The organism is Pseudomonas sp. NY15437 (assembly GCF_048068435.1).
GTDB classification, from domain to species: Bacteria; Pseudomonadota; Gammaproteobacteria; order Pseudomonadales; family Pseudomonadaceae; genus Pseudomonas; species Pseudomonas nitroreducens_B.
Genome location: NZ_JBLUQC010000003.1, coordinates 450857 through 507675, shown reverse-complemented (window position 1 = coordinate 507675; position 56819 = coordinate 450857). Strand labels below are relative to the sequence as shown.

General features: G+C 66.3%; 50 protein-coding genes (2 of these 50 running past the window's edge). 21 read left to right on the top strand and 29 right to left on the bottom strand.

Annotated features, from left to right (window positions below; all coding sequences use genetic code 11):
- Positions 1 to 1004, bottom strand: the 5' portion of a protein-coding gene (locus ACNFIA_RS09780; protein ID WP_416784433.1) for a YbfB/YjiJ family MFS transporter. Its footprint begins 205 nt before the window's first position; only the first 1004 of its 1209 coding nucleotides appear in the window; it begins with the start codon at positions 1002 to 1004; its stop codon lies off the left edge, out of view.
- A gap of 134 nt (positions 1005 to 1138) precedes the next feature.
- Here ACNFIA_RS09780 and ACNFIA_RS09775 point away from each other — a divergent pair, with 134 nt between their 5' ends.
- Complete coding sequence (locus tag ACNFIA_RS09775) at positions 1139 to 2017, top strand: LysR family transcriptional regulator (protein WP_416784622.1); 879 nt, start codon at positions 1139 to 1141, stop codon at positions 2015 to 2017.
- A gap of 131 nt (positions 2018 to 2148) precedes the next feature.
- On the opposite strand, the gene ACNFIA_RS09770 is transcribed toward ACNFIA_RS09775, so the two are convergent.
- Together ACNFIA_RS09770 and ACNFIA_RS09765 are read right to left on the bottom strand one after the other, a co-directional pair.
- Positions 2149 to 3141: an MBL fold metallo-hydrolase gene (locus tag ACNFIA_RS09770; protein ID WP_416784431.1), complete on the bottom strand. Its 993-nt coding sequence runs from the start codon at positions 3139 to 3141 to the stop codon at positions 2149 to 2151.
- Positions 3142 to 3683: 542 nt separating this feature from the next.
- Complete coding sequence (locus ACNFIA_RS09765) at positions 3684 to 4595, bottom strand: LysR substrate-binding domain-containing protein (protein ID WP_416784429.1); 912 nt, start codon at positions 4593 to 4595, stop codon at positions 3684 to 3686.
- A gap of 213 nt (positions 4596 to 4808) precedes the next feature.
- On the opposite strand from ACNFIA_RS09765, the gene ACNFIA_RS09760 reads away from it, so the two are divergent.
- On the top strand, positions 4809 to 5354 hold the full coding sequence (locus ACNFIA_RS09760) for a helix-turn-helix transcriptional regulator (protein WP_416784427.1): 546 nt from the start codon (positions 4809 to 4811) through the stop codon (positions 5352 to 5354).
- Between the two features lie 321 nt (positions 5355 to 5675).
- Entirely contained in the window at positions 5676 to 8402 is a 2727-nt protein-coding gene (locus ACNFIA_RS09755) for a cation-transporting P-type ATPase (protein ID WP_416784425.1), read from the top strand.
- Between the two features lie 592 nt (positions 8403 to 8994).
- Here the strand turns inward: ACNFIA_RS09755 and mqo are convergent.
- Complete coding sequence (gene mqo, locus ACNFIA_RS09750) at positions 8995 to 10629, bottom strand: malate dehydrogenase (quinone) (RefSeq protein ID WP_416784423.1); 1635 nt, start codon at positions 10627 to 10629, stop codon at positions 8995 to 8997.
- A 731-nt stretch (positions 10630 to 11360) separates the two neighbouring features.
- On the opposite strand from mqo, the gene ACNFIA_RS09745 reads away from it, so the two are divergent.
- The 6 genes from ACNFIA_RS09745 to ACNFIA_RS09720 all read left to right on the top strand — a co-directional run bounded on the left by ACNFIA_RS09745 (position 11361) and on the right by ACNFIA_RS09720 (position 17232).
- The gene (locus ACNFIA_RS09745) at positions 11361 to 12026 is read left to right on the top strand and encodes a GntR family transcriptional regulator (RefSeq protein WP_416784421.1); all 666 of its coding nucleotides are present in this window, start codon (positions 11361 to 11363) and stop codon (positions 12024 to 12026) included.
- 95 nt (positions 12027 to 12121) lie between these two features.
- The gene (locus ACNFIA_RS09740; RefSeq protein WP_416784419.1) at positions 12122 to 12928 is read left to right on the top strand and encodes an ABC transporter substrate-binding protein; all 807 of its coding nucleotides are present in this window, start codon (positions 12122 to 12124) and stop codon (positions 12926 to 12928) included.
- A gap of 11 nt (positions 12929 to 12939) precedes the next feature.
- Positions 12940 to 13707, top strand: coding sequence for an amino acid ABC transporter permease (locus ACNFIA_RS09735; RefSeq protein ID WP_017518352.1), 768 nt, complete (start codon positions 12940 to 12942; stop codon positions 13705 to 13707).
- A gap of 1 nt (position 13708) precedes the next feature.
- The gene (locus ACNFIA_RS09730) at positions 13709 to 14488 is read left to right on the top strand and encodes an amino acid ABC transporter ATP-binding protein (protein WP_416784417.1); all 780 of its coding nucleotides are present in this window, start codon (positions 13709 to 13711) and stop codon (positions 14486 to 14488) included.
- Between the two features lie 15 nt (positions 14489 to 14503).
- A complete protein-coding gene (locus tag ACNFIA_RS09725) occupies positions 14504 to 15598 on the top strand; it encodes a polyamine ABC transporter substrate-binding protein (RefSeq protein ID WP_416784415.1) in 1095 nt (364 codons plus the stop codon).
- A 17-nt stretch (positions 15599 to 15615) separates the two neighbouring features.
- Positions 15616 to 17232 carry a gamma-glutamyltransferase family protein gene (locus tag ACNFIA_RS09720; RefSeq protein WP_416784414.1) on the top strand — a complete coding sequence of 539 codons (1617 nt, stop codon included), beginning with the start codon at positions 15616 to 15618 and terminating at the stop codon, positions 17230 to 17232.
- Between the two features lie 69 nt (positions 17233 to 17301).
- Here the strand turns inward: ACNFIA_RS09720 and ACNFIA_RS09715 are convergent, their stop codons facing one another.
- From ACNFIA_RS09715 to tssB, 4 genes are read right to left on the bottom strand one after another with little or no spacing between them, the layout of a single operon-like run.
- Positions 17302 to 18144 (bottom strand): OmpA family protein, encoded by an 843-nt coding sequence (locus tag ACNFIA_RS09715; protein ID WP_416784412.1) that lies wholly within the window; start codon positions 18142 to 18144, stop codon positions 17302 to 17304.
- Positions 18145 to 18193: 49 nt separating this feature from the next.
- A complete protein-coding gene (locus tag ACNFIA_RS09710; protein WP_416784410.1) occupies positions 18194 to 20032 on the bottom strand; it encodes an ImcF-related family protein in 1839 nt (612 codons plus the stop codon).
- A complete protein-coding gene (tssC, locus tag ACNFIA_RS09705; RefSeq protein ID WP_416784408.1) occupies positions 20022 to 22037 on the bottom strand; it encodes a type VI secretion system contractile sheath large subunit in 2016 nt (671 codons plus the stop codon). The genes ACNFIA_RS09710 and tssC overlap by 11 nt, the downstream gene beginning before the upstream one ends.
- Positions 22038 to 22048: 11 nt before the next feature.
- On the bottom strand, positions 22049 to 22558 hold the full coding sequence (tssB, locus tag ACNFIA_RS09700; RefSeq protein ID WP_259755330.1) for a type VI secretion system contractile sheath small subunit: 510 nt from the start codon (positions 22556 to 22558) through the stop codon (positions 22049 to 22051).
- Positions 22559 to 23161: 603 nt separating this feature from the next.
- Between tssB and ACNFIA_RS09695 the strand changes: the two genes are divergently transcribed.
- A complete protein-coding gene (locus ACNFIA_RS09695; protein WP_416784406.1) occupies positions 23162 to 24358 on the top strand; it encodes an MFS transporter in 1197 nt (398 codons plus the stop codon).
- A gap of 26 nt (positions 24359 to 24384) precedes the next feature.
- On the opposite strand, the gene ACNFIA_RS09690 is transcribed toward ACNFIA_RS09695, so the two are convergent.
- Positions 24385 to 25158: an ABC transporter ATP-binding protein gene (locus ACNFIA_RS09690; protein WP_416784404.1), complete on the bottom strand. Its 774-nt coding sequence runs from the start codon at positions 25156 to 25158 to the stop codon at positions 24385 to 24387.
- A 142-nt stretch (positions 25159 to 25300) separates the two neighbouring features.
- Between ACNFIA_RS09690 and ACNFIA_RS09685 the strand changes: the two genes are divergently transcribed.
- The 4 genes from ACNFIA_RS09685 (at position 25301) to ACNFIA_RS09670 (ending at position 28325) form a co-directional block, all read left to right on the top strand.
- A complete protein-coding gene (locus ACNFIA_RS09685; protein WP_416784402.1) occupies positions 25301 to 25642 on the top strand; it encodes a hypothetical protein in 342 nt (113 codons plus the stop codon).
- A 212-nt stretch (positions 25643 to 25854) separates the two neighbouring features.
- A complete protein-coding gene (locus ACNFIA_RS09680) occupies positions 25855 to 27216 on the top strand; it encodes an OmpA family protein (protein WP_416784400.1) in 1362 nt (453 codons plus the stop codon).
- 342 nt (positions 27217 to 27558) lie between these two features.
- A complete protein-coding gene (locus ACNFIA_RS09675; protein WP_416784399.1) occupies positions 27559 to 27984 on the top strand; it encodes a hypothetical protein in 426 nt (141 codons plus the stop codon).
- A 161-nt stretch (positions 27985 to 28145) separates the two neighbouring features.
- The gene (locus ACNFIA_RS09670) at positions 28146 to 28325 is read left to right on the top strand and encodes a hypothetical protein (protein WP_259755338.1); all 180 of its coding nucleotides are present in this window, start codon (positions 28146 to 28148) and stop codon (positions 28323 to 28325) included.
- Between the two features lie 34 nt (positions 28326 to 28359).
- On the opposite strand, the gene ACNFIA_RS09665 is transcribed toward ACNFIA_RS09670, so the two are convergent.
- The 6 genes from ACNFIA_RS09665 to ACNFIA_RS09640 form a co-directional block, all read right to left on the bottom strand.
- Entirely contained in the window at positions 28360 to 29469 is a 1110-nt protein-coding gene (locus tag ACNFIA_RS09665) for a M14 family metallopeptidase (RefSeq protein ID WP_416784397.1), read from the bottom strand.
- 61 nt (positions 29470 to 29530) lie between these two features.
- Positions 29531 to 30805, bottom strand: a complete 1275-nt coding sequence (locus ACNFIA_RS09660) for an MFS transporter (protein ID WP_416784395.1) — start codon at positions 30803 to 30805, stop codon at positions 29531 to 29533.
- Between the two features lie 2 nt (positions 30806 to 30807).
- Complete coding sequence (locus tag ACNFIA_RS09655) at positions 30808 to 31995, bottom strand: M20 aminoacylase family protein (RefSeq protein WP_416784393.1); 1188 nt, start codon at positions 31993 to 31995, stop codon at positions 30808 to 30810.
- A 109-nt stretch (positions 31996 to 32104) separates the two neighbouring features.
- Positions 32105 to 33010 carry a LysR family transcriptional regulator gene (locus tag ACNFIA_RS09650; protein ID WP_416784391.1) on the bottom strand — a complete coding sequence of 302 codons (906 nt, stop codon included), beginning with the start codon at positions 33008 to 33010 and terminating at the stop codon, positions 32105 to 32107.
- 948 nt (positions 33011 to 33958) lie between these two features.
- Positions 33959 to 35317, bottom strand: coding sequence for a DUF1329 domain-containing protein (locus tag ACNFIA_RS09645; RefSeq protein WP_259755344.1), 1359 nt, complete (start codon positions 35315 to 35317; stop codon positions 33959 to 33961).
- A 32-nt stretch (positions 35318 to 35349) separates the two neighbouring features.
- Positions 35350 to 37203, bottom strand: a complete 1854-nt coding sequence (locus ACNFIA_RS09640; RefSeq protein WP_416784389.1) for a DUF1302 domain-containing protein — start codon at positions 37201 to 37203, stop codon at positions 35350 to 35352.
- A gap of 281 nt (positions 37204 to 37484) precedes the next feature.
- On the opposite strand from ACNFIA_RS09640, the gene ACNFIA_RS09635 reads away from it, so the two are divergent.
- The 4 genes from ACNFIA_RS09635 (at position 37485) to ACNFIA_RS09620 (ending at position 41338) form a co-directional block, all read left to right on the top strand.
- The gene (locus tag ACNFIA_RS09635; protein ID WP_416784387.1) at positions 37485 to 38807 is read left to right on the top strand and encodes a CapA family protein; all 1323 of its coding nucleotides are present in this window, start codon (positions 37485 to 37487) and stop codon (positions 38805 to 38807) included.
- Positions 38808 to 39039: 232 nt separating this feature from the next.
- On the top strand, positions 39040 to 39714 hold the full coding sequence (locus ACNFIA_RS09630; protein ID WP_416784385.1) for a polysaccharide lyase family 7 protein: 675 nt from the start codon (positions 39040 to 39042) through the stop codon (positions 39712 to 39714).
- Between the two features lie 620 nt (positions 39715 to 40334).
- Positions 40335 to 40931 (top strand): GNAT family N-acetyltransferase, encoded by a 597-nt coding sequence (locus ACNFIA_RS09625; protein WP_416784384.1) that lies wholly within the window; start codon positions 40335 to 40337, stop codon positions 40929 to 40931.
- Positions 40932 to 40948: 17 nt separating this feature from the next.
- Positions 40949 to 41338 carry a VOC family protein gene (locus tag ACNFIA_RS09620; protein WP_416784382.1) on the top strand — a complete coding sequence of 130 codons (390 nt, stop codon included), beginning with the start codon at positions 40949 to 40951 and terminating at the stop codon, positions 41336 to 41338.
- Between the two features lie 13 nt (positions 41339 to 41351).
- Here the strand turns inward: ACNFIA_RS09620 and ACNFIA_RS09615 are convergent, their stop codons facing one another.
- From ACNFIA_RS09615 to ACNFIA_RS09575, 9 genes are all read right to left on the bottom strand, one after another.
- The gene (locus ACNFIA_RS09615; protein WP_416784380.1) at positions 41352 to 42854 is read right to left on the bottom strand and encodes an aldehyde dehydrogenase family protein; all 1503 of its coding nucleotides are present in this window, start codon (positions 42852 to 42854) and stop codon (positions 41352 to 41354) included.
- Positions 42851 to 43903: an aminoglycoside phosphotransferase family protein gene (locus ACNFIA_RS09610; RefSeq protein WP_416784378.1), complete on the bottom strand. Its 1053-nt coding sequence runs from the start codon at positions 43901 to 43903 to the stop codon at positions 42851 to 42853. The genes ACNFIA_RS09615 and ACNFIA_RS09610 overlap by 4 nt, the downstream gene beginning before the upstream one ends.
- Before the next feature lie 4 nt (positions 43904 to 43907).
- Complete coding sequence (locus ACNFIA_RS09605) at positions 43908 to 44252, bottom strand: cupin domain-containing protein (RefSeq protein ID WP_017519228.1); 345 nt, start codon at positions 44250 to 44252, stop codon at positions 43908 to 43910.
- Between the two features lie 70 nt (positions 44253 to 44322).
- Positions 44323 to 44703: a cupin domain-containing protein gene (locus ACNFIA_RS09600; RefSeq protein WP_416784376.1), complete on the bottom strand. Its 381-nt coding sequence runs from the start codon at positions 44701 to 44703 to the stop codon at positions 44323 to 44325.
- Entirely contained in the window at positions 44696 to 46000 is a 1305-nt protein-coding gene (locus tag ACNFIA_RS09595) for a nucleotide disphospho-sugar-binding domain-containing protein (RefSeq protein WP_416784374.1), read from the bottom strand. The genes ACNFIA_RS09600 and ACNFIA_RS09595 overlap by 8 nt, the downstream gene beginning before the upstream one ends.
- 33 nt (positions 46001 to 46033) lie before the next feature.
- Positions 46034 to 47113 carry an ABC transporter ATP-binding protein gene (locus tag ACNFIA_RS09590; protein WP_259755359.1) on the bottom strand — a complete coding sequence of 360 codons (1080 nt, stop codon included), beginning with the start codon at positions 47111 to 47113 and terminating at the stop codon, positions 46034 to 46036.
- Complete coding sequence (locus ACNFIA_RS09585; RefSeq protein ID WP_416784371.1) at positions 47106 to 47912, bottom strand: ABC transporter permease; 807 nt, start codon at positions 47910 to 47912, stop codon at positions 47106 to 47108. The genes ACNFIA_RS09590 and ACNFIA_RS09585 overlap by 8 nt, the downstream gene beginning before the upstream one ends.
- A complete protein-coding gene (locus ACNFIA_RS09580; RefSeq protein WP_416784369.1) occupies positions 47905 to 48777 on the bottom strand; it encodes an ABC transporter permease in 873 nt (290 codons plus the stop codon). The genes ACNFIA_RS09585 and ACNFIA_RS09580 overlap by 8 nt, the downstream gene beginning before the upstream one ends.
- Positions 48778 to 48949: 172 nt before the next feature.
- Positions 48950 to 49999: a polyamine ABC transporter substrate-binding protein gene (locus tag ACNFIA_RS09575; protein ID WP_259755362.1), complete on the bottom strand. Its 1050-nt coding sequence runs from the start codon at positions 49997 to 49999 to the stop codon at positions 48950 to 48952.
- Positions 50000 to 50201: 202 nt separating this feature from the next.
- Here ACNFIA_RS09575 and ACNFIA_RS09570 point away from each other — a divergent pair, with 202 nt between their 5' ends.
- Positions 50202 to 51134, top strand: a complete 933-nt coding sequence (locus ACNFIA_RS09570; RefSeq protein WP_416784367.1) for an FCD domain-containing protein — start codon at positions 50202 to 50204, stop codon at positions 51132 to 51134.
- A gap of 229 nt (positions 51135 to 51363) precedes the next feature.
- The gene (locus tag ACNFIA_RS09565) at positions 51364 to 52650 is read left to right on the top strand and encodes a nucleotide disphospho-sugar-binding domain-containing protein (protein WP_416784365.1); all 1287 of its coding nucleotides are present in this window, start codon (positions 51364 to 51366) and stop codon (positions 52648 to 52650) included.
- A 38-nt stretch (positions 52651 to 52688) separates the two neighbouring features.
- On the opposite strand, the gene ACNFIA_RS09560 is transcribed toward ACNFIA_RS09565, so the two are convergent.
- From ACNFIA_RS09560 to ACNFIA_RS09540, 5 genes are all read right to left on the bottom strand, one after another.
- Positions 52689 to 53297: a hypothetical protein gene (locus ACNFIA_RS09560; RefSeq protein WP_416784363.1), complete on the bottom strand. Its 609-nt coding sequence runs from the start codon at positions 53295 to 53297 to the stop codon at positions 52689 to 52691.
- A 72-nt stretch (positions 53298 to 53369) separates the two neighbouring features.
- Positions 53370 to 54407 (bottom strand): hypothetical protein, encoded by a 1038-nt coding sequence (locus ACNFIA_RS09555; protein WP_416784361.1) that lies wholly within the window; start codon positions 54405 to 54407, stop codon positions 53370 to 53372.
- 212 nt (positions 54408 to 54619) lie between these two features.
- Entirely contained in the window at positions 54620 to 55615 is a 996-nt protein-coding gene (locus ACNFIA_RS09550) for an NADPH:quinone reductase (protein WP_416784359.1), read from the bottom strand.
- 54 nt (positions 55616 to 55669) lie between these two features.
- On the bottom strand, positions 55670 to 56131 hold the full coding sequence (gene alaE, locus ACNFIA_RS09545) for an L-alanine exporter AlaE (protein WP_416784357.1): 462 nt from the start codon (positions 56129 to 56131) through the stop codon (positions 55670 to 55672).
- Between the two features lie 32 nt (positions 56132 to 56163).
- On the bottom strand, positions 56164 to 56727 hold the full coding sequence (locus ACNFIA_RS09540) for a putative quinol monooxygenase (RefSeq protein ID WP_416784355.1): 564 nt from the start codon (positions 56725 to 56727) through the stop codon (positions 56164 to 56166).
- A 26-nt stretch (positions 56728 to 56753) separates the two neighbouring features.
- Between ACNFIA_RS09540 and ACNFIA_RS09535 the strand changes: the two genes are divergently transcribed.
- Positions 56754 to 56819 carry the 5' end (the start) of a LysR substrate-binding domain-containing protein gene (locus ACNFIA_RS09535; protein WP_416784353.1) on the top strand. The gene runs 852 nt beyond the window's last position, so the window shows 66 of its 918 coding nt (coding positions 1–66); the start codon lies at positions 56754 to 56756; the stop codon falls past the right edge of the window.

The window sequence follows — 56819 nt, the reverse complement described above, 5'->3', positions numbered from 1 at the left end:
TTCTGCGCGGCATGGCCGGGCACCAGTTGGTGAACCCGCGCCAGGGCCAGCGGCACGATGCCCGGCGGGAACGAGCCGATCACCACGCTCGCCACGCCCAGCAGGCGCAGGTCGGTGGTTTCCAGCAGCAGGCCGAGGGCGATCAGTTGCGCCACCAGCACCAGCCGAATCGCCGCCCGCGCGCCCAGGTGATCGGCGAGGAAGCCATACACTACCGGGCCGACGATGGCGCCGACGCCGTACAGCGTCCACACCAGCGCGCCGCCGTGGGTGCCGGCGCCGAGGCCCCGGGCGACGTAGTCCACCAGGAACATCATCGGCGCCACCAGCGCGGCGGCCATCAGCGCGTACTGGGCGAACAGCACGTAGACGCCAGCCGAGGCGCGCGGCGCTTCGATGGGGTGCGTCTGGGCATGGGCGTGCTCCTGCGGCCAGCCGGACCAGCTGCTCAGGCTCAGCAGCAGCGCCAGTGCACCCAGGCCGAGCCAGGTCTGCAGCAGGCCGAAGGCCAGCAGCAACGGTACCAGCGTGCCGGAAGCGGCGATGCCCAGGCCGATGCCGAGGAAGATCGCGCCACTGGCCAGCCCGCGCCGATTGGCCGCCACGTGGGGCAGGATGGTGCTGGCGGCCAGCACCATGATCACCCCGCCGGACACGCCCGACACCAGGCGCCAGAAGAAGAACCACGCCTGGTTCAGCGGCCAGGCACAGGCGAAGAACGACAGCGTGACCAGCAGCATCATGCCGCGCAGCACCGTGGCGCTCGACCAGCGCGCCGCCAGCGGGCGCCCGGCCAGCGCACCGACCAGATAGCCGGCGAGGTTGGCCGCGCCGAGGTAGACCACCGCGGAGGCGGAGAACCAGTGCGCCTCGATCAGCGCCGGGATCAGTGGCGTGTAGGCGAAGCGCGCCAGGCCGATGCCGACCAGGCTGGCGCACAGGCCCGCCCAGATCGGCAACCAGAGGGAGCCTCGGCTGGCGAGGCGGGAAGCATCGGTGTTCATGACAACCCCTATCGCGCCGTCAGGGCGGCGCCGTTGCGTGGTGATGGGGAAATCATAAAGTGGCGCATCGATGCAGTAATGCAGCGAGTTTTCATGTCACCATTGCGTTTATGCATCACGAGGATTTCGCCATGATGAACTGGGACGATGCCCGCGTATTTCTCGCCCTGTGCCGCGAACAGACGCTGCGCGGCGCCGCCCGCGTGCTGGCGGTGGACCAGGCCACGGTGGGCCGGCGCCTGGCGTCGCTGGAGCGCTCGCTGGAGGCGACGCTGTTCCTGCGCACCTCGGCCGGCTACAGCCTGACCGCCGCCGGCGAGATCGCCATGGCCGCCGCGCAGGCCATGGAATCCTCCGCCGCCGAACTGCAGCGGCAGATCCTCGGCATGGACGACCGCATGAGCGGCGTGGTGCGGGTCACCACCACCGACTCCTTCGCCGCCGACTTCGTCATCTCCGCCGTCGCCACGCTGCACCGCGAGCAACCGGGCATCGAGGTGCAACTGCAGACGTCCACGCAGATGCTCAACCTGGCCAAGCGCGAGGCCGACATCGCCGTGCGCACCCACCAACCGGAAAACCCCGACCTGATCGTCCGGCGGCTGGCGCGCTGGGGTACCGGGCTGTTCGCCTCCGCGCGATACGTCGAGGCGCGCGGCATTCCCGAGGCCGGAAGCGCCTTTGCCGGGCACGACCTGGTGGTCTACCAGCCCTATCTCGACGCGGGCAAGGACGTGTTTCTCGCCGGCGAACCGATCATCCGCGGGCGCATCGCCATGACCTGTACCTCCGGTTTCATGGTCCGCCGCGCGCTCGCCGCAGGCCTGGGCGTGGGCGAACTGCCGCTGCCGCTGGGCGAGGCGGACGGGCTGCTGCGTTTATGGCCGGATCGCCCGCCGCTGCCCTACGACGTGTGGCTGGTAACGCACAAGGACGTACGCCACACGGCCCGGGTGCGCGCGGTGATCGACGCCATCGTGCAGGCGTTCGACGTAGCAACCGCGAGTGCATGAGGGCGTTGCAGGAGCGAGCCGCGGGTGCACTTCGTAGGAGCGAGCTTGCTCGCGAACCGCCCCGCACCAGAGCGGCGGGGAATTCGTTCGCGAGCAAGCTCGCTCCTACAGGGTCGTGCCCGCGCCTGGCGTCACTGGATGAACGGCACCTTGTCCGCACGCTGGTAGGGCCCGTACACCGTGGGCGCCCAGTTGAACGCCTTGCCGTCGCGAGTGACATGCCCGATGCCCGGGAACGGCAGGTGCGCGGCGGCGACCCAGGCGACGTTTTTCGCCAGCGCACTGAACTCGGCGTCGCGAGCCTTCACCGCCTCCTTCGGGTCGGTGTCGAAGCGGATCGCCACTTCCGGGTGGGCGAACTGCACGGCGACGTTGTGGATCAGGTCGCCGATGAACACGATGGCCGCACCGTCGGATTCGAAGCGATAGCTGGTGCTGCCCGGCGTGTGGCCGCTGGTGGCCTCGGTCTTCAGTTCCGGGAGCGGCGAAGCCGGCGGCAGGAAGGTCTGCAGGCGATGGGCGGCGCGGTACGGCGCCAGGGAATGCTGGGCCACGTCGAAGAACTCGCGGGCCTTTTCCGGCGCCTGGTCGCGGCGCTGCTGGTCCAGCCAGTAGTCCGCCTCGGCCTGCGCCGCATAGACGGTGGCGTTGGCGAACAGCGCCTTGCCCTGCCCGTCCACCAGGCCGCAGACGTGGTCCAGGTGCATATGGGTGAGCAGGATGCTGTCCACCTGTTCGGGCGCGTAGCCGGCCGCCTTCATGTTCTCCAGCAGGTGCCCCGCGGTGCCGCCGATGCACTGGCCGGCGCCGCTGTCCACCAGCACCAGGTGCCTGCCGGTATTGACCAGGAAGGCGTTGAAGTTGGTCTGCACGCGCTCGCCGTTCATGGCGTCGCGGGCCAGCAGCGCACGGATGCGTTCGCGGCTCAGGCCCTGCAGCAGCCCCGGCGACAGGTCGTTGTAGCCGTCGTAGAGCGCGGTGACTTCGTACTCGCCCACCGCCAGGCGGAAATAGCCCGGCGCCTGGGTTTTCAGCGGTGCCGGCGGCTCGGCGCAGGCGAAGGTGGAGACCAGCAGTGCGCTGGCCAGGAGCGCAAAGCAGTGGTTGCTACGGGATGCCGGCATGGTCGGCGCCTCCTGGGGAAAATGGTGGCGCCATGCCGCCCTGTGTTGGCCGGGCGATTATTGGACGTCTGTGCCGCACGTGCTCGGGGCGTACGGCGGCGTCCTGGCGTGAGCGGCTGTAGGAGCGAGCTTGCTCGCGAACTGCCGGCATCGATGCCTCCCGGTGAACGCGGACGTTGTCCGGCGGTCGCGGGCAAGCCGAGGGTGCTCTTCGTAGGAGCGAGCTTGCTCGCGAATCCACCAAAACGCCGGCCCTGCCGGCGGTTCGCGGGCATGGCCCGCTCCTACAGGTTGGCGTCAATGCCGGGGCTTGCGTAGGAGCGGACCTTGTCCGCGAAGTACGTCGCGGCGGATATCGGAGTTTCGGGATTTTCCGTCAACCATCGCCTGGCGGCGAATCGCGGAGAAGCTCCGCTCCTACAAGAGCGCGCGTGCCGCTTTGGCTCTTGACGGTTTCCAGGGAAACATCCGCTCGTGCCCAATGCCCCGTTCAGTTCGTAGGGCGCATAACGCGCCAGCGTTATCCGCCGCAACTGAACCGCTCAGGGCACCGGCGCACTCATGTATTCGACCATCCGCTCGCGCAGCCAGCGCTCGGCCGGGTCGTTGTCGTGGGCGGCGCTCCAGACCAGGGAAAGCTCCGCCGGCTTGATCTCCAGCGGCGGGTCCTCGGCGCGCAGGCAGCTGTCTTCCACCAGGGCACAGGCGGCGTAGTCAGGCACCGTGGCGATCATCTCGGTGTGGCGCAGCAGCGCGCGCAGGCTGCCGAACTGCGGCACGGCGAGAACCACGCGGCGGCGCCGTTCGATGCGCTCCAGGTCCAGGTCGATGGCGCCATTGAGATCGCCGGAGAACGACACCATCACATGCGGCCGCGAGCAGTATTCATCGAGCGTCAGCGGGCCGGGGCGATCATCGCCGCGCAGTACCTTCACACCGATATCGCGCAGCTTGCGGCGCTTGGCGTTGGCCGGAAGATCCGTGGTGTAGCTGACGCCCGCGGTGATTTCGCCGGAGGACAGCAGCGCCGGCATCAACAGGAAGTTGGCGCGGCGCACCACCACGGTGATGTTCGGCGCTTCCTGCTGCAGGCGCGCCAGCAGCGCGGGGAACAGGCCGAACTCGGCGTCGTCGGAAAGCCCCAGGCGGAAGATGTTGCAGCTGGACTCGGGCTCGAAGGTCTTGGCCCGGCTGACGGCGGCGGAGATCACGTCCATCGCCGGGCGCAGCTCCTCGAAGATGTGCAGCGCCCGGCTGGTGGGCTCCATGGCGCGGCCGGCGCGCACCAGCAGCGGATCGTCGAACAGGTCGCGCAGGCGCGCGAGGGCGGCGCTGACGGTGGACTGGGTGATGAACAGCTTCTCGCCGACGCGGGTGAGGTTCCGCTCCAGCATCAGGGATTCGAAGATCACCAGCAGGTTCATGTCCAGGCGGCGCAGGTCGTTTCGATTCATGGCTGGTCGCTCGGGGCTGTGGGGTGGGCATCTTTGCACAAGACGAGGGCCACGCCAGTCCATCATCACGCGCGGCGTTTTTCTTGGACGTGTGTGCTCATTTGCCTGCCGTTTGGCCTACTCCCATTGAGCAACGGATCACCTTGATTTACCTTGGATTTTTACAATTCCGCGGTGGTCTTTCGCCGCCGAGATGACGAGAAGAGAGACGCCATGCCCGCACCTGCCCACCAGGTAGCGACCATGCTCGCCCCCCAGACCCATCGCATGGTACTGCAGCTCATGGAGGAGCTGGAAAACCAGGGAGAAGACCTCCAGCAGGCCAGCCAGCGCCTGTGCCAGCACCTGCTGGAGCATTACCGGATGCCCGAGGCGGGCGACGACGAGCCGAATGCCGGCGGGCGCCTCGCCCTCGCGCCCTGGCAGGAGCGCAAGGCCAAGGCGATACTCGCCGGCTGCCTGCTCAGCCGCCTGTACATCGCCGACGTGGCTGCGCAGTGCGGCATGTCGCGCAGCCATTTTTCCCGCGCGTTCAAGCAGGCCACCGGGCTTGCGCCGCGGGAATGGGCACTGCGCCTGCGCATCGACCATGCCCGCGAACTGCTTGCCACTACCGCGAAGCCGATTGCCCAGGTGAGCCAGGCGTGCGGCTTCGCCGACCAGTCGCACTTCTGCCGGAGCTTTCGCAAACTGGTGGGCTGCACGCCGAATCGGTGGCGCCAGGCCAGCCGCGCGAACAGCGCGGCGGGTCTTTCGTAGGAGCGGACTCCATCCGCGATTGACCCCTCCCAGGCACCACCTGTAGGAGCTGGCCATGCCTGCGACAGCCCGTGTTCCGGAGCATCGCGGACGGAGTCCGCTCCTACGTTCAGGCTGGCGGCGTTCGGTGGCAAGCGCGGACGTTGTCCGCGGTCGCGGGCGTGGCCCGCTTCTACAGGTTTCGAGCAATTCCTACGCCGTTCAGGAAGTGTTCAGTCAAGAATCGAAGAACTTTGAGATATGACAGGTCCGATGTAATCCCTGCCGTCTAGTCTGGGCGCAGTCCTACTTTCCTAACAGGCAGGAGCCGGGAGTCCACGCATGACTGTGCTGCAACCCACCGACGGCAAACCGCAAGGCACCGAACCCACCAGCCCCGACTGGTACCGCAAGAGCGTCGACCAGACCCTGGCCGCTCTGCAGACCAGCGCCGAAGGCCTTTCCCCTGACGACGCCGAGGCACGACTGCTGCGCGTCGGCCCCAACGCGCTGCCGGCCAAGGCGGTCGACCCGCTGTGGCTGCGCTTCGCCAAGCACTTCAACGACGTGCTGATCTACATCCTCCTGGCAGCCGCCGTGGCCACGGCGCTGATGGGCCACTGGACCGACACCCTCGTCATCCTGCTGGTGGCCGTGATCAACGCGGGCATCGGGTTCTTCCAGGAGAACAAGGCGGAGAAATCCCTGGCCGCCCTGCGCGGCATGCTCAGCAGCACGGCCCACGTGGTGCGCAACGGCAAGAAGCTCGAGATCGACGCCGCCCAGCTGGTGCCCGGCGACGTCGTCATCCTGCGCCCCGGCGACAAGATTCCCGCCGACGTGCGCCTGTTCGACGTGCACCACCTGCAGGTCGAGGAATCCATGCTCACCGGTGAATCCCTCACCGTGGGCAAGCACGCCGACGCGCTGGACAAGGATGCGCTGCTGGCCGACCGCACCAACCTCGGCTTCTCCGGCACCCACGTCAGCGCCGGCAATGCACGCGGCGTGGTGATCGCGACCGGCCCGGCCACGGAGCTCGGGCGCATCAACAAGCTGATCGCCAACGTCGACGAAAGCGAGACCCCGTTGCTGCGGCAGATCGCCGAGCTGGGCAAGCGCATCTTCCAACTGATCATCGGCATGATGCTGGTGCTCTTCATTATCGGCTTCTTCTGGCACGACTATCCCTTCGGCGAGCTGCTGCTGTCGCTGATCAGCCTGGCCGTGGCCGCCGTGCCCGAGGGCCTGCCGGCCATCGTCTCGATCATCCTGTCGCTGGGCGTGCAGCGCATGGCGCAGAACAAGGCGATCATCCGCAAGCTGCCAACCGTGGAAACCCTGGGCGCCATGAGCGTGATCTGCTCGGACAAGACCGGCACCCTGACCATGAACGAGATGACCGTCAAAAACGTGCTGCTCGCCAACGGTCTCTACGCGGTCGAGGGCCAGAGCTACGAGCCCAAGGGCCGCATCACCTTCGGCAGCACCAGCGATGAGCTGGACTGGTCGCAGCATGGGGCGCTGGACGCCTTCATCCGCGCCGTGGACATCTGCAACGACAGCAGCCTGCAACTGAACGACGAAGGCCGCTGGAGCGTGGTCGGCGGGCCCACCGAGGGCGCGCTCAAGGTCCTGGCACGCAAGGCCAGCCTGCCGGAGGTCGAGTTCCAGAAGTTCGGCAAGATTCCCTTCGACTCCGCCTACAAGTACATGGCGCGGCGCTGCGATGTGGCCGGGCAGAGCCTGATCTATCTCAAGGGCGCGCCGGACGTGCTGCTGCGCATGTGCCAGCAGCAGCTTGGCGCCCATGGCGTGGAGCCGCTGGACCGGGAGTACTGGGAGCGCGAGATGAGCTTCATCGCCGGGCAGGGCCTGCGCATGCTGGCCGCCGCCTACAAGCCGGTGCAGCCCGATGACGGCGTGATCGACCACGAGGACGTGCAGGACGGCATGATCTTCCTCGGCGTCGCCGGCCTGCTCGACCCGCCGCGCCCGGAAGCCATCGAAGCCATCGCGTTGTGCAAGCGCGCCGGCATCCAGGTGAAGATGATCACCGGCGACCACCCGGACACCGCCGTGGCCATCGCCGACATGCTCGGCATGGGCAACGACCTGCGCGCCATGACCGGCCAGGAACTGGAGCAGGCCGATGACGCGCAGCTGAGATCCCTCGCCATGCAGTACTCGGTGTTCGCCCGCACCAGCCCCGAGCACAAGCTGCGCCTGGTGCGCGCGCTGCAGGCCAACGAGGAAGTGGTCGGCATGACCGGCGACGGGGTCAACGACGCCCCGGCGCTGAAGCAGGCCGACGTCGGCATCGCCATGGGCATCAAGGGTACCGAGGTGACCAAGGAAGCCGCCGACATGGTGCTCACCGACGACAACTTCTCCACCATCGCCGGCGCCGTGCGCGAGGGGCGCCGGGTCTACGACAACCTGAAGAAGACCGTGCTGTTCATCCTGCCGACCAACATGGCCCAGGGCCTGCTGATCGTCATGGCGATCCTCGCCGGCGCGGTGATCCCCCTGGCGCCGCTGCAGATCCTCTGGATGAACATGGCGACCTCCACCACCCTGTCCTTCGCCCTGGCCTTCGAGCCTGGGGAGCCGGGCATGATGCGCCGGCCGCCGCGCAACGCGAAGGAGTCGATCCTCAATGGCTTCGCGGTCTGGCGGGTGCTGTACGTGGGCGGCCTGCTCACCGCCGCGGCCTTCCTGCTGGAAGCCTGGATGGTCAGCAACGGCCAGGACACCGACCACATCCGCACCATGATCCTGCACACCCTGGTCACCGCGCAGTGGGCCTACCTGTTCAACTGCCGGCTGCAGGAGGAGTTCTCGCTCAACCTCGCGCTGCTGCGCAACGGCGCACTGCTCACCGTGACCCTGGCGCTGATCCTGTTGCAGTGCTTCGTGATCTACGTGCCGTTCATGCAGACCGCCTTCCACACCGTCGCCCTGCCCTTCAGCGGCTGGCTGATCTCGCTGGGCATTGGCATCGCGGTGTTCTTCGCGGTCGAACTGGAGAAACTGCTGATCCGCCGCTGGAAGGCCTCGCGGCGGTAGAGCACAGGGGCGCATGGCTGCTTGCGTCATGCGCCGCATCCCGTGCGACATAGGAGCGGACTGCGTCCGCGATGGTTTTGCCCCGCTCCCTGCTGGAACGGAGTGGCGTTGAATCGATCGCGGACGGAGTCCGCTCCTACGCGCATTTCGCCCTTGCGTATTCGCGGCCACGCCGGCCGCCGTAGGAGCGAGCCCGCCCGCAAGCCCCGCCCGGAACACCATGGCCGGCAGGCTCGCCCCTACAGGTGCCACGCCCTTGCCCTCCCCAGGTCCCCGGCCCTTCCCTGTCGGGAGAAGGAGGCGTATGCCGGGTGTTCCTCAGTCGGCAGATCCCAAGCGCGCCGGATGCCATCGCGGCCGGGGTCCGCTTCTGCAGCCATCTTACGGTCTGGCTCCGAACTCCTCCTGTAGGAGCGGGCCATGCCCGCGATCCGCGCCGGCAGGCGCGCCCTTCACGGAATCGCGCCCAGTCTCTGCTTGGATCGCCCGAACGCCGTTCCGTTCCGAACCGCCTCGGACAACCCCGTCGTACCGGGCACACAAAGCAGAAGGCCCGCCAATGGGCGGGCCTTCGCGTGGCACGGCGGACCGGTCAGAGCGCCAGGTCGCTGGCGGCTTTCGCCGGCGCCGGGGCGGCATCGGTCGGCTGCGCGGCCGGCGCCTGGTCGATGGCCGGCGGCGGGTCCAGTTGCAGCACCTTGGCGGTGTAGCTCCACTCGGCGAAGGTCTTCTCCGGGCTGTCGTTGAGCTTGGTGCCGTAGCTCGGGACGATCTGGTGGACCTTGGCCTGCCACTCGGGGGTGGCGAGCTTGTCCTTGAACACCTTTTCCAGCACGTTGAGCATGATCGGCGCGGCGGTGGAGGCACCCGGGGATGCGCCCAGCAGGCCGGCGATGCTGCCGTCGGCGGAAGCGACGATCTCGGTGCCAAGCTTCAGCACGCCCCCCTTCTCCGCATCCCGCTTGATGATCTGCACGCGCTGGCCAGCCTGCCACAGGCGCCAGTCCTCGGCCTTGGCGTCGGGGAAGTATTCGCGCAGGGCGGCGAGGCGGTCCTCGTCGGAGAGCATCAGCTGGCCGGCGAGGTACTCCACCAGCGGGTACTCGTCGATGCCCACGCGGGTCATCGGCCAGACGTTGTGGACGTTGGTACTGCCCAGCAGGTCCAGGTACGAGCCTTCCTTGAGGAACTTGGTGGAGAAGGTGGCGAACGGCCCGAAGAGGATCACGCGCTTGCCGTCGAGCACGCGGGTGTCCAGGTGCGGCACGGACATCGGCGGCGCGCCGACCGACGCCTTGCCATAGGCCTTGGCCAGGTGCTGCTGGGCGATGGTCGGGTTCTCGGTGACCAGGAACGAGCCGCCTACCGGGAAGCCGGCGTAATCCTTGGCTTCCTCGATGCCGGATTTCTGCAGCAGGCGCAGGGCGCCGCCGCCCGCACCGATGAAGACGAACTTGGCGTCGGTCTCGGTGACGCTGCCGTCCTTCAGGTTCTTGTACTCGACGCGCCAGGTGCCATCGGCGTTGCGGGTGATGTCCTCGACTTCACTGGAGAGCTTCAGGCTGAAGTTCGGCTTGCTCTGCAGGTAGCCGGCGAACTGGCGGGTGATCTCGCCGAAGTTCACGTCAGTGCCGATCGGCGTCCAGGTGGCGGCGATCTTCTGCGACGGGTCGCGGCCCTGCATCATCAGCGGCACCCACTTGGCGATCTGCGCCGGGTCCTCGGAGTACTGCATGCCGCGGAACAGCGGGCTGGCCTGCAACGCTTCGTAGCGCTTCTTGAGGAAGGCGATGTTGTCGTCGCCCCAGACGAAGCTCATGTGCGGGGTGGAGTTGATGAACGAGCGCGGGTTCTTCAGCACGCCGTTCTGCACCTGCCAGGCCCAGAACTGACGGGAGATCTGGAACGACTCGTTGATCTCCACCGCCTTGGCGATAGTGACGTTGCCGTCCTTGTCCTCGGGGGTGTAGTTCAGTTCGGCCAGGGCGGAGTGGCCGGTACCGGCGTTGTTCCAGCCGTTGGAGCTTTCCAGGGCGACGCCGTCCAGGCGCTCGACCATCTCCATGCTCCAGCCCGGCTCCAGCTCGTTGAGCCAGACGCCCAGGGTGGTGCTCATGATGCCGCCGCCGATCAGCAGCACGTCGACTTTCTTGGGTTCCGCGAACGCGGGCGCGCAATTCACTGCCAGAGCGAGGCCCAGCAGCGCCCCGCTAACTTTCTTGATCATCGAAAGGTTTCTCGTCGTTAGGGCTTGGCCTTCCCCACCGGCGTCATTCAGCGTGAAGGCCGCGCCCGGCGCGCAGGGCGCGAAAGGCAAGGCGACAGATGACGAGGATGAGTCGGGACTCAGTTCCCTCCTCCGCCGGCTCTGAGGCCTGCTTGATGGAATGAGGGACGTCCTGCGCAGAGAGACACGCAAAGCCTTCGGCTTTGGCTTTTGTTGTGGGAGGGATGCATGGTCTGCTGAAACGTTTGCGCATTCTATCGAAAGCGCCGCGCATCACCAACCTTTGCAGTCAACTATCAACGGTCCGCATTACGTGCAGGCCGTTTCTGCTTGTTTCAACCCGCGCTTCCCGACATGCGTAGGAGCGGACTCCGTCCGCGATAGATCCGCATCGCACCAAAGCGTTCGCGAGCAAGCTCGCTCCTACAGGATAAGCATCGGAGCGCTTTTCGTAGGAGCGAGCTTGCTCGCGGACCTGCCCCTGCGTCGATCCACCCGGCAAATCGACCGGAGCCCCCGCACCACAACGTTACCGAAGCGCACCGCCAACGCGCACGAATCGCCCCGTGCGTTACCGTTCCGCCCCGTTCCCACACGCTCAGTCCTACGCCGATTTCCCACACTCACCGCTCTACTTCGGCCAATCGCCGCCAGTTCGTCAGGCTTGGCACGGCATCTGCTTATTTGCATGCATGGATAATTGGATCCAAAAATCCACGAGGAAACACCCCATGCGCCTGGTACCTGTTGCCCGCCCGCCGATGAGCGCCGAAGACGAGGCCTACGACTATCTCCTCCAGGCTATCTGCACCGGGCGTTACCGGACCGGCGACCGCCTGGTGGCCGAGGACATCGCCAGCGAGATCGGCATGAGCCGGATGCCCGTGCGGGGCGCCTTCAAGCGCCTGGACGCCGAGGGCCTGGTGACCCTGCGGCCCAATCGCGGCGCCATCGTCAGCGGCCTGAACATCGAGGAGATGCGCGAAGTCTTCGAGATGCGCAGCGCCCTGGAGGGCCTCGCCATCCGCATCGCCGTGCCGCAACTGACCGACCGCGACCTGTCCCGCCTGGAGCGCATGCTCGACGAGATGGACGACTACCGCGACGACAGCGCCGAGTGGGTCAGCCGCCACCGCGCCTTCCACGAATACCTCTGCAGCCTCGCCGGCCGCCCGCGCCTGCTGCGCCAGATCACCGCGCTGTACTCGGTGATCGAACCGCACATGCGCCTGTGGCTGCAGCACGTCGACAAGCCCATGAGCGCCCGCGAGGAACACGCCGTGATCCTCGACGCCCTGCGCTCGAAGAATGCCCGCGAAGCCGAGCGGGTGCTCTGCGAGCACATCGAGGGGACCATCCCCTCCCTGGCGCGTTTCCTGGAAGCCCAGACCACCTGAGGCGCCATCCACCCACGAGAGTCGAAGCAACGGGCGCCCAGACCCGTACTTCTGTGTCCCTGAACTGCCCTGGCAACCCCACCCCGGAGCTCAACATGTTCGAACGCAGGATCCCGCAGTGCCTTCTCGCCCTTTGCCTGGCCGCCCCGCTGGCGCACGCCGAGGTGAAGATTCCCGACCGCTTGCAGAACGCCAGCAAGGTGACCTTCTGCGGCGGCATGGACTCCCCGCCCATGGGTTTCTATGACGCGAACCAGAAGCTCACCGGGGTCACCATCGACCTGGGCGAGGCCATTGCCAAGCGCCTGGGCGACAAGAAGATCGACTGGCGCATCACGCCCTTCTCCGGGCTGATCCCGGCGCTGCTCGCCGGCCAGTGCGACATGCTGGTGGACCAACTGTTCGACAAGCCCGAGCGGCGCGAAGTGATCGACATGGTCAACTACATGTACTCCAGCCAGGCCGTGGTGGTCGGCAAGGGTAACCCCGAGGGCATCCGCACCCTGGACGACCTGTCCGGCAAGAAGGTCGCGGTGCTCAACGGCTCGACCATCCGCACCCTGCTCGACGCCCACAACGAGAAGCTGGCCAAGGCCGGCAAGCCGCCAATGAAGGTGATCGTCTACAACACCGACACCGACGCCTTCCAGGCCCTGCGCATCCGCCAGGCCGACGCCTACGGCACCACCGTGGAAACGGCGGGCTACTACCAGAGCATGGCGCCGGACCTGTTCGAGATCGGCGTGCCCGCCTTCGCGCGCATCCTCACGGGCCTTGGCATCCGCAAGGAAGACAAGCAGCTGAGCGAGGCCGTGACGCAGATCATCAAGGACATGCAGGCCGACGGCAGCTACCACGCGCTGCTTGCCAAGTGGCACATCGAAGGCGACAAACTGGACTGAGGTAACGAGCCATGAACTTCAGTTGGGACGTGTTCTGGCAGTACCTGCTGCGGCCGAGCGACATCTACCTCTACGGCCTCTGGCTGACCTGCGTGATCGCCGTCAGCGCCATGCTGCTGGGCTGCGTGCTCGGGTTGCTGGCGGCGCTGATGCGCCTGTCGAGCAACCCGCTGCTGCAATACCCGGTGCGCTTCTACGTGTGGCTGATGCGCGGCACGCCGCTGCTGGTGCAGATCGTCTTCCTCTACACCGCACTGGCCGCCGGCGGCATCTTCCGCTTCGAGGACCTGGACCTGGGGCTGTTCATCCTGCCCGGCAACATCCAGGCGGCGATCATCGCCCTGGGCCTCAACGAAGGCGCGTACATGGCCGAGATCATCCGCGCCGGCATCGGCGCGGTGGACAAGGGCCAGTACGAGGCCGGCAAATCCCTGGGCATGACCTTCCCCAGGCTGATGCGCCGCATCGTGCTGCCGCAGGCCTTCCGCGTCATCGTTCCGCCACTGGGCAACGAGTTCAACGTGATGCTCAAGAACACCACGCTGGTCAGCGTGATCGGCGTGCAGGAGCTGCTGCTGAGCACGCAGATGGTCACCTCGGCGACCTTCCGCGTGTTCGAGCTGTACCTGGTCGTGGCGATCTACTTCCTCGCCCTGACCACCCTGTGGGGCTTCTTCCAGCGCTGGCTGGAAGCACGCTTCGGCAAATCCGACGGGCAGGCCGCGGCACCGAACCGGATGTTCGGCCGGCAGGCGATGAAACTGCTGAGGGGGCGTTGAGATGATCCCGGACATGAAAGACGTGGTGATCCAGGCGCGCGACGTGCACAAGGCCTTCGGCGAGCTGGAAATCCTCAAGGGCGTGTCCCTGGACGTGCACCGTGGCGAAGTGGTGGTGCTGATCGGCGCCTCGGGCTCGGGCAAGACCACCTTCATCCGCTGCATGAACCACCTGGAAGACATCCAGGGCGGCAGCATCCGCGTCAACGGCGAGCTGATGGGTTATCGCGAACGCCCGGACGGCAAGCTGGTGCGCGACTCGGAAAGCAACATCGCCCGGCGCCGCCGCGACATCGGCATGGTGTTCCAGCGCTTCAACCTGTTCCCGCACATGACGGTGCTGGAGAACATCATCGAAGCACCGACCCAGGTGCTCGGCGTGCCCCGGGGCGAGGCGCTGGACCAGGCCCGCCGCCTGCTGGCGCGGGTGCGCCTGTCCGACAAGGCCGAGCACTACCCCGGCCAGCTTTCCGGCGGCCAGCAACAGCGCGTGGCCATCGCCCGCGCCCTGGCGATGAAGCCCCAGGCCATGCTCTTCGACGAACCCACCAGCGCGCTGGACCCGGAAACCGTCGGCGAGGTGCTGCAGGTCATGAAGGAGCTGGCCGACGAAGGCATGACCATGGTCGTGGTCACCCACGAAATGGGCTTCGCCCGCGAAGTGGCCGACCGCGTGGTGGTGCTGCACCAGGGGGAGCTCATCGAAGAAGGTCCGCCGGCGCAGGTCTTCGGCAATCCGCACCACCCGCGTACGCGGGAATTCCTAAGCCGCGTTCTCTAACGATAAGGACAAGTCATGCGTAAACGCGCTCTGCTCGCCAGCACTCTCACCCTCCTCGCCTGCGCCACCGCAGCCCAGGCCGACGACAAGCTGGTGCGCTTCTACAACTGGTCCGACTACATGGGCCCGGACACCCTGAAGAATTTCGAAAAGGACAGCGGCATCAAGGTCCAGTACGACGTGTTCGACACCAACGAGATGCTCGAGGCCAAGCTGCTCTCCGGCCACTCGGGCTACGACCTGGTGGTGCCCTCCAGCCAGTTCCTCACCAAGCAGATCAACGCCGGCGTCTACCAGAAGCTCGACCGCGCCCAACTGAGCAACTGGAAGCACCTCGACCCGCGCCTGATGAAGCGCCTGGAAGCCGCCGACCCGGGCAACCAGTACGCCGTGCCCTACATGTGGGGCACCGTGGGCATCGGCTACAACCTCGACAAGGTCAAGGCTGCCCTGGGCGACAACGCACCGCTGGATTCCTGGGACCTGATCTTCAAACCGGAAAACCTCGCCAAGCTGCACGGCTGCGGCGTCGCCTTCCTCGACGCACCGGTGAAGATCATTCCGCAGGCCCTGCATTACCTGGGCCTGGACCCGAACAGCACGAACCCCGAGGACTACACCAAGGCCTCCGCCCTGCTGCAGACGCTGCGTCCATCGATCACCTACTTCAACTCCTCCAAGTACACCACCGACCTCGCCAACGGCGACATCTGCGTGGCGGTCGGCTACTCGGGCGACGTGATGCAGGCACAGACCCGCGCCCAGGAAGCCGGCAAGAAGATCGACGTGCGCTACGTGATCCCCAAGGAAGGCGCCAACCTGTGGTTCGACATGCTCGCCATCCCGCGCGACGCGAAGAACCCCAGGGGCGCCCACGCGCTGGTGAACTACCTGCTGCGCCCGGAGGTGATCGCCCCGGTCAGCGACTACGTCGGCTACGCCAACCCCAACCCCGACGCCACGCCGCTGCTCGACCCGAAGGTGCGCGACAACCCCGGCATCTACCCCAGCGACGCGGTGATCGAGAAGCTCTACGTCTCCGCCGACCTGCCGCCGAAAATCCAGCGCGTGATCACCCGCGAATGGACCCGAATCAAGACTGACCGCTGAACCGAAGAGAGTTTTCCATGCTGAGCTTCTCTGCCCACGAATATCCCTACGCCTCCCAGCGCCAGAGCGTGTTCGCTCGCAACGGCATGGTCGCCGCCTCGCAGCCCCTGGCTGCCGAGGCCGGCATCGCCATGCTGCGTGCCGGCGGTAACGCCATCGACGCCGCCATTGCCACCGCCGCCGCATTGACCGTGGTCGAACCCACCGGCTGCGCCATCGGCGGCGACGCCTTCGCCCTGGTCTGGGTCAAGGACCAGCTGCACGGCCTGGACGCCAGCGGCCACGCGCCCGCCTCCCTTTCCATCGACAAGGTCAAGGCCGCCGGCTTCGACAAGATGCCCGTGCATGGCTGGCTGCCGGTCACCGTGCCGGGCATCCCCTCGGCCTGGGCCGCGCTGTCCGCGCGCTTCGGCAAGCTGCCCTTCGCCGACCTGCTGCAACCGGCCATCGCCCTGGCCCGCGACGGCTTCCCGGTCTCGCCGGTGGTCGCCCACCAGTGGGAAATCGCCCGCCACGAATACCAGCAAAGCCGCGCCGCCGTGCCGGCGCTGGAAGCCTGGTTCGACACCTTCACCATCGACGGCGAAGCGCCGCGGGCAGGCCAACTGTTCCGCAACCCGGCCCAGGCGAAAACCCTCGCCGAGCTGGCCGAGACGCGGTGCGAAAGCTTCTACCGTGGCGCCATCGCCGAGCGCCTCGCCGCCCACTCCGCGGCCACCGGTGGCGAGCTGAGCGCCGCCGACCTGGCCGGCTACCAGCCCAAGTGGGTCGAGCCGATCAAGGCCAACTACCGCGGCTATGACGTCTGGGAAATCCCACCGGCCGGCCAGGGCCTGATCGCCCTGATGACCCTGAACATCCTCCAGGGCTACGACTTCGACCAGCGCGACAGCCAGCTCACCTGGCACCGCCAGCTCGAAGCGATGAAGAAGGCCTACGCCGACGGCCTGCACTACATCACCGATTCGGAGCACATGCGCGTCAGCACCGCCGCGCTGCTCTCCGACGACTACGCCGCACGGCGCCGCGCCGAAATCGGCGAACGTGCCGCCGAGCCCAAGCATGGCGACCCGCACGCCAGCGGCACCGTGTACATCGCCACCGCCGATGGCGAAGGCAACATGGTCTCGTTCATCCAGAGCGCCTACCACGGCTTCGGCTCCGGCGTGGTGCTGCCTGACAGCGGCATCGGCCTGCAGAACCGTGGCTCGGAATTCAGCCTCGACCCGGCGCACTCCAACGCCCTGGCGCCGGGCAAGAAGACCTTCCACACCATCATCCCCGGCTTCCTCAGCAAGGACGGCGTGGCCGTCGGCCCGTTCGGCGTGATGGGCGGGTACATGCAGCCCCAGGGCCACGTGCAGATGGTGATGAACCTGGTGGACTTCGGCCTCAACCCCCAGGCCGCGCTGGATGCTCCGCGCTGGCAGTGGCTGGGCGGCATGAAGGTCGGCATCGAACAGCACGCCAACCGCGACCTGGCCTTCGGCCTCGCGCGGCGCGGCCACGAGGTGGAGATCGCCTGCGACCTGACCGACTACGGCCGCGGCCAGATCATCGTCCGCGACCCGCAGACCGGCGTACTCTGCGGCGGCACCGAACCGCGCGCGGACTCGCATATTGCGGTGTGCTGAGGACGTTGTGGCGCCTCGCCGACAGCCACGCGGCGGTCGGTGAGGCGGAAACGTCAGCGCGGGCCTCGCTCAGTGCGCCGTGCAGGCGCCGCCTTCCGGGGTGAGGGTTATTTCGACTCGCCGATTGGCATTGCGCCCCTCTTCCGTCGCATCACTGGCCACCGGCTCGCTGTCCCCCGCGCCGCGCACCTCGAAGCAATCGTCCGGGATGTCGCCCATGCGCTGCATCCAGTCGCGCACGGCAACCGCACGATCATGGGAAAGCGCCAGGTTACGCCGGGTATCCCCGGTCGAATCGCTGTGCCCGGTGATGACAATCAGCCAGCCCGGCTGCGCCTTGATGTCGATCAGGCTGTTGATCAGCACTTTGTCCGACTCGGGCCGCAGAACGGCCTTGCCCGGCGGGAACAGCAGTTGGCCATCCAGGCGAATCGGCTTTGAAGGCTCCCCAGCCGGCGCGGCCGGTTCGTTTACTGAGAGCGGTCCAGCCGCCGGTATCACCCGCCACCCTTGGCTGTGGGCCCAGGCGAACAGCCCTGTCAGCAATGCCAGGCCCATCAACAGCAGCAGCCAAGGCCAGAGCATCCGGCGTTTGCGTTGAGGAGACTGGACTGCCGTGGTTGCATCGCCAGCCGACCTGGATACCGCCACCGCCGTGGTCGCACGGCGCGGCACACGCACCGCACGTGCTTTTTCCGCAGGCACGGGGATTGCCCGCGCGGCGTTGCGCTCGTCCAAAGGCACAGGCGGCGTGTTCTCGACGGCCGCGTCCGGCTGGTCGGCAGTCGCCTTCGCGGCGTCCGGCAGCCGTTCTACAGCAGGCGTGGTTTCGGCCGCAGGGATTCCTGCCTCCGGCGCAAGCCGTCTGCTCAGTCCCTTGAACTGGCTGGTCAGCGCTTCCAGCGCCGGCATTGCCGCCTGGTCACGGCGATGCAGAACGTCCGCCACCGCTCTGAGCTGGCTATCCAGCGCATGCAGAGTCGGTCTCGCCGACCATGTCCATCAGCGTCATTGCCGCGTAGTTGTTGCTCGCCCGGTCGAGTACCTGCTGATACAGGTTGGCCACGCCGTTGCGCCGCCCCAACTGCCCCAGCAAGACCTGGCGGGCCTGGCCTACCAATTCGGGCTTGGCCTCGATGCGCCACTCCGGATGCGCTGACAGATGTTGCGCGTAGAAGGCCCACAGATTAGGCGAGATGCCCTGCCAGAGCCCCGGTGCCACGCCAGGGCGCTCCGGCTCCTCGGCGATCAGCTGCTTGGTCAGGAAGGTTGCGTCGACCTTGTCCGGCCGCGCCATCATCAGATAGGCCTTGAGCTGCGCGTGAGCCTCTTCGGCACGCGTTGCCCGCTCGGGGCTGTCCGCCGGCAAGGCGGCCAGTTCGCTCAACTGTTGCTCCAGATGCTGCGTCGCCGCATCGCGCATCAGTTGATTGTTGGCCTGGGCATAGCGCGGCCACAGCGACTCCAGCAAGGCATCGTTCTGGCTCAGGCCAAAGCGCTGATACCAGGGCACACCGTGCTCGCGCCGGTAGTCCAGCCGCGCGATCTCGCGGGTCAACTCGTTGAGCGCCATCAGTTGCGCGTCCCGGTCCTTCGGCTGGCCTATGGTTTCCAGAGCGGTTTCCACCGTGGCGATCTGTGCGCGGTTGCTGGTGAAAGAGAGCAGCAGAGCGAGTAGGCACAGGCCCGCTGCACCGAGAGCAACCATGTACAAGCCACGCAGCCAGCCCCAACCCAGCATTCGCCCGCGGGCTTGCTTGTCCCCACGGATGGCATCCCAGGCTGGCGGCGGCCACCAACTGTGCTTTCGCTGCGCGTCGCCTGCTTTTTGCGGCAAGCTGAACAGCAAGCCACGCAACGGCACCCCATGGGCAAAGCTGCCGGCAAATAGAGTCAGGGTGTTTTGCCACAGGCTGATGCCAGTTCCGTTCAGGTCTCTGGACAAGCGCAGGAGGAAGTCACGGGACGCCCCCCCTTCCAGATGCTCCACCCCACGCTCACGCAGGGGGACCACCAGTTGCCTGAGGGCATTCTCCACTTGCCCAGGGGCTGCGCCTGCACACAGCAGACAGCCCACCGCAGCATTGGCGTGGCCATCCTGCTGCCAATCGCTGCGCGTGACTTGCCACAGATACAGCGGGGCCTGCCAGCGCAGGGTACGCGCCAAGGAATGCAAACGGCGCACTCCCTCGCCGAAGTTCTCCTCCCGCGCGGCCTGTTCCGCGGTCAGTGCCCATATCACACCGTCCAGCGGCTTGCGCCAAGACAGTTTCCGCAGGTTTTCGGGCCACTGGCTTTCCCAGGCTTCCTTCAGCGCACCGCCCCACAGCAGCACACTACCGTGCCCCTCTTGCCAATGTTGCGCAGCGAGGCCGGGGGCAATTGCCTCGATCTCTTCCGGCTCGCCCACCACCAGTAGCACACGGACGTGACGACGCCAGAAGTAACCATAGGTATTGCGCAGGCGCTCACGCACCTCGATAGCCGCGCTGTCGTTCCGTTTGTCCTTTTCTGCCGCCGCATCCTTCGTTTGGGCCAGCTCGCCCACCAACGCCTGCGCCCGACCAACCGCCAGGGACTTCCAGGCCTTCAGATACAGCGGGCAGAACAAGCAAAGCCCCAGCCAGATGAGTACCCCGCACACCGCCAATTGCTTCGCGGGGAGACTGGGCAGCTCCAGCCAACCACCCCACAAACCGTATGCCAGGCAACCCAAAGCCACCAGCACCGCGACCGCCAGGCAATAGACCAGCCCCGCAATGCTCATCGAGCTTTTGCTTGTTGCCTTCTCAATCGCCATGAGACACCACCACACCCATTGCCAACCGCCCCGCTTCATCCTTGCCCAGCCAGCCACAGGCATTACCGCTTTCCGCCGTTTGGAAGGCCGCCAGCGACATGCCCACGAACGGCGCCAGCTCACCCAGTGCGCCCCAGTAGTCCGCCAGCGGGTGCTGAGCGGCCGCCCATCCCCCGTCGACGAAAGCGCCCACACTAGCGGCATCCAGCGCCAAGCAATCCGCTGGTGCCTCTGTCAACCCGGCGTAACGTTGCATCTGTGAACAGAGTTCACTCGCCGACTCCCCTTTTTCGGCCAGCAGATACTCGCCGCGATGCAACCGCAACGTCCCCTTGCGCCCAACCACCCAGACGAAGCCAGCCTCACCAGGCACCTCGCCCTCATCGGCCTCATTGCGCGAGACCACGCCCGCGCACAAAAGGCAATCCCCCTCCTCGGGGCAGGCCTGGGGGAAGGCATCGATCAACGCATCCAGGTCATCCAGCGAGTTGAGCTGCCAGCGTGTGTCGAGCACCGTCACACCCGCAGTGGCCAGCGTATCGAGGAACACAGACTCACTACTCGCATCGCCCATCCAGGCCAGGCCGCACAATCGCGGCCAGCGCTCCTCACGTCCCGGCAACGCCAATGCCAGGCGCGCCAAGTGCCGGCCTAGCCCCAACACCCGTTGCTCCCCGGTCGAACGTGCCGCCTGGCAGCGCAACCGCGTTCCGCTTGCGTCGGTCTCCGGTTGCGGCATCGCTGTGGCAGCCATCAAGCCCTGGTAATACACCTGCGCGTCGCCAGCCGGCCCCAACAGCAGCACCTGGTCCACCGGCAGCGCCGCGCTGCGCCGCTGCCACCAGCGCTGCAATGCCTGGTCCAGCGTCTGCCGATAATCGCGATTCTTGTAGTACGAGAGCGGAATGAAGCCGAGGTTGGCGAATTCGAATTCGCGGGTTTCGGGGATCATCACTTCCGAGGGGATCTTCACCTGATTACCCGTCCCCAGGTCGTACAGGTGGATCGGCAGGTCGGTGACCGCCCCGCCCGCCTGCGGGCCACGGATCTGCACGCACCAGCCGTTGTTGATGAAGCTCTTCACCATGTTGGCGGCGAAGGAGAAGGTCGCGTTGGTCCACAGGTACTTGTCGTGGTCCGGGCCTTTTACGTTTTCGATGTAGTTGAAGCTGCGCACCGGCACGGTATCCGGGCCGTATGGCAGGCGTCCCAGCACGCGCGGCATGGTCAGGCCGATGTAGCGCGCGTCGTCGGAATCACGGAAGGATTTCCACTTCAGGTACTCGGCACGGTCGAAGTAGTTGCCGATGTCCTTGATTGCCGCCACTTCCTCCATCGTTTCCTTGCCGAAGAAGGCCGGCCCCACCGAGCCAATGAAGGGCATGTGGGCAGCGGCGGCCACCTTGGAGATGCTGCGCAGCAATGCGATATCCCGCGGGCCGCGATCGAACTCGTAGTTGGAGATCGCTGCCGCGATGGGCTCGCCGCCGGGCGTGTCGTATTCCTGGGTGTAGGTATGGACGTAGAGGCCACTCTGGGCGATTTCCGGTGCGTCCTCGAAGTCCTGCACCAGGTGGTCCTTGCTGACATCCAGCAACTCGATGCGCACGTTCTGACGGAAGTCGGTCTGGTCGATCAGCGATTTCACGCCGCGCCAGGTGGATTCGACCCGCTGGAAGTCGGGGTGATGCATGATCGCGTCCAACTGACGGCTGATCTGCTCGTCCAGTTGAGCGATGTGCTCGTCCAGCAGCGTCTTGTCGAGGCGCTCCACTTTCTGCGAGGAGCGCTTGAGCAGATCCAGGAAGACGCTGACCGCTGCCGTGACACGCTCGTCAGCAGAGACGTCCGAGAGCACGTCGGTGTTCTGGTAGGCCTCGATGTCGGTCAACGACGACACCGGGTTCAGGTTGATCTTGTCGAACAGCGCGGCATAGACGCCCTGCGCCTCGCGAGTGTGTACGGTGTTGCCAGTGGCGGATACGGTGCTGGTTTCTACGGACATGTCATCTCTCCTTACTGTTTCGCATCGTCTTGCGGAGCCAGCGCGGCGAGTTCGGCGCGCAGTTCGCTGCTCAGGGCGTCATCCTTGAGGATGCGTTCGAGTTCGCGACGGAAAGTGACGTTGTCCAGCAGGTTCGATTTGAGATCGCGCAGCAGATTGCGCATGGCCAGCAGGGCACGAAGTTCGGGCAACTGACGGGCGACTTGTTCGGGCTCGAAGTCCTTCATGTCGCGGAACGTCAGTTCGACGCTGGCGTCGGAGCCATCGTTGGCCAGGGTATTGGGCACAGCGACTTTCAGGCTGGGCTGGAATTCAGCCAGAACACTATTGAAGTTGTTCTTGTTGATATCGATTTTGCTACGCTCGGATAGCGGGCGACTTTCCCGACCGTTACTGTAATCACCCAACACCATGAGCTTCAGCGGAAGTTCGACTTTCTTCTGGGCGCCGCCAGTGTGCAAATCGAGCTTAATATTAACGCGAGCTTTCGGAACTTCATTCTGGAAACTATCAGACGCCATGATTACCCTGCCTTACAATTCCTTTGTTAATGCAAGCACGCATCACGGCAGCAACTCTGTATCGAGCGTTGCACGCGACGAATCTGATATCGAAGCCACTCCGGCGACTGGACTACCCAGTTGTCACCCGAGCCACTTCGTCAGAATGATCAGGAATACCCAAATCTTTGTAACCCTTCCATGCCTGCGATTCGGTTCACTTCGACAACTCGCGAAGACTGCCATGAACTGAAGCCAAGACAAGCCCGCCAACAGACCCAGATTAAATTCAGGAACTTTCCTACATAGCCAATTAACTAATCAGCCAAAACAAGTAATTTTCTCGATTCTCGATAAGGAAAAATTCCGACGGAATATTCCGATACATGGGTTTTCATCCGTTTCCTCAGACGCTCTGCGACGACAGGGTTGGGAAAGGTGGTGGACTCCCGGGTTCGTGTCTTCGCACCAAGGCACGCTCCAGGCGGCGCCTGCCGTCGACAGGGCCTCTTGCATTGCAGCGTCCTGCTACCGAGATCAAGATGCCCGCCGATTTTCTTTTGGTGTTCCGTCGCCGCCGCTCGTCTTAATGGAGATGAGCCGGCCGCAAAGGAGTCCGCCGCTATGACCGCCATGCCTCCCCAGGCGCCCACCCTCAACCTGCGCCCGCTGATGTTCGAGACGTTCGTCTGCACGGTGGCGGTAATGTCCTTCGTCGCGCTGATCGGCCCGGTGGCGCGTACCCTGGGTCTGGCGCCCTGGCAGGCGGGGATGACGGTGACGGTCGGGGGCATCGCCTGGATGCTCATGGCGCGGGTCTGGGGTATCGCCAGTGACCGGCTGGGCCGACGCCGCGTGCTGCTCAGCGGCCTGGCCGGCTTTGCACTGACCTATGCCCTGCTCTGCGCCTTCATGGCGTTGGCCCAGAACACCTCGATGCCGCCGTGGCCGGCCTTCGTCGGGATGGTTGCGCTGCGCGGGCTGGCGGGAGGTTTCTACGCTGCCGTGCCGGCCTGCTCGGCAGCGCTGGTGGCGGACCACGTGACAGCGGACCGGCGTGCCTCGGCCATGGCGGGCCTGGGAGCGGCGAGCGCCATGGGCATGGTGATCGGCCCCAGCGTCGCCGGCTTGCTGGCCATGCTCGGGCTGGCGCTGCCGCTGCTGCTCACGTGCCTGCTGCCGCTGCTGGCGTTGGGCGTGCTGTGGCAATGGCTGCCGCGGTATGAGCGCCCCCGTGAGCGCAAGGGCCCTGCGCTGGCGATCAGCGACGCCCGCCTGCGCCGTTCGCTGACGCTCGGTTTCATCGCCATGGTCTGCGTGACCGTGGCACAGATGACCGTTGGCTTCTTCGCCCTTGACCGTCTGCAGTTGCCGCCAGCCGAGGCCGCCCGGGTTGCCGGTATCGCTCTCACCTCGGTGGGCGTGGCGCTGATCGGCGCGCAAATGCTGGTGCGCAGGCTCAACTGGGCCCCGCTGCGCCTGATCGGCGTTGGCGGCTGCGTCTCGGCGCTGGGCTTTGCCTCGGTGTGCTTTGCCGTGGCCCCGTGGATGCTCTACGTCTGCTGCTTCGTCGCGGCGGCGGGGATGGGCTGGGTGTTTCCTGCTGTATCGGCGCTCAACGCCAATGCGGTGGAAGCCGATGAGCAAGGCGCCGCTGCCGGCAGCCTGGTGGCGGTGCATGGCCTGGGCATGATCAGCGGGCCACTGCTGGGTACGCTGCTGCACCAGGTGGACAGCCGCGCGCCCTACGTGCTGGTCGCTGCGCTGCTGCTGCTGGGCGTGGCGTGGACCGTGCTGCCACGCCAACGCGCTGGAGCATGACCGACTGATTTAGCGGGCGCCGGCGCTCAGGCGTGCCAGCAGCGATACCAGCCATCCTTCTCGGTCACCTTCAGCGGGGCCTCGTACAACACCGACAGGTGCTCGCTGGTGAGAATCTCGGCCTTGGCTCCATCGGCCACCACCTTGCCGTTGGCGATCAGTACGACGCGATCGATCTCCGGGATGATCTCGTCCAGGTGGTGGGTGGTGATGATCATCGCGTGCTCCGGGCCGCAGAATCGCCGCAGCAAGGTCAGCATCTGCAGGCTGGCGCCCATGTCCAGGCCGTTGGCCGGCTCGTCGAGGATCAGCGCACGCGGCTCGTGGATCAGCGCGCGGGCCAGCAGCAGGCGGCGCTTCTGGCCGGTGGACAGGCGCTGGAACATGCGCTCGGCATAGTCGTCCATCTCCACGGCAGCGAGCATTTCCCGCGCCTTGTCGATCTGCTGCGGCGTCGGCTGCAGGTGACCATGGCTGCCGATGGCGCCGAAGAAGCCGGAAATCACCACGTCCAGTGCCTGGGTGAAGGGCGTGTAGTCCTCCTGCAGGTCCTGGGAGACGAAACCGATACGGCTGCGCAGATCCCACAGGGTGACGTTCTGCAGGCCGAACAGGTTCAGCGAGCTGTCGGGCCTATCCACCGGGTAGAGCTCGCGGCTGATCAGCTTGAGCAGCGTGCTCTTGCCAGCGCCATTGGGGCCGAGGATGGCGACCTTCTCGCCTTCGCCGATGTGCAGGGAGAAGCCATCCAGCACGCGGGTCTGCTGCTGGTAGGCGGTGATATTGTTGAAGTCGATCATGGGGGAATCAGTCATGGACGAGCGGAGGGAGATGTCTTCTAACACGCGCCGCCCCTTCGTGGCATCCTCCGTGTCGTTAAGCGCGTCATAACCTGTGGCGACTAGCCTGCCACCCCTTCTCAAGACAGCGGGGGTACGCCCCATGAAGGAACCGGAAACCCGCACACTGGACGACGATATCTGCGTCCATATCTTCACCGTCTCCGCCACCATGGTCGGTGTGTGCCTCACGGTGATCGGCATCATCCGGCTGATCATCACCCTCCAGCGGCAGGACCTGATCATCGACGATCTGGTGGCGCTGAACATGCTGCTCTACGTGGTGTCGGCCTTCTGCGCTTACTGGAGCCTGCGCGCGCACCGCACGCGGCGCAGCCAAGCGGTCGTGCGAATCGCCGACTGCGTGTTCCTGGTTGCGCTGCTCTTCACGGCAGCCAACGCCGGCTTCATCACCTGGGCAATGACCTCCGCCCCCGCCGCATGACCGGGCCAGACGCGCCGTGGCGGCAATGTTGACGCCTGGCGGTATCGGCCCCTGATACGGGCGATGGCGGGGATCATTTGGGAAAAGGCTGACTGAACGCCATCCGCAGCAACTCCGAGAATGTGTGCCCCCGCGCGCAACGCGACGGGGGCTGTTCTGCCCCGCACACGCATCGAGCGTCGGGCCAGCATTCAATTCCAGCGGAGTTTCTGATGCTAGACACCATCATTCACCAAGCCGCCCTGCGGGGCATGGGCACCCAGGCACGGCGCTTCGTCGGGCTGCTTGCCGAGTCGCTCGTCAGCAGCAGAAGCGGAGGCTTCCAAGGCTTGATCAAGCGCTTCGATGACGCCGGACTCGGCACGCTGCTGCGCTCCTGGATGGACCACCCGCCGGCCGACCACGCGCTGCATCCCGACCAGTTCGCCGCCGGCTTCGGCGCCGAGGAAAGCAGCCGCCTCGCCAAGCTGCTGGGCGTCACCACCGGCGCGGTCAACCTGGCCGGCGCCGGGGCGCTGCCCAAGCTGGTCAGCCTGCTGACCGCCCAGGATCGCAACCCCACTGCCCTGCCGGCACACCTGAGCGCGCTGCTGCACCAGCAACCCGTGCACGCCGAGAGGCGTCATGGCCTGGGCTGGCTGTTCTGGCTGCTGCTCGCCGCCCTGCTGGCACTGCTGGTAGTGGCCATCAGCAACGCCCGCCCGGACAAGAGCACCGCCGCCGTACCGGCCACCACCCCGGCGCCCGCGCCTGTCGCTCCGGCGCCGGTGGCGGAAGTCCAGGAAACCGTGGTCCAGGAACCGGTCGAGCAGGCCCCTGAGGAGCAGCACCCTGCGCAGCTGCAACTAGCCAACCAGGACGGCAAGATCACCGTCAATGGCAAGCTCGCCAGCGATGAGGAAAAACAGCGCCTGTGGGACGCCCTGAAGGCCCAGTTCGGTGCCGACAACCTGAGCGGTGACATCAGCGTCGATGCGCACACCCTGCCGACCGGCTGGATGGACAAGCTGATCGCGGCCCTGCCGCAGCTGGCCGCCAGCGGGCTGAAGATCGGCTTCGACGGCGACAAGCTGTCCGTCGATACTTCCGCCCTCCCCGAAGACCAGCGCTTCGACATCAGCCAGAAGCTGCGCTCGCTGTTCAGCGGCTACTCCATGAGCGGCCTGTGGGAACGCGCCACCGCAGCCCTGGCAGGCCTGCAATCCGGCTTCAGCGCCCATGATCTGGTGCAGGCGCTGAACCTGATGAACGTGTACTTCGATACCAACTCCAACGCCATCACCGCGGACAGCCAGGAGATCCTGGCGCGCGCGGCCGAGGCGATCAAATCCGCCCCGCAGGACACCCGCATCGAAGTGGGCGGTCACAGCGACAGCGTCGGCACTGACCAGGGCAACCTGGACATGAGCCAGAAGCGCGCCGACGCGGTCGTGGCCAAGCTGGTGGAACTCGGCGTCGCCCCCGCCACCCTGATCGCCAAGGGCTATGGCGCCACCAAGCCCATCGCCGATAACGCGACCGAAGAAGGCCGGGCGAAGAACCGCCGTATCGAGTTCACCGTTCAGGCTGAATGATCCCGGTCTTTTGCAGGCACCGCCGCCCATCCGAATCGGATGTCCGCGGCGGATGCCTGTAAAGCCAGCGTTACACCCTTCCCTCTCGCCAGCGGCCGCGCCCCGCCGCTGGCGCCTTTCCTCGATCGCACGCTTGGCTATTGCCACGTGCAGTGCTTATGCACGAATGCACGTTGACAGTCTTGTCATGCTTCTTGTGAGATGGCGTTTCGTTCAGGCAAATGGCGTTGCCGGCTGACTGTGTGAGCGTTGTGCCTGCAATGCCGCGATGACGAAACTTGGGCGATCCCGACGGTCGCTTTCGAAAGTTTTCTCGTTTCATCGACACAGGAGATGCCGGCGATGTTGAACCAGGCACCCCGGAATACCCAGGACGTCGAATTCGACGAGCAATTCCTCCTCGCCTTCGAAATCCAGGTCCTGCAGAAGGCCCTGCCGGCCTTCGAAGAGGCCTCGCGCTTCGCCCGCGACCGAGGTCTGCGCTGCAGCGTCGAGCTGATCACCAACGCCGACGGCCATCCCGAACTCAGCCTCAGCGCCACCCAGCGCGACGACCTCCCCGACAGTTGTTATCGCCTGATCGCCGACCCGGCTGCCCAGGGTATCGTCCACGAAGAGTTCACCGCGGTGAACCGCCGGACGCGCCGCCAGGGCGCGCGCCTGACGTCGCTCACGTCTCGCTCGCTGGAGCTGCAGCTGGAGGCCTTCTTCATGCACGCCTTCGGCATGCGCCTGGACTACTCTTACGAGCATGCTTCTGGACTCTAGGTTTCTCCGACGCCGGCCGTCGGTTCGGCCGGTTGCGGAACGAGCGTTCCGTCGGACAGTTCCTGCAAAGGATGATTTATGGCAACGATGAACGCGTCGAAGTCGCTATTATTCGCGCCCTGTGCGCCACCTCGTGCGTGTTTCCTCGTTGTCGCTTCGCCATGAATGAATTCCTCGTGCATTTTCAGGACGGTCACTGCCTGGGCAAGACCGTGCTGCGCTCGTTTTCCCGCCAGATGTCCCTTTCCGAGGCGCGCGTGCGCCTGCAGGCCTGCTACCCGCTGCGCGTTCCGCATCTGCTCAACATCCTGCACCTGACACCGATGTTGCCCGGCCGCTGAGCGGCCCCAGGCAATCACGGCCCCCGGCGCTCGCTCAGCGGGACGCGCGCACCGACGCTGCCTGCGCCTCGCCCAACCCGACGAGGGCCTGGCGCGCGGCTTCGCCGGCCTGCGCGAGCACCTGGCGCTTCCAGCCGTCCTCGTCCACGTAGAAGGCATCGCGCAGCTGCCGATGGATGCGCAGGGCCTTGTCCGCCGGCACACCGGGATTGTTCGCCAGCCACTGGTCCGCGCGCAGTGCCTTGAGCACCTTGAGTCCCGGCAACGTGCCGTATTCCAGTGCGATGGCCGTCAGCTCAGCCTGCGGGCACTCGCTGGCCGCGGCGAGGATCATCTGCCCCTGCAACTGCACCGACACCGACCCGCCTTCGTGGGCGGACGTCACCTGCGCGCCCCACCAGCGGCGCGTGCGCGCGAGGGTCCGCGGGTCATTGGCGCCAACGTAGATGCGCTCTCCGTGGCCCTTGGGTCCCAGGCCGGTGTGCACGTCGATCCAGCCCAGCCGGGAGCAGTCGCGGGCGTGCTGGCGCAGCACCTGGCGCACCGCCTGGTTACTCCAGGTCGGCTTGGCGCCGATGTAGAACAGACCGTTGGGATGGCTGTCCTGGCCGCTGGAAATCGCCGCCTGCAGTTGCTTGCGGCCATGGCGCACGGCGTAGCGCAGCAGTTGCAGGTGGCTGGCGAAAGACGGCCAGCGGCGCGGAACCAGGATCGGGTCGAGCGTCGCGTAGGCCTGGTTGCGTTGGCGCGGCTGGGAGAAGTCGATGAAATTTCGGTTGAGGTCGACGTTCTCGTGGGTCCAGCGCCGCCACCAGGAGAAGCCGTAGGGGTTGGCCGCATGCAGGTAGAGCACTGCGCAATCGGCCTTGGCGCACTGCTCCAGCCAATCCGGATCGTGCAGCAGCGCGACCTGCACCGCCGAGCCGCAGAAGCCCTCTACACCGTGGCATCCGCTGCTGATGATCAGCAGGTTGCGCGCATCGAGCGGGCCGCTGCGTGCCACATCCAGCGCGAGCGGTTCGCCGTCGCGGCCGGGCAGTGGATGACGGTGGGATTCGACGACCAGATTGGCCGACAGGCAGGCGGCGAGAAACTTGCCACGCGCTTCGGCGTAGCTCTGGGAAAAACAGGCAGACGGGTTCATCACCACTCCGGATGATTGGGACAAAAAACCGGGCCCGACGTACGGGCCCTTCGGGGGACGATCAGGCGTGGCCGACGGCGCCCGGCAGCGGCGCTTCGCTGTGCTCGCCCTGCAGCGATTGGCGGGTGCGCTCGGGGGCGATGATCCGGCAGCCCAGGACGGCGCAGACCACGGTGAGCACGCCGAACAGGCCGAGGGCGGTCTCGAAGCCATGGGCGATATCGCCACCGCGCCACTCCACCAGTTGGCCGACGATCCACGGCGCGAGCATGCCGGCGCTGGTCATGCCGCCGATGTGGATCGCCAGCATCGAACCGCGCTGTGCGCTGGGGGCGATGTAGGCGACCAGGGTGTTGCAGAAGGTTGGCAGGACGTTCACCAGGATCGCGCCCAGGGCGTAGAGCACCAGGATCGCCAGGCGATCGCCGTGCAGCACGGTCAGTGCGCAGAAGGCCAGGCCAGCGACCGCCGCGAAGAGCATCGGCGGCAGCACCATGGCGCGCTGCACCGAGGCACCGCGCTGCATCGCCCGCTGCGAGAGCGTGGAGAGCAGCAGGTTGGCGAGGATCACCCCGACCGTCACCACCATCACCGTATAGCCCGACTGCATGGGCGTCATGCCCTGGCCTTTCTGCAGGTAGACCGGCACCCAGCTGTACACCAGCGCGGTGGGCAGATAGCTGAGGAAGCCCATGAGGGTGATCCAGACGAAACTGCGGTTGAGCAGCAGGCGGCTGTAGGGCAGACGCAGCGACGCACCGGGCCCCTCCGCCTCGGTCTGCTGTCCTTCACGGCCGAAGAGGAGCCAGACCACCAGCCAGATCAGCCCCAGCAGGGCCAGCAGGAAGTACGCGGTTCGCCAGCCGAAGTGCTGGATCGCCAGCGGCAGGCTGAGTGCGCCAAGGACCGCGCCGAGCATGATCGACACCTGGATCAGCGCCGACGGCAGCACGCGCTCCTTCGGGCCGAACCACTTGAAGCAGGCATGCTGTGTCACCGCCGTGCCCGGCCCGGTGCCGGCGCCCAGCAGCAGGCGGCCCGCTACCAGCGCGGCAAAGCCGCTGGACAGCGCCACCAGCAGTTGCGAGGCCATCCACACCAGCGACATGCCCGCGAGAATCCAGCGCGTCGGGAAGCGGTTGGCGAGGAAGCCCACCAGTACGCCGGAGATGGAGTAGAGAAAGAAGAACGCACTGCCGATGAAGCCGAACTCGGTCGGCGACAGCTTCAGCTCGTCGATGATCTGCGCGCCGGCGAAGGCGAAGATGGTCTTGTCGAGCACGCTGATGACCATGACCAGCATCAGCAGCACGAGTACCCCGTTGCGTCGAGTCATGCTCAGGCTCCCATGTCCAGGACGGTTTCCACCAGCCGCACCCAGAGCGCCGCGCCGAAGGGAATGGCGGCGTCGTTGAAGTCGTAGCCGGGGTTGTGGACCATGCAGCCGCTGGGGCCACTGTTGCCGTTGCCCAGGGCGATGTAGCAGCCGGGGCGGCGTTCCAGCATCCAGGCGAAATCCTCGCTGCCGAGGAAGCCCGAGGGAATCTCGGAGAGCAGCCGCTGCGGGCCGACCAGCTCGGTCAGCACCTGGCGTGCGAGACGGGTTTCCTCCGGCGTGTTGACCAGCACCGGCACCAGTTCCTCGTAGTCGAACTGCAACTCCATGCCATGCACGGCGGCGATGCCACGGGTGATCTCGCCGATGCGCCGCTTGAGCAGCTCGCGCACCTCCGGCCGGGTGGCGCGCACGCTCAGGCGCAGGTCGGCGTGCTCGGGAATCACATTGGCCGCCTCCCCCGCCTTGAGCATGCCCACAGTCACGACGGCCACCTCGGTGGACGGCACGTTGCGCGCGACGATGCTTTGCAGCGCCAGCACCAGTTCGGCGGCGGCGAGGATCGGGTCTCTGGCCAGGTGCGGCATGGCGCCGTGGCCGCCGACGCCGGTCAGGCGGATCGACACGCGGTCGGACGATGCCGTCAGCGCACCTTCGCGGGTCAGGAAGCAGCCCACCGGCAGGCCCGGCGCATTGTGCAGCGCGTACACCGCATCGCAGGGGAAGCGCTCGAACAGGCCGTCGTCCATCATCGCCACGGCGCCGCCCAGGGTTTCCTCGGCGGGCTGGAAGATCAGGTTGAGGGTGCCGTCGAAGGCGCGTCGCTCGGCCAGGTCACGCGCGGCGCAAAGCAGGATGGCGGTATGCCCATCGTGCCCACAGGCGTGCATGCGGCCGGCGTGCTGGCTAGCGTAGGGCACGCCGCTGGCCTCGTCGATGGGCAGCGCGTCCATGTCGGCGCGGATGCCGATGCTGCGCGCGCTGTTGCCCTGGCGCAGCACACCGACCACGCCGGTGCCGCCCACACCTTCGTGGACGTCATAGCCCCATTCGCGCAGGTAGCCGGCAACGATGGAGGCCGTGCGTGCCTCCTCGAACCCCAGTTCCGGGTGTTGGTGGAGGTCCCGGCGAATCCGGACGAAGGTTTCCTGGGAAGCGAAAAGACGTTCAAGGGTGGGGTGCTGACTCATGCCGCATCCTGCTCATTGTTCTGATGTGGCCGGCAGGATGCCCCACGCGCGTGGCGCTGAATAATGACCTTCGCGCATGCTTATCCAGGCTGGTTATCGACGCCTGCCTTCAATCGGCCTTGCGCAGGTGCGGGCCCTTGAAGGCGTAGACCAACTCGTCGACCAGCGTCTGCGCCTCGCGGGTCATCAGTTCCGGCGGGCGGCAAACCAGCGAGATGTCGGTGCCCGGCACGGTTTCGGCGATGTCCAGCGCGTCCAGGGTACCGGAGACGATGGGCAGGTCGAACACCCGCCGCGACCAGAAGCTCACCGCATCCGTGTTGGCCGCCAGCTCCGCGTAGAGCACCACCGAGGCGCATTCGATGACGCGCTCGGGATGGCGCACCTGGTATTGCTCGAACATCTGCCCGGCCAGGGACACATCCAGCGAATCGGGCACCAGCCATTCCTCGTCCAGCAGCTCGTGCAGCGAACGCGCGTGGCGCAGCGGATGCCCCTTGCGCACGGCCAGCGTGGTGGGCTGGGCGTAGAGCTCCTGCCAGTGGAAACCGTCGACGTTGCGCGAGGACGGCTGCGAGGTGAGCACCAGGTCCAGCTGCCCTTCGCGCAGACCTTCAAGCAGCTTGGCGGGCCGCAGCTCGTTGATCTGCAGTTGTACCTTGGGGTAGCGCTTGCGGTAACGCAGCAGGCAACTGGCGAATTGCTGGCTGGGCGTCACGGGTGACACGCCGATGGCCACGCGACCGTCCATCGCGCCCTTGAGCGTCTCGATCTCATCCCGCGCGCGGCGCACCTCCTCCACCACCAGCCGGGCGCGGCGCACCAGGCGCTCGCCGTATTCGGTGGCGGTGATCCCGCGGTTGGAACGCACCAGCAACGGCACGCCCAGCTCGGCTTCCAGCTCCTTGATGCTCTTGGACAGGGCCGGTTGGGAAATATGCAGCAGGCGCGAAGCCTCCTGGATGCTGCCGCTCTCACAGATGGCGACGATGGCGCGTAGTTGATGCAACTTCATGGAGGGGGCGTCGGCTCGGGTTCGGTGACAGGGTGGAACATAAAGCAAAATCGAGGCCGGCGTGGGTAACGGTTGGTAAACGCGGGAGGACTGGTGGGTCGCTGGGGTGTTTTTGCGGGGTGATTCAGGCGGCGCGCGCCCTGGGAGTTTCGCGCTTTGCCAGCATGGGTATCGCTGCGCTCTACGCCATCCTACTGCGAGGTTTTCCTGTGACGGCTGTGCGGCTGGGAGGATTCGCGGACAGGGTCCGCTCCTACAAAACCCTTAGCTTCAGCGCTGACCTGCATGAGCGCGCCATACGCGCGGTCGCGGGCATGGCCCGCTCCTACACGAACCGCGCCCTGCCTGTAGGAGCGTGCCATGCACGCGATGGCGGACAAAGTCCGCTGCTACAGGGGGAGTTCAGTGTTGGGCGGTTCGCGAGCAAGCTCGCTCCTACAACAACCACCTCCTCGGCTTTGGCTTTGGCTTTGGCTCTAGCTCTGTGGTCTTCCAGAGAAATGTCCAAACACGCCGAATGCCCCGTTCAGGAGGCCGAGTGGAATCGGAGTTCCAGGGGTAGAGCGGCATGGATGCCGCGAGAGCCGCGATGGGCCAGGGATGGCCCACCGCGGCGTGCCCCTGGAACTGCGATGGAGCGAGGGCATTTTTCGCCTGAGCGAAAAACCGGATGTCCGGGGCGAGACCTTTGCCTTCTTTGGGTCGTTTGCCAAAGAAGGTCGCCCGAGGGGGCGAAACAGGGAGTCCGCGCGTACGCCAAAGCGGCGCAGAAACACCCATGTCGAAGCAGTGATACAGGATCAACGCCCGAGCAGAAGACGGCGCCGGATCTGCCGGCGGATCGCGGGCATGGCCCGCTCCTACAGTGAATGCGCGACTCGAAAAAAAGCGGCCCGAAGGCCGCTGATAAACACATCGGAGCGCCGGTGAGCGCCGCTGGAGCCCGCCTCAGCGGATGCCCGTAGCGCGCAAGGCGTTGGGGGTGAAGTCGTTGCTGCTGGACTGCACGGCGAAGTCGTAGCTGCTCTTCTCCTCGTTGCGCAGGCCGGACACCGTGTAGCGGCCGGACAGCACGTCATAGTGGGTTTCCGCCGTCAGCCAGGTGAACTGCTGGTCGTAGAACGGCCGCGCATGGCCCTCGGCCACGCGCCAGAGGCTGCCACGGCCGTCGTAGGCGTCGGCCTCGGCGATCTGCCAGCTGTCCTCGTCGATGTACAGGTCACGCTTGCTGTAGATGTGCCGCTGGCCCGGCTTCAGGGTCGCCACCACGTGCCACACGCGGTGCAGTTCGTAGCGGGTGTGGTCGGGGTTCAGGTGGCCGGGCTTGACGATGTCGTCGTACTTCAGCGTCGGCGAGTCGAGGGCGAAGCTGTTGTAGGGGATGTACAGCTCCTTCTTGCCCACCAGCTTCCAGTCGTAGCGATCCGGCGCGCCGTTGAACATGTCGAAGTCGTCGTAGGTACGCATGCCTTCCGCGCCGGGGCTGTCGTAGCCCACCTGCGGGGCGCGGCGCACGCGGCGCTGACCGGCGTTGTACATCCAGGCCATGCGCGGCTCCTTGACCTGGTCGATGGTCTCCAGCACCAGCATCACGCTGCCGGCACGACGCGGCGGCGAGAGGATTTCCTGGCGGAAGTAGTAGAGGATGTTGTCCATCTTCGCCGGGTCGTAGTCCTTGAGCCCGAACGGGAAGGCGAACTGCTCCTTCATGTAGCTGATGGTGTAGGCGCCATTGCTCTGCGGGTTCATCTGCGCGGTGGTGCGCAGCATGGCGTTGCCACGGTAGCGGGTGACGTGGTTCCAGATCACTTCCAGGCCGTTCTGCGGGATCGGGAACGGCACGGTCATGCTGAAGTGGGTCAGGCCGTTGCCGCCTTCGGCCAGCGAGGTGGCGGTGGCGTTCTTCTTCGCCGCGTCGATCACCGCCTGCGGGTAGCTGGCGCTGCGATGGCTGGGGTAGACCGGGATACGGTAGGTGTCGGGGAAGCGCTGGAACATCGCCAGTTGCCCCGGGGTGAGCTTGTCCTGGTACTGCTGGGCGTTCTGCGCGGTGATGGTGAACAGCGGCTTTTCCGCGGCATAGGGGTCGGCCAGGAAGCCACCGGCGTCGGCCTTGCCGGCGTTGGGTGCCAGGCCGCCGGTCCAGGCCGGGATGCTGCCGTCGGCGTTGCCCGCCTTCTCGGCGCCAATGGGGGTGAGTTCATTGCCCAGGCGCGCAGCCTGGTCGGCGCCGACCGCGGCCATGACCTGCCCGGCGAGCAGGCCCAGCGTCAGGCAGCCGGCCTGCAACCATTGCGTGTTGTTCATGCGTTTACCTCTAGGACTGGGGCTGGCGGGCATCAGAAGCTGACGCCCAGGCTGACGGCGAGGAAGTCGCGGTCGGTGTTGACGTTGTAATCGCCGCCGAAGTAGTCGGTGTAACTGATGCTGGCGGTGTAGCGGGTCAGGTACTCGGCATCGAGGCCGACGCTGACCGACTTGTCACCCTCGTTGAATGTCGGGCCGTAACCCTGCACGTCGTGGGCGAACGCCAGGTTCGGCCGCAGCGAAACGCCGCCGATCAGGTCGTTGTATTCCAGGCCCGCGCGCACGCGGTAACCCCAGGAGTTCTGGGTGTAGAAGCCCTTGTCGTCGCACTGCCCGGGGTTGGCCGGGTTGACCACCTTCTGGCAGATCGCGTTGCCCGACAGCCCCAGCAATGCCGAGGTGCCGGCGCTGGCCAGCTCACCGTTGCCATACACGCTGCTGCGGCCGAAGCGCAGGTCGGAGCCGTCGGTGGAGCCCAGGTCGGCGATGTGGCTGAAGCCGATCTCGCCCACCAGGGTCAGGCGCTCGGCGCCGATCAGCTCGATCTGGTCGAAGGTGCTGGTGAAGGTCATCTGCGCCTGGGTGAACGGCTTGCGCTCGTAGCCCTGGATCAGCGAGCCGTAGGCCGAGTCGGCCCAGCCGCTGGAGAAGATCGGCAGGCCGCCGTTGACCAGCGGGTTGGTTGCCGCCGAGCCAAGGGTGGCGGCGCCGGAGACGTCGCTGGAGTTGATGCCCAGCGGCATGTTCGGTCGGTAGCTGATCTCGCCCTGCACCGCCGTGCTGCCCCAGGTGGTGTTGAAGCCCAGGCCGTAGAGGCGGATGTCTTCGGGGTAATCCAGGTACCAGCGCGCGGTACTCACGCCGCCCTGCCCGATCAGCCCGCCCACCGGGTCGGCCAGCGCGCCCTTGCCCACTACCCAGTTACTGGTCGGCGTGCGGCTGTGGTAGTTCATCGCGTAGGCGGAGAACTCGGTGTCGTTGACCATCCAGCGCAACGCCACGCCGAACTGGCCGCCGTCGCGGGCGTCGTGGTCCTTGCCGCGCGGCACGTAGCCGTAGCCGCCCTTGATGCCGGTGCCGTCGATGTCGCGGTCGAAGTCGCTGCCGTTCACCGCCATGTTGATGTCGCAGCCCTTGGCTGCCACGTCGCTGCCGAAGAAGGTGCCGCAGTTGTCCGGCACGGTCTTCTCCCACTCCAGCTGGTAGAAGGCCTCCATGGACAGGGTGTCGGTGAGCCCCTGGTTGAAATACAGCATGCTCACCGGGATCAGCGCTTCCTTCACCTCGGAGCCGGGGCGGCGCAACGCGGCGACGTCCGCCGGGTTGATCGAGTTGATGCCGTTCTGGATGAAGGTGCTCTCGCCCCAGCTCACCACCTGGCGCCCCAGGCGCACGGTGCCCGGCAAATCGCGCAGTTCGTAGTTGTGGTAGATGAACGCGTCGAGCAGCTCGGCGCCGGAGGACTGGGCGGCGGTATCGCGGCCGCTGTCATCGATGTCGTAGAGCGGACGGTGCTCGTCCTTGAGTTCGAAGTCGTACCAGTACTTGCCACGCACGAACAGGCCGCTGTCGCCGTACTTCAGCTCCAGGTCGTGCAGGCCCTTGAAGATCTTGGAGAAGGTCTCGCCCTTCTTGAAGTTCAGCCGGCCGTCGTCGGAGGTCTGGCTGGACGCCGTGCCGCCGTTGCGGGTGCCGATGAACTTCTTGTCCGGGTTGTCCATCGCCCAGCTCGCACCGATGGACAGCGTCGAGTCGAAGCGCCCCTCGATTTCCCCCACGTTGAAGCTCACTGCGTGAGCCGAAGATGCCCCGCCAAGGGCCATGCTGGTCGCCAGCGCCAGCGCGTGCGGCCTGAAGCCTGCGGCGCCGGTTATTGTTCTTTTCATGCTGATCTCCGCCTGGATCGTGCTGGCACGGCACGCCGTGCCACCCCTGCTCCGCGGCTCGTTGGCCGGGAGGCGGTCGCATGGTAAGAGCGCTGTCGCAAGGCTGACTTCTGAAAAAAAGTGATGCCCATAGCCAGAATGAAAACACCGGGATCGTGCCGCTGGCGGGGCATTACGGGCGATAACCGACGGCTATCGCGATACCCAGGATTCAGCCGACCCGGGCCGCGCATTGGCCTAAAGTCCGCCGCCATCAGCGATTCCCGACCCCGAGGTGGACCATGAAGATTGCGTTGACCGGCGACAGCATCCTGCAGCGCCGCCTGAACAGCCGCGACGACGAAACCCTGCGCCCGCTGTTCGACCTGCTGCGCGGCGCGGACGTCAGCTTCACCAACCTGGAAGTGCTGCCCAACGACTTCCAGGGCGATGCCGTGCTGGAAAGCGGCGGCTCGCACTTCGGCGCGCCATCCTGGGTGCTCGACGAGCTGGTGGACGGCGGCTTCGACCTGTTCTCCACCGCCAACAACCACAGCCTGGACTACGGCATCGCCGGCCTGCACGCCGCCCATGCCCAGCTGCACAAGCGCGAGCTGCTGTTCGCCGGCACCGGCCGCAACCTTGAGGAGGCACGCCGCCCGGTGTACTGCACCAGGCCCGCCGGCACCGTCTCGCTGCTGGCCTGCACCTCCACCTTCGGCAAGGGCCAGGAAGCCAGCGAGCAGACCCGCGACATGCCCGGCCGCCCCGGCCTCAACCCGCTGCGCTACGACACCGTGCACCAGCTCGACGGCGCGCAGATGGAGGCCATGCGCGGCATCATCGCCAGCCTGGGCCTGGACCGCCTCTACCAGGGCGCCGTGGACCTGGGCTTCGCCCACCCGATTCCCGATCCGTCGCTGGCGGTGTTCGGCCCCTTCACCCCGCTGCTGTTCCGCCAGGGCGAAAGCGCACGCCTGCGCACCCTGCCGCGCAAAAAGGACATGGACGACATCCTGCGCTGGGTCGAGGAAGCGCGGCTGATGTCCGACGTGGTGGTGCTGAGCATCCACGCCCACGAACTGGGCCACGACGCGACCGGGGAATGGAACCTGGAAGTGGCCGCCGAATTCATCCAGCCGGTGGCGCGGCGCATGATCGATGCCGGCGTCGACATCGTCATCGGCCACGGCCCGCATCTGCTGCGCGGCCTGGAGATCTACAACGGCAAGCCGATCTTCTACAGCCTGGGCAACTTCATCGGCCAGAACGAACTGGTGGAACGCCTGCCGGCGGACAGCTACGAACAGTTCCGCGTGGACCGTAACCAGACGCCGTCGAAGGTGTTCCTGCAGCGCACCCGGAACGACACCCGCAGCTTCCCCTCCGATGCGCGCTTCTGGGAAAGCCTGGTGCCGGTCTGCCAGTTCGACGGCCGCCGCCTCACCGGCATCGAACTGCACCCGGTGAGCCTGGGCCTGGGCGAGGCGGTACACCGCCGTGGCCGCCCGCGCCTGGCCGAGGGAGAACAGGCCGAGGCGATCCTGCAGCGCTTCGCCGCACTCTCCGAGCCCTATGGGACGCAACTGTCCATGGACGGCCCGGTGGCGCGCGTCCGCCTCTGACCAAGGGCCAGGGCGCAGGTGCCACCCTTGTAGGAGCGAGCTTGCTCGCGAACCGCTTCTGCCGGCACCGATGCTGCCATGCGGTTCGCGAGCAAGGACTGGGCGTCCCCCTCGCTCCTACAGCGAAAGGTCCTGCCAGAACGGCCACCATGACCGCTCAGCCGAAATTTCGATGGCGGCGAAACCCTGCCCGGTCAAAACCAGCACCCCCACCGCAGCAGGAGTGCCTGGTATGACCGTGAACATCGACAACCTGAACATCGCCCTGCCCGTCGGCAAGACGCCCACCGACACCCTCGCCATCGAGCTGCCCGGCCCGCAGGCCCTGGCGCAGTATCCCGAGCTGGTGACGCGCTTGCCCGACGGCAGCCTGCGGCTGACCGCGCCGACCCAGGGCGCGGCGAGCAAGAGCGTGCACCGCACCCGCTGCGAGTGGAAGGAGCCCATCTACTGGGCGCTGAGCAGCGCCACCGAGCACGTCAACCGCCAGCTGATGGCCGTCACCCAGGTGAACTCCGCGCAAAAGGTGGTGATCGCGCAGATGCACGTGAAGGACGATGACAGCCCGTTGCTCAAGGTGTTCTGGCAGAAGGGCAAGCTGACCATGGGCTTTCGCCAGAGCTTCAACCAGGAGACGCCGGTGAACAGCACCGTGCTGGACAATGTGCCGCTGGGAGCAGATTTCGACATCCTGATCCGCGCCACGTCCAGCCTGACGCTGACGGTGCAGGCCAGCTGCAATGGCCGCACCTCGAACGTGGCGCCCATGACGCTCGACGCCAGCTGGGCGGCGCGCGTGTTCGACTTCCACGGCGGGGTCTACAACCAGATCGACTTCAGCGCGACGACGCTCGCGACCGATGCCTCGGTGTGCGTGATCAAGGATCTGCAGATCAGGCATGCGTGAGTGCCCCAGGCACGCGGCGCCGTGCCGGCGCCGTTCGCGGGCGTGGCCCGCTCCTACAGTTGGCGGTCGTCTTTGGGTAGGAGCGGACCCCTTGTCCGCGAAATCCAACGCGGCGTCATCCATGCTCACCGGCAAGCACCGTTGCGCAGCGCCCATGTGTAGGAGCGCGCCATGCGCGCGATCGCGGGCGTGGCCCGCTCCTACCGTTGATGACCGTCTTCTGGTAGGAGCAACTGTCCTTCACCGGAACGCCGTTCCTGGGTTTTCCCTCTCCCTAACCCTCTCCCTGAAGGGAGAGGGGATATCCGTGCCCAGCGATCTTCCGTGTCTGCCGATGAGCTCGGTGTTAACCGCGCACGCCGGACGGCTCCCGCTCCCTTCGGAGCGGGGCGCGTAGCCAGGGCGGGGGGAGAGGGCGTGCGCCGGCGCGATATTTCAGGTAGGAGCGGACCTTGTCCGCGAAATCCATCGCGGCGTCATCCATGCTCACCGGCAAACACCGTTGCGCAGCGCCCATGTGTAGGAGCGCGCCATGCGCGCGATCGCGGGCGTGGTCCGCTCCTACAGAAATGCACCGGCATCCGGTAGTCTGTGATCGCACTCCACCAGAGCCCAAGAGCATGCCCGCCCTCACCTGCCCGCACCTGACCGGCCAGCACGTCGAACTCCTGCCTCTGCGCGCCGAACACGCTCAGGCCCTCCTCGATGCCGCCGCCGACGGCGAGCTATGGAACCTGAAGGTCACCGTGGTGCCCGGCCCGGATACCGTCGACAGCTACATCGCCAAGGCCGAGAAGGGCCAGGAGGAAGGCACCGTCCTGCCCTTCGCCATCCTCGACCGGCGCACGGGCAAGATCGTCGGCAGCACCCGCTTCTGGAAGGTGGACCGCACCAATCGCAAGCTGGAGATCGGCCACACCTGGCTTGCCCTGTCGGCGCAGCGCACGCCGATCAACACCGAGGCCAAGCTCCTGCTGCTCACCTACGCCTTCGAGGCACTGGACTGCGTGCGCGTGCAGTTCACCACCGACGAGCTGAACGAGAAATCCCGCGCCGCCATCCTGCGCCTGGGCGCGGTGCAGGAAGGCATCGTCCGTCACGAACGCATCATGCCCGACGGCCGCAAGCGCAACTCGGTGCGCTTCAGCATCATCGACAGCGAATGGCCCGAGGTGAAGGCGCGGCTGCTGGAGCGGCTTGCCCCGCAGCTGACCTGAACAGAAGGAGCATCGGCATGCTGTCCCACGTCTTCCTCGGCACCACGGATTTCGAGCGCGCCCTGGCGTTCTACCAGCCGCTCATGCTGGTGCTGGGCTATCCGCTGAAGTTCATCGAGCGCGAACGCCCCTGGGCCGCCTGGATGCCGGCGGACGCGCCGCGCCCGCTGTTCATCGTCGGCGCGCCGTTCGAAGGCGAAGCGGCCCCCGGTAACGGGCAGATGCTCGCGCTGGCAGCCAGCTCCCGCGCGATGGTGGACCGAGCCTACGCCACAGCCCTGGCCAACGGCGGCACCTGCGCGGGCGCCCCGGGGCTGCGCCCGGAGTACCACGCGCACTACTACGGCGCCTACCTGCGCGACCCCGACGGCAACAAGCTCTGCTGCGTCTGCCACCAGCCGGAGTGAGGCGCCGCGCCGCTCAGCCCTGGTAGAACACCTCGTCGCTGTACGGGTACCACCAGGAGTGGATCTGCGGCTGGTGGTCGATGATCACCATCTTCGAGCGGCGGAACGCATCCAGCCCCTGGCGGCCCAGCTCGCGGCCCATGCCGGACATCTTCCAGCCGCCGAACGGCAGCGCATCGTTGTCGATCAGCGGGTTGTTCACCCAGACCATCCCCGCTTCCAGGCGATCCGCCGCTTCCATTGCTTCGGCAAGGTCCGTGGAGAACAGCGAGGCGCCCAGGCCGAAGGGCGAATCGTTGGCCAGGCGCACGGCTTCGTCGAAGTCCTTCACCTTGCAGATCGCCGCCACCGGGCCGAAGCATTCCTCATGGAAGATCGCCATGGCCGGGGTGACGTCGGTGAGGATGGTCGGCTCGTAGTACCAGCCCACCGGGAACTGTGGCGGGATGCGTCCGCCGCAGACCAGCGTGGCGCCCTTGGCGAGGGCGTCGTCCACCAGGCGGATCACCTTGGCGCGGGCCGCCTCGCTGACCATCGGGCCAATCTCGGAACGCTCCAGCCCATGGCCGATACGCAGCGCGCGGGTGCGTTCGGCGAAGCGCGCGACGAATTCGTCGTGCACCTCATCGACCACATAGAAGCGCTCCGCCGAGGTGCAGATCTGCCCGCTCAGGTGAAAAGCCCCGGTCACCGCGCCGGCCGCCGCGACCTCCAGCGGCGCATGGCGGGAGATGATCATCGGGTCGCTGCCGCCGGCCTCGATCACCGCCGGCTTCATCCGCTCGGCGCAGGCCACCGCCACTGCCTTGCCGGCCGCGACACTGCCGGTGAAGGCCACGGCGTGGGTACGCTCGGACTGCACCAGGCGCTGCGCCGTGCTGGCGTCGCCGGGTACGCAGCTGACCATCCCCGCCGGCAGCACCTTGAAGTGCTGCATGAACTTCAGCGTGCACAGCGTGGTGCTTTCCGCCGGCTTGACGATGCAGGCGTTGCCCGCGGCCAGCGAGGCGGCCAGGGTCCAGCACATCAGCAGGATGGGGAAGTTGAACGGCATGATGTGCACGCTGACGCCGTAGGGCTCGTAGCGCACATGCTGGAACGAGCCGAGCTGCGTGGTACCGGCCACCTTGCCGGCCTCGTCGCGGGCCATCTCGGCGTAGTAGCGGAAGATCGGCGCGCAGTTGGCCAGCTCGCCCATGGCCTCGGGGAACGGCTTGCCCATTTCCAGGGTCATCAGCCGCGCCACTTCGCGCTGGGTGGCCTGGTCGGTTTCGATGGCGTTGGCCAGTTGGTGGAGGATCGCCGCGCGGGATTTCGCGTCGATGCGCTTCCACTGGCGCTGCGCCGCGTTGGCCGCGTCGATGGCGGCGTCCACGTCCTCGGCATCGCACAGGGCGATGCGCCCGACCGGGGTGAGGTCGGCGGGGTTGACGATGTCGCGCAGGCGCTGCGTCGCCACGCCCTGGTAATCCGGGCCGATGAAACGCAGGGGCCGATCAACGTGGAAGTCGGTCATGGAATGCTCCGCAGGGATTGGGAAGAAGCCAGGCGCTGGGCGATCACGTCGCTCTCAAGCCCCTGGCGCCAGTTCGGCAGATGGGTGTCGAGCAGCGCCGCGAGTGGGCGCAGGTGTTCGCTGTCGAGCGCGCGCTGGAACAGCCGCAGCACGCGCGGCAGGTGCTTGAGGTAGCCGTGCTTGCCATCGCGTTTGGCCAGGCGCACGAAGATGCCCAGCACCTTGGCGTGGCGCTGCGCGGCGAGCACCTGGTAGTCGGCCATGAAGCGCCGGCCGTCCACCTCCGCACGCTGGCCGAGGTAACGGGTGAGCAGGGTCACGCGCAGGGTTTCGGGAATGTCGCGGCGCGCGTCTTCGAGCAGGGACATGAGGTCGTAGGCCGGCGAGCCGAACAGCGCATCCTGGAAGTCCAGCAACCCGCACGCGGCCACGCCCGCCCTGCCCTCCAGCAGCATCAGGTTGTCCACGTGGTAGTCGCGCAGCACCAGCACCTCGCGGCGCAGGGCGACGTCGCGCCAGAGCGCGGCGAACTCCGCCAGGTAGCGCTCGCGCAGCAGCGCCGCGGCCTTCTCGCCCACCAGCAGCGGCGCGTACCAGTCGATGAACAGCGCCGCTTCGTCCGCCAGTTTCTGCCCGTCGTAGGCCGGCACGCCCTCGGCGGCCTGGGGCCCGGCGCGGTGCAGGCGCACGAGGGCGTCCACGGCGAGGCGGTACAGCGCCGCCTCGTCATGGCCGGCAGCGAGCAGCCGGGTGTAGGTCGCATCGCCGAAGTCCTCGACCAACGCCAGGCCCAGTTCGCGGTCGGCGGCCAGCACGCCCGGGGCGGAAAGCCCGCAGTCGCGCAGCAGCTGCGCCACCCGCAGGTAGGGTGCCAGCGGCTCGGCGCCGGGCGGCGAATCCATCAGCAGCAGTCCCTTGCCGTCGAGCCGGAAGTAGCGCCGCATCGAGGCGTCCGCCGGCAGCGCGGTAATGGCTGCGCCGGCCAGGCCGTTGCCGGCGAGGAAGGTCTCGCGGGCGGCGGCACGGGTGGTGTCGCAGGGCAGGTTCATGGCATCACCGGATCATGTAGACCTTCTTGATGGTCTCGTGCACGGTGCACACGCCCTTCCAGTCCTTGGGGAAGAAGGCCGCGGTGTCCGGCTCGATCTCGATCACCTCGCCGGACTCGTGCACGTAGGTGCAGCGGCCTTCGAGGAAGTGGCAGAACTCGTCGCTGGTGACGTGGCAGAACCACTTGCCCGGCGTGCAATGCCAGATGCCGCATTCGGACTGGCCCTCGGGCCCCTTGTGCAGGACCACGCCGCTGACGTGGGACTCGCCCTCGAGCATGGTCGGGATCACGCCCCAGTCCTTGAGTTCGGTGACCTGCAGCGGGCGGTGGATAACGGGGGTCTTCATCGTTCACTCCTGATGAGGCGAAACATGGGGCGGATAACCACTCGCGGTTATCCGCCGATGGAGTCGGAAATCACGCCAGCATGTAGAGATTGCGTATCGTGCTGTGCACCGTGCATTCGCCGGTCCAGCCGGCGGGGAACAGCACCAGGGTGTCGGGCTCGACCTCGATCACCTCGCCCGCGTCGGAGCGGTAGGTGGCGCGGCCGGATACGAAGTGGCACAGCTCGTCGCGCGGGATCGACAGCCGCCAGCGGCCCGGTGTGCAGACCCACACGCCGGTTTCAGGGCTGTTGTTCGGGCCCTTGAACAGCAGCCGGCCGCTGGAGTGCGAGACACCCTCCAGCGCGTCGGACTGCACGCCCCAGTCCACCAGGTCGTCGTAGTCGCGGGCGCCGCGGATGTGCGGCGCAGTGCTCTCTCCATTAAAGAACGCGGCCTTGAACTCAGGCATGGTTCACCGCCTTGCCCTGGGCCAGCCGGTCGAGGATACGCGCGGCATCTTCCGGCCCTTTGCGCGAGCGCATGTAGTCGCTGGTGCGCGCCAGCCGCTCGCGCATCAGCTCATCGCCCAGCAGTTGGGCGATGTTGCGCGCGAGGTCCTCCTCGCTCCAGTCGTAGCGATCCATGCGCAGGCCATGGCCGCTCTCCTGGGCGCGCATGGCGTTGTCGTGGCCGTCCCACACGTAGGGCATGACGATGGCCGGCTTACCGAAGAACAGGCACTCGGTGAAGCTGTTGTTGCCGCCGTGGTGGATCACCGCGTCGACCTGGGCGATGACCGAGGGCTGCGGGTACCAGTTGGAGACGATCACGTTGTCCGGCAGGTCGGTGTATTTCTCCACGTGCTCGCCGACGTTGAACAGCGCGCGGTACGGCAGCTTGCCGATAGTGTTGACCAGGCGCTTGAGCAGCTCGACGTCGCCCGAGCCCAGGCTGCCGAAGCTGACGTACAGCAGCGGCTTGTCGTTGTGCGCCTTGAACTGCGGAATCTCATACGGCTTGTCGGTGCGCACGCAACCCTGCAGGTAGTGGAACTGCCGCGCCGGCAGCGGGTGGCGGCGCTGGAACTTCACCGGGTCCGGGTAGAGCAGCAGGTTCATGTAGGGCGACTCCTCGAAGAAGGTGCCCAGCGGATAGGGGCGCTCGCCACACTGCGCGAGGAAGTCGTTGAAGTCGGCATGGATCGGCGCGATCACTTCCTCGAAGCGCTTCTGGAAGCGAGCGTGGCCGTCCTTGTCGTCCACGCTCATGCCCGACAGGTACGGCGGGATGTCCGGGTCGTGCACCTCGTTCTCCGAGCAGGAGATGATCCGCACCCAGGGCTTGCCGTAGTGCTTGATGGCCGGGAAGAGGATCACGTTGTCCACGCAGATCAGGTCCGGCTTGATGCGGTCGAGGATCGCCGGCAGCTCCTTCTGCGCCCACTTGGCGGTGGAGACGATGGCCTCCCAGCACTCCTTCACGTAGTTGTCGAGCTGGTCGATCGGCGCCTTGCGGAAGTTGGGGATATGGCCGTTGATGAAGTCCGTCCAGTAGCGCGCCATCTCCTCGGCCGGCATCGGCTCGGACATGTTCACGTAGTGCTCCTCGAAGCCGTAGGCGGCATACACGCCGGTCATGCCCGGGTCGGTGAGGAACACCGCCTTGTGCCCCAGCGCCTCGCAGGCCTGGGCGATGCCCACCGAATTGAGGGCCGGGCCGTAGGCGGCCTCGGGGAAGAATGCGATGACCTTGCGTTCACTACTCATGGTGCTCTCCAGTCAGTCTTGTTCTTAAGGCGATCAGTGAGTCAGCACGCGGCCATGCCGCGCATCCCAGCCCAGGCGCACCGGCATGCCGGCGGCGAGTCGCAGGAAGTCGTAGTCCGAAGACGGCACGCGGACGATCAGCGGCTTGCTGGACAGCGCCGTGTTCACGTGCAGGTTGGTGTCCAGGCCGTGGTAGGCCACCTCGGCCACCTCGCCGTGGATCTGGTTGTCGGTGGCGGGCGTTGCGTCGGTGAGTACCCGTAAACGCTCCGGGCGCAGCGCCAGGGTCACGCTCTCGGGGCTCGACTCGGCGGTGGTCTCGATGCTCAGCACCTGGCCGCCGGCCTGCAGGCGGTTGGTGCCCACGCGGCGGCCCTCGATCAGGTTGCTGACGCCGATGAAGTCGGCGACGAAGCGGCTACCCGGGTTTTCGTAGAGTTCGCTGGGGCTGCCGCATTGGCAGACCTTGCCGTCACGCAGCACGGCCATGCGGTCGGACATGACCAGCGCTTCTTCCTGGTCGTGGGTGACCATGATGAAAGTGATGCCGCTCTCGTGCTGCAGGCGCTTGAGCTCCAGCTGCATCTTCTCGCGCAGCTTCTTGTCCAGCGCGCCGAGGGGTTCGTCCAGCAGCAGCACGCGCGGGCGCTTGACCAGGGCGCGGGCCAGGGCAACGCGCTGGCGTTGGCCGCCGGAGAGCTGGTCCGGCCGGCGGTTGGCCAGCGCGCCGAGCTGCGCGGTGTCCAGCACCGCATCGACGCGCTGGCGGATTTCCGCGGCCGGCAGCTTTTCCATCTCCAGGCCGTAGGCGATGTTGCCGCGCACGGTCATGTTGGGGAACAGCGCATAGGACTGGAACATCAGGTTCAGCGGGCGCCTGTTCGGCGGCAGCGGCGAGATGTCCTGGCCATTGAGGTAGATGGCGCCGGAGGTCGGCGTCTCGAAGCCGGCGATCATGCGCATCAGGGTGGTCTTGCCGCAGCCGGAGGGGCCGAGCAGCGCGAAGAATTCGTTCTCGCGGATGCTCAGCGACACCTGGTCCACCGCGGTCAGGCCCTCGCCGTAGGATTTGCTCACCTGCTCCAGCACGAGCAGGTCGGATGACTTAGTCATGGGCTTTGGGCACCTTGTTCAGACGTTGGGAGGCGAACAGCGCGGTGAAGCTGACCAGCATCACCAGGGTGGCGAGGGCGTTGATTTCCGGCGTCACGCCGAAGCGGATCATCGAGTAGATCTGCATCGGCAAGGTGGTGGAGGCGCTGCCGGAACCGGAGTTGAAGAAGGCGATGATGAATTCGTCCACCGACAGGGTGAACGCCAGCAGCCCGCCGGCCATCACGCCGGGGAAGATCGCCGGCAGCAGCACGCGGCGCGCGGTGGTGAACCAGCCGGCGCCCAGGTCGATGGAGGCTTCGAGGATGGAGTAGTCGAAGTGCTTGAGCCGCGTGCGCACCACCGCGCAGACGAAGGCGATGTTGAACACCACGTGGCTGAGGATGATCGAGTGCAGCCCCAGGCTCATCTTCAGCAGGTTGAAGAAACTCAGCAGCGCGATGGCCAGCACGATGTCGGGGATGATCATCGGCGCCATCAGCAGGGTGTCGGCGAGGTTCGCCCCCTTCTTGCCGGGGTTATTGCGGGCGCGCATTTCCACCCCGAGGGCGAGCAGCGTGCCCAGCACGCAGGCGACGAAGGTGGAAGTGAGCGCGACGATCAGGGTATTCAGCGCCGCATGCTGGATCGAGGCGTTGGCCAGCAGCTTGGCGTACCACTTCAGCGACGCGCCGCCCCAGGCGGTGGGCAGGCCGCTGGCGTTGAACGACAGCAGGATCAGCACCAGGATCGGCACGTAGAGGAACGCATACACCAGCCACAGGTGTGCGCCGAGGGCGATGCCGGAGGCGTTACGCATGGCGTTCACCCTCCGCGCCCTGGGCCCGGCGCGAGACCATGGCCTGGATGAACAGCAGCAGCATCATGATGCCGATCAGGAAGAAGCTCAGCGCCGCGCCGAACGGCCAGTCCCGCGCGGTGAGGAACTGCGCGTAGATCAGGTTGCCGACCATCTGCACCTGCTTGCCGCCCAAGAGGTCGGCGGTGATGAAGTTGCCGATGGACAGCACGAAGACGAACACCGCACCGGCGGCCACGCCCGGCACCGACAGCGGCAGGATCACCCGGCGGAAGGTGGTCCAGCCCGAGGCACCGAGGTCCCGCGAGGCTTCCCAGAGTTCGTTGTCGATGCGCGACAGCGAGCTGTAGATGGCGAGGATGACAAAGGGGATGTAGTTGTAGACCAGCCCCAGCACCACGGTGGCGTCGGTGTACAGCAGGCTGATCGGCTCGCCGCTGTAGCCCAGCAGATGGAACAGCCGGTTGAGCAGGCCTTCGCGGTTGAGCAGCACGATCCAGGCGTAGGTGCGGATCAGGTAGTTGCTCCAGAACGGCAGCATCACCAGGAACAGGAACACGGCCTGCCGGCGAGGCGTGCTGCGGGTGATGGCGTAGGCCGCCGGGTAGCCGATGAGCACCGCGAACAGCGTGGCCAGGCCGGCGATCTTCGCCGAGCGCAGGAGGATGTCGAGGTACAGCGGGTCCACCGCGCGGCGGTAGTTTTCCCAGGTGAACACGTAGTCGATGCCGCCATAGGCACCGCGTTCGAGGAAGCTGTAGACCAGCACCAAGAGGCACGGCAGCAGCAGGAACAGGGCCAGCCAGCCAAGGCCGGGCGCGAGCAGCCAGGCCGAGAGTTTCCGGTCGGCGGACAAAGCGGTCATGCGTAGTTCCCCCAACCCCACGCCAGGCGGGGTGCTTCAGGGTTATTGAATGCAGTGAACTTGTGGGGCGAGCGAGCTAGAGCGAGGCAAGGCGAGAACAAGCGTGGGCGCGGATGTAAATAAGCAAGCCCGCGCTTGTTCTCAACGCAGCATCGCCGACGCGCAGCCGGCCCTACTGCGCAGCCATGATTTCGGTCACGGCGCGGGTGTAGGCCTTCTGCGTGGACCCGCCGACATCCCGCAACTGCTGCTGCTTGACCAGCTCGGCCGGCGTGGTGGTGAGGTTCGGGTACTTGGCCAGCAGGTCAGGCTTCAAGGTCGCCATCGCCGCCTGGTTGGGCACCTTGTAGAGGATGTTCTCGGCGACCCAGGCGTGGTTCGCCGGCTCCAGCATGTAGTTGATGAAGCGGTAGGCGGCGTCGGGGTTCTTCGAGCTCTTGAGCACGACCATGGTGTCCACCCAGAGGTCGGAACCCTCCTTGGGCACGACGAACTTGATCGCCTCGTTGGCCTGGGTGCCGTAGTTGCACCAGCCATCCCAGGCGTGGGCCATCAGCGCCTCGCCCGAGGCCAGCTTGGAGTAGAAGGTGGTGTCGTCGAAGGACAGCAGGCGCTTCTTGGTGGCGATCAGCTGATCGCGCACGGCGTTGATCTGGTCCGGGTTGCCGTCGTTGACCGACCAGCCGTTGGCGAGAAAGCCCGCCCCCAGCAGCCAGCGGTCGGTGGCCAGCATGGTGGTCTTGCCCTTGAGGGCATCGGAAGGCTTGAGCAGGTCGCTCCAGCTGGACGGCGCCGGGCTGACCTTGTCCGAGCGGTAGCAGATACCGGTGGTGCCCCAGGTGTAGGGCACGGAGAAGTGGTTGCCGACGTCGTACTCGAGCTTCTGCGCTTCGGGGTAGAGATTCTTCAGGTTCGGCACCTTGGCCGGATCGATCTCGGCGAGCAGCCCCTGCTTGTGCAGGATCTCGGCAAAGGGCGAGGACACGAACACCACGTCATAGCCTTCGCCGCCGGAGGCCATGAGCTTGCCCATGATCTCTTCGTTGGTGGCGTGGAGGGATTTGTCGGCTTCAAGGCCAGTGGCTTTCTGGAACTTCTCCAGGTTGTCCGGGGCCATGTAGCCGTCCCAGATGGAGATCACCAGATCCTTGGCGCTGGCCGTGGTGGCGGACAGCGTGAGCGCAAGGGTGGCCCCTGCGTAGAGCATGGTCTTCAGCTTCATCTTGCGTACCTGACGATTGGTTGTTGTTGTGTCGACGGCAGCGGAACGAAAAGCGTACTACATGTCTTTTTTCAAAAATAAAAACCGAACAGCTGGCGAAGTCAACAATTTCCTACAACCATTTCTCACATTCTTGTTGGGCCACCCCCGCTGTGGCATAACGGGTCGCCCCTCTACCACGGGCCTGCTGGAGAGAAACCGCTTGAGCAAGGACACCGAAAAAAGACCGCGCACCAACCACCTGGAACTGGCCCGGCGGATCATCGAGCACGCCCAGGACACGGGATTGAGCGATGGCGACGGTCTGTCCGAGCAGCAACTGGCGCGCACCTTCGGCGTGTCGCGCACGCTGATCCGCGCGGGCCTGGACCTGCTGCTGGAACAGCACCTGGTGGCCCACGAGCCGGGCAAGGGCTATCGCCTGGCCGCCGACCCGTCCGCTCAGGTGCTCGGCCCCGCCCTGCCCCAGGCCGAGGAACAGGCGCTGGCCGCCTCGGTGTTGCGCGACCGCATGGCCGGCCGGCTGGGCAACAGCCTCAGCGCCAGCGAACTGATGCGCCGCTACGACATCGGCCGCGCCGCCGCGCAGAAGGTGCTGGCGCAGCTCAGCGAAGACCAGGTGCTGGAGCGCGGCGCCGGGCAGAGCTGGTCGTTCCGCCCGCTGCTGAACAACCTGGCGGCGCTGGAAGACAGCCTGCGCTACCGCCTGATCCTCGAGCCCGAGGCGCTGCTCGCCCCTGGCTTCGAGCCGGATCTTGCGCGCCTCGCGCTGCTGCGCGGCGCCATGCAGGAGCTGCTCGGCGCGCCCATCGAGCGCTTCGACGTGGCGCAGTTCCGCGAGCTGGACATCGGCTTCCACGAACTGATCGCCCAGGGCTGCGGCAACCGCTTCGTCGGCGATGCCCTGCTGCAGCACCAGCGCCTGCGCCGCCTGCCCAACCTGTTGCCGATGGTCAGCGTGCACCGCCTGCAGGAGGCCCTGCGCGAGCATCTGCGGATCATCGAGCAGATCGAGCGCGGCCAGCTGGAAGTGGCCGCCGACCTGATGCGCCTGCACTTGCGGCTGTCCTTCGCGCAACGTCCGCAGACGGCCAACCGCGGCATCCCCCAGTCGTTCGCCGTGGGCCGCCGCTGATTATTTTTCTGCCACGGTGTTTTTTTTAACGAAAAAATGCAGTATCAGTTTCACGCAGTGCCCGTGAGAGCCTGTTTACGATCTCGCGAGCCAGAGCAAAACAAGGCAAAAACAGGCGAGGATGCGGAGTTTACGAGCTGTAAATGAGCAATCCGAGCCTGTTTTTAACGCAGTTATGCCGACGCGCAGCAGATCGTAAACAGGCTCTGAGCAACACCCGGATGTGCCCATGACGCAAAGAACAAGAACCATCGCCTTCTTCCCCGAGGCCAGCTTCGGCGCCGCGCTGAACTGCATCGGTATCGCCCAGGCCCTGCGCGAGCTGGGCGCCCGCCCGGTGTTCATCTGCCATGCGCACTTCCAGGGCATCTTCGCCGAGTACGGCTTCGCCGAGTACCCGCTGCAGCTGGACTCGCCGCTCTCCGCCGCCGACCACCAGCACTACTGGGAGCGCTTCATCGAGCGCAACGTGCCGTACTTCGACCAGCCGCCCCTGGCGCAGATCGACAGCTACGTCGCGCCGGCCTGGGAAGCCATCATCGACACCGCCATCGAGTCGGAAAAACCGCTGCAGCAGCTGCTCGCCCGGCTCAAGCCCGACGCCATCGTGCTGGACAACGTGGTCAGCTTCCCGGCCATCGCCGCGGCCGGTTGCCCCTGGGTGCGCATGGTCTCCTGCGCGGAAACCGAACTGCCCGACGCCGCCGTGCCGCCCTATCTGTCCGGCGCCAGCAGCCGCGATGCACAGGCCTGCGCCACCTATCGCGAACACTACCTGCGAGCGACCCGGCCCGCCCATGAGCGCTTCGCCCGCTTCCTCGCCGAGTGCGGCCACCCGCCCCTGCCCGCCGGCCAGTTCCTCGAGGATTCGCCCTGGCTCAACCTGCTGCTGTCACCGAAGCCGGTACGCTACGAGCGCGAAAAACCGCTGCCCGCCGAGCGCTACCTGTACCTCGATGGCTGCGTGCGCAGCGAGGCGCCGTACATTCCCCCGCAGTTCCCCCGGCATGACGACGCCCCGCTGATCTACGTGAGCTTCGGCAGCCTGGGCGCCGCCGATGTGGCGATGATGCGCCGACTGATCGACGCCGTGGCGCAATTGCCCTACCGCTTCCTGATCAACGTCGGCGCCTACCGCGAGCACTACGACACGGTGCCGGACAACGTCTACCTCGACAGCTGGTACCCGCAGCCGGCGGTGCTGCGCGAGTGCCAGCTGTTCATCCACCACGGCGGCAACAACAGCTTCTGCGAGGCGCTGTATTTCGGCCTGCCGTCGGTGATCATCCCCTACTGCTGGGACGGCCACGACAACGCCCGGCGCGCCGAGGAAGTGGGCGTGGCGCGCTACCTGCCGCGCTTCGAAAACCCGCTGGCGGCGCTGCCCGCCGCCCTCGCCGAGCTGCTCGCGGACCAGGCCATGCAGCGACGCCTGGCCACCGTGCGCGAACAGATGCAGGCCTCGCGCGGCACCGAGGCGGCGGCGCGGGCGATTCTGGGGATTTGTGCGGACTGACGTACCTGGAAGAATGCGATAGGCAAGCACTCTTCTCCCTACAGTTGGCGCATCAGCAGCGAGAACATGGCTGCGATCCCCGCGATCATTGCGCTAGCCATGCCCCAACTGCCGATGATGTCCCTGCGCAATTGCACCAGGTGCAGCTCGGCGCGGGGGCAGCGGTCGAGCAACTTATCGGCAAGCGCCCAGCAGCCGAGCACCGGGACGAAGGTTGCGGCGCCACACAGCAGGATGAATAGGCCTGGCTTGGGGATCTGCCATCGTGTCAGCCACCACTCGATAGACATGAACGACCAGAACAACACGCCGGCGGAAACGATATGCGGCAGCACGAACCAGAGGATGGCCGTGCCACGCAAGGTGCGCTGGGGCCGCTCAACGATAGCGTGCTCGCCCAGCAACGGGTGACCTCGGAGCAGGCGCAACGACAACCACGGGTGCACCAGTACCAGGAGCACCGCCAGCACGGTGGCACGAGACACCGTATCAAATCTCAGGGACGCTTCAGGCCAGACCTGCTCGATCAATAACAGCGCGCCGATGCTGGCGCCAAAGATGCCCCCCACGCCGAGAAAACCTCCCAGAACACAGCCCAGGATGTTTTTCCACCGGCGGGCAGGCGGACGTACGGGATAGTTGTTCATCGTTCAGCCACGCTGTTGAGTCCCTGCAATTCGCGCATTGTTCGCCCCCTCGCCCGCACCTGCCGCCGAGTGTCAAGACGAACGCTGCCAGATTGCCAGATCCGCCGCCTTGACGGGCAACTCGACAAGCCCGGAGGAGCGCAAGCGGCGCTGAACCTCTTTCGGGAAAGGCGGCAGGTGGCACGGCTGCCTGGTGACAATTCCCGTCAATAAGCTGATGCGCTGCGAGGCGCTGGCAACGACCAGGCGGGCATAGTCCGTGTTTTGCCGCAGTTCGACCCGCGTCAATTCCCGCCACGGAAACACCCAGCTCTGGTGGGTACACGCCACACTGATCCCCGCGGCATCGATCATGATCTGCCAGCGCCGCCGGCGTGACCGCAGGTGCGTGAGGAATAAATACGCCAACGCCAAACCAATCACCGCGCAGACGATAATGGCCAGAGCTAGCGGCACACGCAGCCCATGTAGATCCAGGGAGATCAGGATCACCAGGCTCATCCCGCTCCCCAAAAGAGTGACGGCGACGATGCTCGCGGTCAGGGCGCGCATGCTCCATCGCAACGCGTGAACTTTTAACACCGCCGGCCGAGCCTTGTTGATCGCCCAGCGAGGGGCGACGGGGTCAGGCTGCTCTTTTGGCAATAGCCTGAGGCGACGCAGCCATGCACCCGCGTGGACACCGAGCCAGTCGATGAACAGGTACAGCTCCATCTTCAGCACCCAGGCGCTAAACGGGCCGAAGGCGATCATCAGGAAGAACAGTTGGCGGGAAGCCCAATCCGGTAGCGGCTTGATCAGTTTCAACACTGCGGTGAGGTTGACGAACGTCACGATGATCGCCAGCAGCATGCCCATGCGCAGCGTCCAAGCGATGCGCCGGGAGCTAATCGACAATACCCAATTGGTGAAGGAAAAGGCGCAGAGCCCGCCCGCCACCAAGGCGAGCAGGAGTGGAGGAAAGCCAAATTCAAATCCGCCAAGCGTCCACGGGAGCGCAGCCAGCCAGCAGACAAAACCCCAGGTGGCGGCGGTGCCCAGCGCCGCTCGCATGCGGCCGCCCCACACTGCTCGAAAGCCAGCAGCGCCGTCGGATGATGGTCGACTCACGGTAGTTCCCTGATCTCTGCGATGCCGCTGATAGCTATCGTCAGCAGCCCCCGGCGGGGAGCGCAGTATCGGCGACGGCACTTTCTTCACGGCATGGCAAAGGCCGGATCTCCTTCGGGCGTAGCGGGAATGAGCATCGTGCCTCTATCACTTCGGGAAGGGCCGCTCTTCCATGGGCCGGCAGCGTGAGGCCCGTTGGGCGGCGTTGCCGGCTAACCTTCGCCCCTGACCTCGATGAGGATCTTCCCGATCACGGAGGATGACTCCATCGCCTCGTGGGCGTCGACGATCCGATCCAGGCTGAATATCCGGCCGATTTCCGGCGCGTAGGCTCCCGCGCTCAGGCATTGGGTGATATCGCGAATCGCCAGGAGCTTGTCCGCCTGCGGGACGCTGTAGATGTACACGAAGCGAAGCACGATGCCCTTTTTCATCGCTTCGAGCATCGGCACCGATACGGCATCCGTCGCCTGCCGCAGGGCGTAGGCGCTCACCACGGCGCCCGGCGCCGAGCAGGCAAGGTTGGTGGCGAGGTTCACCGACAGGTCCACGTCCACGATCCGCTCGACGCCCTCGGCGCCGGTGGCGGCCATCAGCACGTCCGCGGTACGCTGCCGATGGCGATCGATGACCAGGTCCGCGCCGGCAGCGCGCGCCACGGCCGCCTGCTGCGCAGTGGAAACGGTCGTGGCCACCCAGGCGCCCGCCCACTTGGCGAGCAGTATCGCGGCGCTGCCGACAGCGCCGGCACCGCCATGCACCAGCACGCGCTTCCCGCGGATACTGCCGTCGGCCAGCAGGCAACGGTGCGCCGTCAGTGCGGCGATGCCCAGGCACGCTCCCACCGCCATCCCCACGTCCGCCGGCAGCTCGACCGCCTTGTGCTCCGGCACCACCACCGATTCGGCGGCCGTGCCGTTGGCACTTCCCTGCTGCGCCTCGTAGACCCAGACCCGCTGCCCGATGCGCTGCGCGGACACGCCCTCGCCGACGCAATCGATCACCCCCGCGCCGTCCTGATGGGGAATGATGCGCGGGTAGGCCATCGCGGCCGAGAAGCCCGTCCGTGCCTTGATGTCGCTCGGGTTCAACCCCGATACAAAGATGCGTACCCGCACCTCTCCGGCAGCGGGCACGGGTTCCGCGACCTCGCCCACCGTCAATACGTCCCGCGCGCGGCCCTGCGTGTAGTAATAGGCGGCCTTCATCGTGGTTTCTTCCTCGTTCGACCAGCGCTGCCCGCTGCAAGCGAGCGCGTCGGTTCAGCTGTTCAGCGACATGGGTTTCGCGCCGCCGGCGGGTAATCCGAAGAGCCTGCGAACCCCGTTGAGAAATGCGCCGTAAGGCCGCCCCAGCAGGAGCATCATCGCGGCGGCGCCGAGCGTCCCGCGCAGCAGGCCGCTACCCGAGGCTCCGCTGCTGGCGATGATCGCCGCATAAAGCGGCACCTGGAAACTCACCAGCGCCAGGCTGTCCCACAGCAGCCGGGACAGCCGTCCCCGGGTGGCTCGCTGCATCAGCCAGTCCCGCCACAGGCCGTAGGGCCTTGCCACCGGCACCATCAGCAGCGCTCCCAGCAGTCGAGCCTGGAGCACCTGGTCCCACACCATGCCGGCGATGAATCGCTCATTGATAATCCCGGTCGTGGTGAAGAACAGGATCAGCGCGGTGGTGTCGGCCAGGAATGCGATCCGACGCTGGTGCCAGGGCGAGCGTTGAGGCAAATCCCCTCTCCTTTGCGGTGTGAGCGAAACCACTAGGTGGCGAACAGCGCCTTGATCAGCAGCACATCGACGCGGTGGACCTGGGCCGGATACGCAAGGATGTCGTTCATCCGCGCGCTGTCGCGGAAGATATCGCCACCGCCGCCGGCCACATGGGCATCGCGGCCCGCGATACTGGGAAATGCCTCGAAGATGCCGAAGGTCGTTTCGCAATAACGCACGGCAAACCATGGCCCTGTCGCGGGCTCATCCAGCACGCATCCGTAGATGTCACGCAGCATCTGCATGACCGCGCGTTCCTTACCCGGACGCGCCTCGATGTGGATGTAGAAGGCCTTCGGACCTTCGACACCATTCTCCCCACGCAATTCGACTCCGCGATGGGCCCGGCCATCGGTGGCACGCACGTCCCCCTGCGAGGAGCCAGGTGACGTGACGAGACTGTCGGCGGGAGAGCGGGGAGATTCCGGGGCTGACATTGGCTTATCCTCCAGAGGGAATGGGTTGATCCGTTGCCGATCACCCGGAGTCTTGGTGGTTCTTCCATCCGGAACAATTGCGATCTCGACAAGTGCCTTTCGGAAATCGAAAGGCATTGTGACGATCCCTGGAGGTTTCCCGCATGCGATTACCCTCGCTCAGGTCTCTCGAAGCGGCCCTGGCCGTTGCCCGCCTCGGCAGCCTGGCG

Coding starts and splice junctions, on each gene's coding strand:
- ACNFIA_RS09775 (WP_416784622.1), top strand. CDS start 1,139: ATGAACTGGGACGATGCCCGCGTATTTCTCGCCCTGTGCCGCGAACAG.
- ACNFIA_RS09770 (WP_416784431.1), bottom strand. CDS start 3,141: ATGCCGGCATCCCGTAGCAACCACTGCTTTGCGCTCCTGGCCAGCGCA.
- ACNFIA_RS09765 (WP_416784429.1), bottom strand. CDS start 4,595: ATGAATCGAAACGACCTGCGCCGCCTGGACATGAACCTGCTGGTGATC.
- ACNFIA_RS09760 (WP_416784427.1), top strand. CDS start 4,809: ATGCCCGCACCTGCCCACCAGGTAGCGACCATGCTCGCCCCCCAGACC.
- ACNFIA_RS09755 (WP_416784425.1), top strand. CDS start 5,676: ATGACTGTGCTGCAACCCACCGACGGCAAACCGCAAGGCACCGAACCC.
- mqo (WP_416784423.1), bottom strand. CDS start 10,629: ATGATCAAGAAAGTTAGCGGGGCGCTGCTGGGCCTCGCTCTGGCAGTG.
- ACNFIA_RS09745 (WP_416784421.1), top strand. CDS start 11,361: ATGCGCCTGGTACCTGTTGCCCGCCCGCCGATGAGCGCCGAAGACGAG.
- ACNFIA_RS09740 (WP_416784419.1), top strand. CDS start 12,122: ATGTTCGAACGCAGGATCCCGCAGTGCCTTCTCGCCCTTTGCCTGGCC.
- ACNFIA_RS09735 (WP_017518352.1), top strand. CDS start 12,940: ATGAACTTCAGTTGGGACGTGTTCTGGCAGTACCTGCTGCGGCCGAGC.
- ACNFIA_RS09730 (WP_416784417.1), top strand. CDS start 13,709: ATGATCCCGGACATGAAAGACGTGGTGATCCAGGCGCGCGACGTGCAC.
- ACNFIA_RS09725 (WP_416784415.1), top strand. CDS start 14,504: ATGCGTAAACGCGCTCTGCTCGCCAGCACTCTCACCCTCCTCGCCTGC.
- ACNFIA_RS09720 (WP_416784414.1), top strand. CDS start 15,616: ATGCTGAGCTTCTCTGCCCACGAATATCCCTACGCCTCCCAGCGCCAG.
- ACNFIA_RS09715 (WP_416784412.1), bottom strand. CDS start 18,144: ATGCCGGCGCTGGAAGCGCTGACCAGCCAGTTCAAGGGACTGAGCAGA.
- ACNFIA_RS09710 (WP_416784410.1), bottom strand. CDS start 20,032: ATGGCGATTGAGAAGGCAACAAGCAAAAGCTCGATGAGCATTGCGGGG.
- tssC (WP_416784408.1), bottom strand. CDS start 22,037: ATGTCCGTAGAAACCAGCACCGTATCCGCCACTGGCAACACCGTACAC.
- tssB (WP_259755330.1), bottom strand. CDS start 22,558: ATGGCGTCTGATAGTTTCCAGAATGAAGTTCCGAAAGCTCGCGTTAAT.
- ACNFIA_RS09695 (WP_416784406.1), top strand. CDS start 23,162: ATGACCGCCATGCCTCCCCAGGCGCCCACCCTCAACCTGCGCCCGCTG.
- ACNFIA_RS09690 (WP_416784404.1), bottom strand. CDS start 25,158: ATGATCGACTTCAACAATATCACCGCCTACCAGCAGCAGACCCGCGTG.
- ACNFIA_RS09685 (WP_416784402.1), top strand. CDS start 25,301: ATGAAGGAACCGGAAACCCGCACACTGGACGACGATATCTGCGTCCAT.
- ACNFIA_RS09680 (WP_416784400.1), top strand. CDS start 25,855: ATGCTAGACACCATCATTCACCAAGCCGCCCTGCGGGGCATGGGCACC.
- ACNFIA_RS09675 (WP_416784399.1), top strand. CDS start 27,559: ATGTTGAACCAGGCACCCCGGAATACCCAGGACGTCGAATTCGACGAG.
- ACNFIA_RS09670 (WP_259755338.1), top strand. CDS start 28,146: ATGAATGAATTCCTCGTGCATTTTCAGGACGGTCACTGCCTGGGCAAG.
- ACNFIA_RS09665 (WP_416784397.1), bottom strand. CDS start 29,469: ATGAACCCGTCTGCCTGTTTTTCCCAGAGCTACGCCGAAGCGCGTGGC.
- ACNFIA_RS09660 (WP_416784395.1), bottom strand. CDS start 30,805: ATGACTCGACGCAACGGGGTACTCGTGCTGCTGATGCTGGTCATGGTC.
- ACNFIA_RS09655 (WP_416784393.1), bottom strand. CDS start 31,995: ATGAGTCAGCACCCCACCCTTGAACGTCTTTTCGCTTCCCAGGAAACC.
- ACNFIA_RS09650 (WP_416784391.1), bottom strand. CDS start 33,010: ATGAAGTTGCATCAACTACGCGCCATCGTCGCCATCTGTGAGAGCGGC.
- ACNFIA_RS09645 (WP_259755344.1), bottom strand. CDS start 35,317: ATGAACAACACGCAATGGTTGCAGGCCGGCTGCCTGACGCTGGGCCTG.
- ACNFIA_RS09640 (WP_416784389.1), bottom strand. CDS start 37,203: ATGAAAAGAACAATAACCGGCGCCGCAGGCTTCAGGCCGCACGCGCTG.
- ACNFIA_RS09635 (WP_416784387.1), top strand. CDS start 37,485: ATGAAGATTGCGTTGACCGGCGACAGCATCCTGCAGCGCCGCCTGAAC.
- ACNFIA_RS09630 (WP_416784385.1), top strand. CDS start 39,040: ATGACCGTGAACATCGACAACCTGAACATCGCCCTGCCCGTCGGCAAG.
- ACNFIA_RS09625 (WP_416784384.1), top strand. CDS start 40,335: ATGCCCGCCCTCACCTGCCCGCACCTGACCGGCCAGCACGTCGAACTC.
- ACNFIA_RS09620 (WP_416784382.1), top strand. CDS start 40,949: ATGCTGTCCCACGTCTTCCTCGGCACCACGGATTTCGAGCGCGCCCTG.
- ACNFIA_RS09615 (WP_416784380.1), bottom strand. CDS start 42,854: ATGACCGACTTCCACGTTGATCGGCCCCTGCGTTTCATCGGCCCGGAT.
- ACNFIA_RS09610 (WP_416784378.1), bottom strand. CDS start 43,903: ATGAACCTGCCCTGCGACACCACCCGTGCCGCCGCCCGCGAGACCTTC.
- ACNFIA_RS09605 (WP_017519228.1), bottom strand. CDS start 44,252: ATGAAGACCCCCGTTATCCACCGCCCGCTGCAGGTCACCGAACTCAAG.
- ACNFIA_RS09600 (WP_416784376.1), bottom strand. CDS start 44,703: ATGCCTGAGTTCAAGGCCGCGTTCTTTAATGGAGAGAGCACTGCGCCG.
- ACNFIA_RS09595 (WP_416784374.1), bottom strand. CDS start 46,000: ATGAGTAGTGAACGCAAGGTCATCGCATTCTTCCCCGAGGCCGCCTAC.
- ACNFIA_RS09590 (WP_259755359.1), bottom strand. CDS start 47,113: ATGACTAAGTCATCCGACCTGCTCGTGCTGGAGCAGGTGAGCAAATCC.
- ACNFIA_RS09585 (WP_416784371.1), bottom strand. CDS start 47,912: ATGCGTAACGCCTCCGGCATCGCCCTCGGCGCACACCTGTGGCTGGTG.
- ACNFIA_RS09580 (WP_416784369.1), bottom strand. CDS start 48,777: ATGACCGCTTTGTCCGCCGACCGGAAACTCTCGGCCTGGCTGCTCGCG.
- ACNFIA_RS09575 (WP_259755362.1), bottom strand. CDS start 49,999: ATGAAGCTGAAGACCATGCTCTACGCAGGGGCCACCCTTGCGCTCACG.
- ACNFIA_RS09565 (WP_416784365.1), top strand. CDS start 51,364: ATGACGCAAAGAACAAGAACCATCGCCTTCTTCCCCGAGGCCAGCTTC.
- ACNFIA_RS09560 (WP_416784363.1), bottom strand. CDS start 53,297: ATGAACAACTATCCCGTACGTCCGCCTGCCCGCCGGTGGAAAAACATC.
- ACNFIA_RS09550 (WP_416784359.1), bottom strand. CDS start 55,615: ATGAAGGCCGCCTATTACTACACGCAGGGCCGCGCGCGGGACGTATTG.
- ACNFIA_RS09540 (WP_416784355.1), bottom strand. CDS start 56,727: ATGCCTTTCGATTTCCGAAAGGCACTTGTCGAGATCGCAATTGTTCCG.